Origin of the sequence: Brevibacillus formosus (assembly GCF_003013405.1) — a bacterium.
In the GTDB taxonomy this organism is placed as follows: Bacteria; Bacillota; Bacilli; order Brevibacillales; family Brevibacillaceae; genus Brevibacillus; species Brevibacillus formosus.
Map to the genome: position 1 here is coordinate 173,015 of NZ_PXZL01000003.1, position 57,671 is coordinate 230,685.

14 protein-coding genes and 2 pseudogenes (2 of these 16 running past the window's edge) are annotated in these 57,671 nt (G+C 47.3%); all 16 read left to right on the forward strand.

Features of this window, described 5'->3' with window-relative positions; all coding sequences use genetic code 11:
• On the forward strand, positions 1 to 4,099 hold the 3' portion of the coding sequence (locus tag C7R91_RS04400) for a type I polyketide synthase (protein ID WP_052773358.1). Its footprint begins 245 nt before the window's first position; the window shows 4,099 of its 4,344 coding nt (coding positions 246–4,344); the start codon falls outside the window, past its left edge; its stop codon occupies positions 4,097 to 4,099.
• A complete protein-coding gene (locus C7R91_RS04405; RefSeq protein WP_047067177.1) occupies positions 4,092 to 12,365 on the forward strand; it encodes a hybrid non-ribosomal peptide synthetase/type I polyketide synthase in 8,274 nt (2,757 codons plus the stop codon). The genes C7R91_RS04400 and C7R91_RS04405 overlap by 8 nt, the downstream gene beginning before the upstream one ends.
• A gap of 75 nt (positions 12,366 to 12,440) precedes the next feature.
• A complete protein-coding gene (gene fabD, locus C7R91_RS04410; RefSeq protein ID WP_047067178.1) occupies positions 12,441 to 13,718 on the forward strand; it encodes an ACP S-malonyltransferase in 1,278 nt (425 codons plus the stop codon).
• Positions 13,708 to 17,022 (forward strand): annotated as a pseudogene (locus tag C7R91_RS04415) (type I polyketide synthase); the annotation flags it as partial. The gene fabD and the pseudogene C7R91_RS04415, both read left to right, overlap by 11 nt.
• A gap of 141 nt (positions 17,023 to 17,163) precedes the next feature.
• Positions 17,164 to 17,685, forward strand: a pseudogene (locus C7R91_RS30015) (ketoreductase domain-containing protein); the annotation flags it as partial.
• Between the two features lie 66 nt (positions 17,686 to 17,751).
• Positions 17,752 to 18,393 carry an acyl carrier protein gene (locus C7R91_RS30020; protein WP_429793558.1) on the forward strand — a complete coding sequence of 214 codons (642 nt, stop codon included), beginning with the start codon at positions 17,752 to 17,754 and terminating at the stop codon, positions 18,391 to 18,393.
• Positions 18,390 to 23,192: an SDR family NAD(P)-dependent oxidoreductase gene (locus C7R91_RS04420; RefSeq protein WP_047067181.1), complete on the forward strand. Its 4,803-nt coding sequence runs from the start codon at positions 18,390 to 18,392 to the stop codon at positions 23,190 to 23,192. The genes C7R91_RS30020 and C7R91_RS04420 overlap by 4 nt, the downstream gene beginning before the upstream one ends.
• Positions 23,185 to 31,134: a non-ribosomal peptide synthetase gene (locus tag C7R91_RS04425; RefSeq protein ID WP_047067183.1), complete on the forward strand. Its 7,950-nt coding sequence runs from the start codon at positions 23,185 to 23,187 to the stop codon at positions 31,132 to 31,134. The genes C7R91_RS04420 and C7R91_RS04425 overlap by 8 nt, the downstream gene beginning before the upstream one ends.
• A gap of 4 nt (positions 31,135 to 31,138) precedes the next feature.
• Positions 31,139 to 35,818, forward strand: a complete 4,680-nt coding sequence (locus tag C7R91_RS04430) for a type I polyketide synthase (RefSeq protein WP_052773359.1) — start codon at positions 31,139 to 31,141, stop codon at positions 35,816 to 35,818.
• The gene (locus C7R91_RS04435) at positions 35,818 to 40,515 is read left to right on the forward strand and encodes a type I polyketide synthase (protein ID WP_047067184.1); all 4,698 of its coding nucleotides are present in this window, start codon (positions 35,818 to 35,820) and stop codon (positions 40,513 to 40,515) included. The genes C7R91_RS04430 and C7R91_RS04435 overlap by 1 nt, the downstream gene beginning before the upstream one ends.
• 23 nt (positions 40,516 to 40,538) lie before the next feature.
• Positions 40,539 to 41,621 (forward strand): hypothetical protein, encoded by a 1,083-nt coding sequence (locus C7R91_RS04440; RefSeq protein ID WP_047067185.1) that lies wholly within the window; start codon positions 40,539 to 40,541, stop codon positions 41,619 to 41,621.
• Between the two features lie 107 nt (positions 41,622 to 41,728).
• Complete coding sequence (locus C7R91_RS04445; RefSeq protein ID WP_047067186.1) at positions 41,729 to 42,832, forward strand: Gfo/Idh/MocA family protein; 1,104 nt, start codon at positions 41,729 to 41,731, stop codon at positions 42,830 to 42,832.
• On the forward strand, positions 42,829 to 43,770 hold the full coding sequence (locus tag C7R91_RS04450; RefSeq protein WP_047067190.1) for an ROK family protein: 942 nt from the start codon (positions 42,829 to 42,831) through the stop codon (positions 43,768 to 43,770). Before C7R91_RS04445 ends, C7R91_RS04450 begins: the two co-directional genes overlap by 4 nt.
• Positions 43,767 to 44,951, forward strand: coding sequence for a DegT/DnrJ/EryC1/StrS family aminotransferase (locus C7R91_RS04455; RefSeq protein WP_047067191.1), 1,185 nt, complete (start codon positions 43,767 to 43,769; stop codon positions 44,949 to 44,951). Before C7R91_RS04450 ends, C7R91_RS04455 begins: the two co-directional genes overlap by 4 nt.
• A 127-nt stretch (positions 44,952 to 45,078) precedes the next feature.
• Complete coding sequence (locus tag C7R91_RS04460) at positions 45,079 to 49,374, forward strand: non-ribosomal peptide synthetase (protein ID WP_047067192.1); 4,296 nt, start codon at positions 45,079 to 45,081, stop codon at positions 49,372 to 49,374.
• A gap of 52 nt (positions 49,375 to 49,426) precedes the next feature.
• Positions 49,427 to 57,671 carry the 5' portion of a non-ribosomal peptide synthetase gene (locus C7R91_RS04465; protein WP_181284540.1) on the forward strand. 1,922 nt of this gene lie beyond the right edge of the window, so 8,245 of the gene's 10,167 nt are visible here — the first part of the coding sequence; it begins with the start codon at positions 49,427 to 49,429; the stop codon falls past the right edge of the window.

Genomic DNA, 57,671 nt, shown 5'->3' on the forward strand with positions numbered 1-57,671 from the left:
TTCCGAAAAGGATGCAGAGATTACCGACCCGCAGCACCGTGTTTTTCTCGAATGTGCCTGGGAGGCGCTAGAAGATGCTAGCTGTGTGCAGGACATAGAGCAGCAAGTGGTAGGAGTTTACGCCAGCTCTTGCATCAGCAGCTATTTTTTGCGTCTTTATTCAGATCCGGAACTTGTGCAAAGACTGGGGCACGTGCAAATCGGCATTGGCAATGAAAAAGATTTTTTGGCATCCAAAGTTTCGTTTAAATTGGGTTTGCGTGGGCCTTCCGTCAACGTGCAAACGGCATGCTCCTCCTCCTTGGTCGCAGTCCATTTAGCTAGTCAAAGTCTATTGAATGGCGAGTGTGATATTGCCTTGGCAGGGGGCGTGACGATCCGAAGTGAGCAAACAGGAGGGTATGTCTTCCAAAAAGAAGGCATGGTCTCCCCAGATGGTCATTGTCGTGTCTTTGATACAGATTCCGCAGGCACTGTTTTTGGAAATGGGATCGGGATTGTTGTTTTGAAGCGCTTGGCGGATGCTATTCGTGATCGCGACAACATACAGGCTGTCATCTGCGGTACTGCCGTCAATAATGACGGAGATGAAAAGATCGGGTATACTGCGCCGAGTCCAATCGGACAAGCGCAAGCCATTCATGAGGCGCTGACGGTTGCCAACGTCTCTCCACGAGAAATCAGTTACATTGAAACGCATGGAACCGGGACTGAACTGGGTGACGCAGTTGAAATAAAGGCACTTAAAGAAGTATTTCAAGCAGAAGCAACCCAGCCCCAATTTTGCGCCATCGGGTCTGTCAAACCCAATATCGGCCACTTGGATACCGCAGCAGGCATCATTGGCTTGATCAAAACGACTCTTGCCTTGAAGCATCAAGTGATTCCGCCTTGCATTAACCATGAGCAGCCGAATCCCAAGCTGTCATTCGAGCAAAGTCCGTTTTATGTGAACACAAAGCCTCGTTTATGGAAAGAAGTGAGCCATTCCCCAAAGGGAGGCGTTAGTTCTTTTGGAATAGGTGGGACAAATGCCCACGTAATTTTGGAAGAGGCTCCTTCCTTTCCTTCAGATGCTTCTTTTAGACAGCAGCATCTCTTATTGTTTTCAGCTAAAACGGAGAAGGCACTAGAGAATACTTGCAAGAAAATGGCGCAATTTTTCCGTGAGCATCCCCGACTTCCCCTTGCGGATGTGTCCTATTCATTGCAAACGGGGCGTGTTCATTTTCCTTATCGAAAAATGGTGGTTTGCTCTTCAGTCGCAGAAGCTGTTCACTCGCTTGAAACAGGAAGGGGCGACGTATCCAAAAGTGACAAAGAAGAGCTGCGTACTGGGCTTCTGTTTTCGCCGCAAAGTCAAGCGATTCTCAAAATTGGGTACGAGCTGTACCGGACTGAAAAGGGCTTTGCCCGTATCATTGACGGCTATCTCCATGCCTGGACAACATCAGGAACAGTTGATGTACCCAGCATCGAGAGCATCTTGAAGGGTAGTGGGCTTGATCATCATGAGGACAAGCTGGACTCTATGTATGTGGAAATGAGTCAGTTCATTTACCAAAGTGCATTGGCTGACTTTATGGTTTCTCTTGGATTCAAACCCCATGTGGCGATTGCGGAGGGGTCAGGCATATTATCCGCTGTCTATCATGCGAAGTTATTATCCATGAATGATCTGGTTAGAATCATTGTTCTAAAACACAAGTGGCTTCATTCTGCAAAGGAACAACAAAGCCGGATGGAAGAAGAACTCGCTTTTGTATTACGGACGATGAGCGTAGGGAGGATTGATCTGGAGGTTATATCCAGCGGCTCTCCCATCACGAGCGAGCTGATTCGTGACACAGATCTTTGGTTGCACAACATGCAAAAACTCTCTGTTACATCCTCAACGGAGAACTACCTCATGGAGAGGGACATTCACCTTCTAATTGAGATGGGGATGAAACATCGGGATTGGTCTGAATGCGAACCTCCACCTGTCATCCAATTGTTGCGTTCGCAAGAAATGACGGAATCGACAGAATGGTATTTTTATAACAGTCTAGGGGAGATATGGAAGCGAGGGGGCTCATTTCATTGGAAAGAACTGTATTCTGGCGAGAACAGAAACCGCCTGTCCCTCCCCACCTATGCCTTTGACAGAGACAAGTATTGGTTTGAGAAGAAAGATCGAGCGAAACAACAACATGCCATTCGCAAAAATGAGCTGGAGAATTGGTTGTATCGTCCCGTATGGAAACAGCACAACGGATCGGGCCGTACACGTATGGACGAACAGTCTGATTCCTATTTAATCTTTACTGATACTAGCGGAATAGGAGAAGGAGTTAAGCAAGCCCTGTTAGCAAAAGGAAAACGGGTGTGCACCGTAAAGGCTGGCCGTACATTTTCCAAGCTGGCCCCACATGAGTACGAGATTCATCCGGAAGAGACCGAGCAGTATCTCACGTTGTTACGAGAAGTTTTTCAACCGGGACAGGTCTGGAAAATCGTTCACATGTGGAGTCTTTTAGATGAGCCCTCGTTCTTTGAAAAGGATGTCTCCCAGCATGTAAAGACGCCTACTTTTTACAGCTTATTGCATATGGGCAAATCTTTTGGGATGCTTGATCCCCAGCAGCCGATTCAGTTATTTGTTATCGCATCTGCGTCTCAGTCCATTATTGGGAACGAAGCTTTGTCGCCGTATTACGCTACTGCCTTCGGAGCTGTCCAGGTTATTCCACAAGAATTTGGAAATGTCCATTCCGCATATTTGGAAATTTCGGCGGAAGAGTTCCAGAAGCAGAAACAGATCGGCATGAAATTGCTCGTTGAGGAGCTGGTCAAACAAGACCCGGAAAAAATGATGGCCATCCGTTACCGTCACAAATGGGTACGAACGTACGAACCCATTCGCTTTGATCTGCCCGTTGCTTCCGATCGTACAGCTACAGGGGTTCATCTGGTTTTAGGAGGTTTGGGCGGGATTGGCTTGACAGCAGCAAGCGCGCTGGCTCATCAGGGTCCAGCTACAATCATTTTGACTGGACGCTCACAGTTCCCTCGGGAAGAACAATGGCAGGAGTATCTGGCCAACTCTCCTGACAGCGATCCTACCCATCAGAAAATTCGCGAAGTCATGCAGCTGAAAGCACTGGGCGCACAGGTTCATCTGTATCAGGTAGATGTAAGCGATGAAGCACAAATGAAGGCCCTATTGGAAGAGATCGACGAGAGGTTTGAACGGATTGACGGTGTTATCTTCTCAGCGGGCAGAGTCGTAAGCGATTTCTTCCAGCACTCGATTGCCCATATCAATCGGAACATGTGTGAAGCAGAGTTTTCTGTGAAAATAAGAGGTATCCTCATTCTTGAAAAGCTCATTAGAGATAGAGAGATTGCGTATTGCATGGTGAACTCTTCGCTCTCTTCGATTCTCGGTGGGATTGGACTGGTTGCCTATACGGCGGCCAACCAATTCATGGATAGTTTTGTCCAAAAGATGAATCAAGAGCAGAGTCAAACCAGATGGATGTCCGTCGGCTGGGATGCTTGGAACTTCTCGGTTTCTGATTCAGGCAATCGTACAGCTGCGAGTGAACGCATGGAACAACTGATCACTCCCGCAGAAGGTAGACAAATTTTTGCTTATTTGTTCTCTCTCATCCATCAAGAAGAGCATGTCATTGTTTCCACAACAGACCTGGAGCCAAGGCTCGCCCTCTGGGTCAACCGGCTCCGATACAAAGGGGAAGGGCTTAAGAATAAAGGGCGGAAAGAGTTGTCCATGGAGATGTTGCTGCAAGAAACGATTCAAGATTACATTGGGAATACGAAAATCGGCCTGGACGACAATTTCTTTGATGCAGGAATCACTTCGATGGATATTGTGGGGATCAATGATATCCTCCAGAAGAACATGGATAAGCCCGTTCTGATTTCTTCATGGTTTGAATATCCGACCATTCGCAAGCTGGCAGGATATTTGACAGGGCAAGACAAGGGAATGGAAGCAAATGATCACGGCTTTGATCGCTCTGAGATAGTCCATAAAGGGATTGATAAATTAAAAATGCTGCGAAAAAAGGGGAAGGAGGTTCGAAATGGCTGAGACTCGAAACTTCAACGGCTTGGAAATCGCCGTGATCGGCTTATCCTGCCGCTTTCCGGGAGCAAACAATCGCCAGCAATTCTGGAATAACATCAAGGATGGATTGGACTCTGTTACGTTTTTTACCGATGAGGAGCTCAAAGCAGAAGGAGTACCGCCTGAACTCATTCAGAACAAAAACTATGTAAAAGCCGGCGCGATCATCGATCAGTTTGAATATTTCGACGAGCGTTTTTTTGGATATAGCCCCAAAGATGCCCTGGTCATGGACCCGCAGGTTCGGCTGTTTCACGAGGTTGCCTGGGAAGCTATGGAAGACGCCGGTTATATTCCTGACAGTTATTCCGGATTAATCGGCGTTTTTGCAGGGGCATCGAGCAATTATAACTGGAATGCCAGAGTTTATTCCTATGAAGGAGAGCATCGCGATCTCTTCTCCGAAATCCAATTGAGCAACAAAGATTTTCTCGCCTCACGAATTTCCTACAAATTCAATTTAAAAGGACCCAGCTTGACACTAACGACCGCTTGCTCCACGTCGTTAACTGCCATTCATACTGCCTGCCGCAGTTTACTTAGTGGCGAATGTGACATGGCGCTCGCTGGGGGCATTTCCATTTTGATTCCGAATAAAAGCGGATATCTGTATGAAGAAGGGCTCTTTCTATCGAAAGACGGACGAATTCGTGCCTTTGACGAAAAGGCATCAGGCATCTTGTTTGGAAACGGGATCGGGGTGGTCGTGTTAAAGCCGCTAGAAAATGCACTGGCGGATAAAGACCATATTTGGGCCATTATCAAGGGAAGCGCCATCAACAACGATGGAAACCGTAAAGCGGGATATATGGCGCCAAGTGTTGAGGGACAGAGAGAAGTCATTCAAAGCGCATTGCAACTCTCCGATGTAGAGCCGGAGAGCATCTCGTACATTGAAACCCATGGGACCGGGACACAACTGGGTGATTCCATCGAGTTTACAGCGCTAAAACAAGTTTTTCCTGATCGGCAAACCAAATGTGTCTTGGGCTCGGTCAAAAACAATATTGGCCATCTGGATGCAGCATCGGGTGTGGCGGCCTTCATGAAGACCGTACTCGCTCTGAAACACCGCCAGATCCCTCCCATGATCCATTTTTCGAAGAGCAATCCGATTTTGGAAATGGAGAAAAGTCCGTTCACAATCAACACAAAGTTGAGTGAGTGGAGCGATGGGCCATTTCCGTTACGGGCAGGGATTAGCTCGTTTGGCGTTGGGGGGCAAAATGCGCATTTGGTTTTGGAGGAAGCCCCTGAGGCCGACGAGTCGGTGAAGGATGAGCAGCAGCCTCACCTTATTTTACTGTCCGCCCAAAACAGCGAATCGCTGGAAAAAATGGCCGAAAACCTGGTGAAGCATGTGGAGGAACATCCCCAGACCAGGTTGCGTGATATTGCCTATACATTGCAAATGGGACGAAAATCCTTTGAATATCGCAAGCCAATCGTTTGCCAAAGCAGCGCGGAGCTGATCCGTGCTTTGAAAGATAAAAATCCCCGTCAATCACAGACTTACCGGGCAGATGGACAGCCTGCACAAATCGTGTTTATGTTCTCCGGTCAAGGATCCCAATACGTCAGCATGGGACAAGAACTCTATGCAAAGGAGGAGATTTTCCGGAAGCACCTCGATCATTGTTTCGCTATCCTACAACGATACTCGGAGGTCGATTATCGATCCATTCTGTTTCCAAAAGATAATGATCGGGATCAAGCCAGGGAAGCGATAGCCAGTTTGGATCATGGACAAGTCATTCTGTTTGCTTTTGAATACGCATTAGCCCGGTTATTGATGGAATGGGGAATTCAACCAGATGTTGTGATCGGGTACAGTTTGGGCGAATATATCGCGGCGACGATTGCGGGGCTGTTTACCCTAGAACAGGCGATTCAACTGGTTGTCAAACGTGGGGAGTTATTTCAGCTACTGCCGGATGGATTGATGCTCAGTATTCCGCTTTCGGTAGAGGAAGTGACTCCTTTCTTGTCTGAATCGCTGGAAATTGCCATTGATAACCAAGTGTCTTGCGTAGTTGGCGGACCCAAACATTTGGTATTGGACCTAGAAGAGAAGCTGAAACAAAACAAATGGATCTGCACACCTCTTCCTTTTCCGAAAGTGATTCATACGTCACGGGTCGAATCGATATTGGATGATTACCAGGCGGCCTTTCAACCAGTTGCGTATCAGCAGATGCAGATTCCGTTTATCTCCAGTGTAACAGGAGACTGGGCAGGGCAAGAAGATCTGGGCACCAGCGAATATTGGATCAATCAGCTAAAAGATACGGTGCGGTTTACGAAGGCAATCCAGCTTCTAGCGGATCAACGCGCTATTTTTATCGAAATCGGGCCGGGGCATGATTTGAGTGCTTTGGCAAAACGAACATTGGGCTCAGATCCCGCTCCCAAAATACTGAACCTCATCCCGTTTGCAAACAGTAATGTCTCGGAGCACCACCATTTATACAAGCGGCTCGGCAAGCTGTGGCAATACGGGGTGACCATAGATTGGAAGCAATTGAATCCACAGGGAACACGAATCCCATTGCCTACTTATCCATTTATGCGAAAGAAATTCTGGTTGGAAGACACGGCACTTCAAGCCAATGCTACAAATCAATCGAAACAGTTGGTAAGGAAAAACATCGAGGATTGGTATTACGTTCCGTCATGGAAGCGGCACACACCTATCCCATCTTCCAAAAACAATGTTCACAAAGAAAAGCGGCGATTGATTTTTGCCGAACAGTCCCTGATCAGTGAGCTTCTGACGCAAAAAATAAAACAGTTGAGCGAACAATGTATCGTTGTTTATAAAAGCGAGCATCGACAGAAAATGAACGACAACGAATTTGCGATCAATCCGAGCAAAGACGAGGATTATGGCTGGCTCTTTCAAGAATTGAAAGCGAGTTCGTTCACGCCAGATGAGGCCATTCATATGTGGAGCTTGCTGATTGAACAGGAAGAGGGCTTCACGCTATCTGATTTGGATACGTCTCTCGATAACGGGTACTATAGTTTGCTTGCCATTGCCAAGGAATTCGGCGTGCATTTCTATGAGCAATCGATGGAGTTGAAAGTCATATCAAATGGGGTCTGTGAGGTTACTGGCTTTGACGGGAAAGAACCGCAAAAGTCTATCATACTGGGACCAATCAAAGTAATTCCGCTTGAATACCCGGCGATTCGATGCAGCTTCTTTGATATTGACATCACACCGAGGTCCATGGATATGGACAAAGCTCTCGATTCATTCCTCCTGCCATTTCTCTCGCAAGATTGGAGCGGTGTGGTTGCCTATCAAAACAAGTATTTTTGGCTGCCAGCATATGATGCCATCTCCACTCATGCCCAGGACGGCATAGAGCTGAAGCAAGGCGGCAAGTATTTAATAACAGGCGGTTTGGGCGGGATTGGCCTCGCCGTTGCCAAATTTTTGGCGCGAAAAGCGCAAGCGACCCTGATATTAGTGGGAAGGTCTGCATTTCCTCCGAAGGAAACATGGCAGGAGTGGCATTCGGAACACCAGCCCGATGATGGGGTGAGCCGAACAATCCGCCAGTTAATGGAGATCGAGCGAGTTGGTGGGAACATTCACATCATGAATGCTGATATCAGCGACAAGAGCCAAGTGCAAGAACTAATGAAAAAAGTTGACAGTCTACCTGGAGAACTGACAGGAGTGATCCATGCAGCAGGAGTGCCAGATGGGGAAATGATACAACGCTGCACACGAGAAAACGCTAAGAAGATGTTAGCAGCAAAGGTAGAAGGTACTTACTTTCTTTATGAGACTCTTCGCGAAAAGTCACTGGATTTTTTAATCCTGTTTTCATCACTGAGTGCATACATTCCCGCAATCGGGCAGGCGGGTTACTGCGCAGCAAACTCTTTCCTGGACTCATTTGCAATATATTGCCATGGAAATAAAAGTAACTTTCCTGTTCTGTCAATTAATTGGGAGAGATGGAGAGGGACAGGGATGGCCCGGCAAATTGAAGAGAAGCATAGGCAATTGACTGGTGAGGAGCTAGAGCATGCGATAACAGAAGAAGAAGGCCTGCACATCTTTTCCCGGATAGGCACGATTCGGCTTCCGCAGGTTATCATTTCTGCCTATGACTTGAATGAACTCACTACCCAGTACAATGATGCGAAAATTCACCTTATTTCAGAGGAAATCGCCTTTGATTACCCTCAGCCTTGTAACACGGAAACGTATGAACGGCCTGATTTGACAACTGAATATACCGCTCCGCAAAACGAGCGGGAACGAAAGATCACAGAGGTATGGGAAGCACAGTTTGGCGTGAGACCAATCGGGGTTCACGACAGTTTGTTTGAATTGGGTGGAGACTCTATTATGGCTCTCTCCATTCTGGGAAAAATCCAAAAGCTGTTCAACGAGCGCATTCCCATGGCGTATTTTCTTAACCATCCTACTGTTGGCGGCATTTCCGCCTATCTGCAACAAACCAATCCAAGTAGGGAGGGCGGGATACACTCTGTAGCGCGAAAGGACTACTATCCGCTGACATCGGTTCAAAAGCGAGTCTATTTCTTGCAAAAGATGCATCCTTTCACGACGGTATACAACAATCCCGGCGTGTATCAATTAGAGGGGGACATCGATCCGAACAGTATTGAGCAAATCTTTCAAAAGCTCATCGAACGTCATGAAATTTTCCGAACCTCCTTTGGCTTCGTAGGGCAAGAGGTAGTTCAGACTGTTCATGAAACCATTCCATTCACCATCGAGGAGCTGGTCCTGCCCGAGGAAGGAATGGATGTGGCAATCTCTGGGTTTATTCGGCCGTTTGAACCGGAAAAAGCACCCCTTATTCGGATTGGCTATGAGCGAAATCAAAACATGCTGCTCATAGATATGCATCATTTGATTTCAGACGAGATGTCCTATCAATTGTTGATCAGAGATTTCCTGTCTTTCTTTAAAGGTGAAGAATTGCCAGTTCTACCTGTACAGTACAAGGATTACGCTGAATGGCAATCTTCGATGAAAGTCAGCCCTGTATTCGACAAACAGAAACAGTATTGGCTGGATCAATTCGCGAATGGTGAGCATGAGAATAAGCTCCAGTTGCCGACGGATTTCAAGCCGCCTCTCATTCAAAGTTTTGACGGGGACTTCATTCAGTTTCACATCGATGAACACACGACAGAACGCTTCAAGCGTATGGTGAAAAAGGAAGCCGTTACAGTAAACATGGGTCTGCTGGCTCTTTATGCTGCTCTCCTATCCAAACTGTGCCAGCAAGAAACAGTAATCGTCGGAACACCTGTGTCTGGAAGGAAACAGACGGAGCTAGAGAACCTCATTGGACCCTTTGTTGATACGGTTGCCCTAAAACTATGCGTCGATGCAGCTACCTCCTTTTCAAAATTGCTGCAAGTCGTCAAGCAAACGATCTCTTCTGCATTGGATCATCAGGATTATCCATTTGAAGAGCTAATTAACAGCTTGGACATTCAGCGAGATTTGAGTAGGAACCCTTTATTTGAAACCATGTTCAGTTTTCGGGATGTCTACGACAAGACAGATCAGATCGGTGGAGTGAAGGAAATCACTTCGTTTTACAAGCATAAAACAGCCATGTTCAGCATTCGCTTTACCGCTTGGGAGGAAGGTTCACAAATAGGTTGTGAGATTGAATATTCCACGAACCTGTTTGCAAGAAAAACGATGGAGCGTATGGCTCGTTATTTTGAAGATTTGATGAAACATGTTATAGACGAGCCATCAATAGCTTTGTCAGAAGTACAGATGGTGCCCGAGAACGAAAAACAGCAAGTGCTCGTAGGTTTTAACCAAACTCGACGTCAAGTAGACCCTGGGCAAAACGTCGTGTCGTTGTTTGAGAGCCAAGTGGAAAAAAATCCAGAAAAAATAGCGATAACCATAGGTACATCATCTTTAAGTTACCGAGAATTGCAACATGCGGCAAACAGGTTGGCTCGTTATTTGCAAAAAAAGGGGGGAATGCGGGAAAAACCAGTGGGAATATACATCGAGCGCTCATTGGAGATGGCCATCGCTATGATGGCTGTGTTGAAAGCGGGAGGCTCGTATGTTCCGATCGATGCCAGCATTCCTCTTCAGCGTCTGCAACAGATCAAAGAAGAAGCAGGATTAGCCGTGATGATTTCCACCAGCGATTTGTTGGCAGACACCAAGCTCTATTTCCAAAGCACGGTGCTTCTGGATCAGGAGTGGGACGAAGTTTTGCAGGAGTCGTCTACTCCATTGAACATTACTGTCGAACCGTCACAGACGGCTTATATCATCTTTACATCCGGTTCCACAGGCAAGCCAAAAGGGGTTATGGTTCCGCATCGTGCATTGAGCAATTTTCTGCTATCCATGTCGAGAGAACCAGGCATGACAGCGGAGGATAAGCTTCTATCGGTAACAACCTTCTCCTTTGATATTTTTGGGCTGGAACTGTTCTTACCGCTCATTACCGGAGCGACGGTAATACTCGCAACCAAAACGGAAATGGGCGACGGCAACCAGTTAAGGTTATTACTCGAAACACACGGAATCACAGTAATGCAGGCGACACCAGCCACGTGGAAAATGATGATCATGTCGGGATGGTCAGGCAGTCCGCAAATGAAGGCTCTATGCGGCGGAGAAAGCCTGCCAACAGATTTGGCCCGGGAAATGCTCGAGAGGGCTGGATCTTTCTGGAATATGTATGGACCGACGGAAACCACAATATGGTCAACTGTTTCCGAGATTACAGATGCGGAACAGCAGACGATTGGCAAGCCCATTGACAATACGCAAATCTATATTTTAGACAGCTTCAATAAGCCCGTTCCATTGGGAGTATACGGGGAAATGTATATAGGCGGCATGGGTGTGGCCTCCGGGTATGTGAACAATCCGACGCTAACGGCTGAGAGGTTTGTAGCCAATCCATTCGATAGCGACCTGCACCCTAAGATGTACAGAACGGGAGACATCGCTCGGTTTTTGGCGGATGGCACTATTCAATGTGCGGGCAGGGTCGACGATCAGGTGAAGATCCGAGGTTTTCGCGTTGAGCTGTCCGAGATAAAAGCAATTATTTCCTCGTATCCAGGGATTCAGGACAATGTCGTGGTGCTAGATACGATAGTGGAAAGTGCCGGGAAATCCGGCGGGGTTGATGACAGGTGCTTAACAAGCTACCTGGTACTAGGGACAGATAAGGCTGTCAGTTTTGGTGAGCTGAAAGGGTTTTTGCTGGAGCGTTTGCCAGCTTATATGGTCCCGCAGCAATTTTTCGTCATTGAGAAAATCCCGTTGAACAGCAACCAAAAAATAGACAGGAAAAAGCTGAAATCCCTGCAACAAATCCAACTCGTCAGTTCCAATCCATTTAAACAGTCGACTACCGAAGTGGAAGAACAGCTTACTTCCATTTGGAAAGAGCTATTGCACTTGGAGAGAATCAGCACCGCAGATTCCTACTTCGATTTAGGTGGGACATCGCTTAGCGTTGTACTGATGCAGGAAAAAGTAAAAGAAGTTTTCGAGCTGCAAATCCATGTGGCGGATATTTTTACACATCCGACTATTGAAAAATTGGCTGCCTATATCGAGATGAGAATCTCAGCATCGCAAGGTGAGGAAATGCGTGGAGTGAAACTGCCCGTCAATTACTTCTTGTCAACAAATGATCGAGGTGAAAACCTTCCGTTGGCGTTGGAATTGGCCTCAACCACCGCACAGGGCTTATTCCAAATTTCCCGGTTCCATGAGATGCGGGTCGAGGAAGTCATGCTCTCTCTGCTTTTTTATTTGTTGAAACAAGTGTCAAATGAAGATTGCATTTCTATTCATCTGTTGAACAAGCATGAGCAGGTCCAGACAGTGACAATTGATTTTTCCAACATGACCGATTTTGACTCACTTTTCCTGACGGTCAAGGAAAGCATCAAAAACGATAATCGTCTGAATGTACTTGCAGATCCTTACCACATGGGACGGAAACAAGATAAAACCTTGTATTTCCTGTATCCGTTAACCCCTTCTGTTCCTAGCAGAGCTTTGTCTTCATTTAATGCGATATGGAGATGGGAAGTGAACAATCAGGAAAGAATCAAGGTTTATCTGGACTACGACAGCTTGCAATTTAAAGCCACAGAATTGAAAAAATTGGTGCAAGGCTTTGCCCATTTGGCGAAGCAATTGGTTTCAAATGTTGTTAATACGTAACAGTGTTAGCCAAGTTGGGCACGTTCTCTTAAAAGCGTGCCCAGTATAACGTAACCATAAAGGGAGGAAACAGTTATGATTAAGATCGCCTTATTATTTCCAGGTCAAGGAAGTCAGTACACTATGATGGGGAAAGCTCTTTATGAAAGCTCTCCCGAGGTTAGGGAAATTTTTCATCGAACTAACGAAATTCTCGGATACGATTTGTTAGGCATTATCAACGAGGGGAATTTGGAAAAATTAACGCGGACTGAATATGCGCAGCCTGCGATTTTTGCATACAGCTATGCCATTTTCCAATCCATTTGCAAAGAGAAACAGTTTTTCCCTTCTTTTATGGCTGGTCACAGTCTTGGGGAATTTACGGCTCTTACGTGCGCGGAAGTATTCCGCTATGAGGATGCATTGCGATTGGTCATGGAAAGAGCAACGATCATGCAGCAAGCTACATCGGACGGGTTTGGCGGCATGGCTGCCATTAATGGCTTGCACCCACTTCTAGTCGAAGAGGAATGTGATCGTGTATCGAACGGCGAGGATAAAATTGTTGTGGCCAATTACAATTCATCCAACCAGGTTGTGATTTCAGGCGCCAACTCTTTGGTGAAAGTCGCCACGGAAAATTTGGCAAAAATCGGTGCCATTACGATTCCTTTGAAGGTCTCTGCTCCTTTCCACACACCGTATCTGGAGCTCAGCAATCAAATGTTCCAGAGGGCTATCGCTCAAACGCAAATGGCTGGGTTAAAATGGCCAGTTATCTCTAATGTGGACGCAAAACCATACTACCATCCAGCAGAAATCCGGGATAGGCTGAATGTACAAATGACCAGTGCAGTCAGATGGAAAGAGACCATCGATTATATGCTTAGACAAGGAGTGAACACCTTTATTGAGCTGGGGCCAAAAACAGCCTTGACTAATTTGATCAAACGCGACTTCTCTCATGTGCGTGCTTATTCCTATGAAGATAACTATGAGCAAATTATGTCTATTATCGATGAACAGGTGGCAGAAAAACGTCCATCCGTGGTTTCCCGTTCTTTAGGGATCGCTGTGTGCATGAGAAACGAAAACTGGGACGACGCAGAGTATCAAAAAGGCGTAATCGAACCGTACAGAAAAATACAGGCTTTAGGCAACAAACTAGAGGAAGAAGGAAGAGAAGAGTCCTTTGAGGATATAAAGCAAGCGATCGAGATGCTTCGTTCTGTGTTTGTGACGAAAAAAGTGCCGCTGGAAGAGCAAAAAGAGCGTTTCACACAAATTTTTGACGAGACGAAGAAGAGACATCTGTTTGATGACTTTGCCCCTATCATGTTTGCCGAAAAGGAGGTTGTCAATGAAAAGTAAGCCTCTATTTGACGATATCCACCTCAACTTTGAAGAGGATATCGCAGGTACTTGGGGGGAATTGGGGAAGTCGGCAGATGCTCCGAAAAAAGACGTAGCGATCATTGGGATAGCGGGAAAGCTGGCTGATGCCCGCAATGTCAGGGAGTTCTGGAGTAATCTTGTGCTTGGCAAGGATTCTATCCAACGAATCCCTTTGTCGCGTAAACAGGACTATGAAGAACTTCTGTCTTATTTTTTGCAGAAAGATGTTCGGAAAGAACAAAGTGAATATGCGGAAAGCGGATATTTGGATCAAGTTGATCTGTTTGATTGTGAGTACTTTTCTATCTCGCGAAAAGAAGCCAAGCTGATGGACCCGAATCAGCGGCTTTTTTTGCAAAGCTGTGTGGAAGCGATGGAAGATGCAGGGTATGGAAAAGCTCGGTTGCGCGGAAGTCAGACGGGTGTTTTTTTAGGATACAGCAGTGATTTTGGGGGAGAATACAAGCATTTTCTTGCTGTAGACAACGCAGAAATAGCAGACTTGGCGATGACTGGGAATATCAAATCGATCATGGCTGCCAGATTGGCTTATTTGCTCGATCTGCATGGTCCCAGCATGCTGATCGATACCGCATGCTCCTCCTCACTGGTTGCCGTTCATCTTGCGTGCCAATCGATTCGCCGTGATGAGTGCGAGATGGCCTTTGCCGGAGGAGTAAAAATTCAGTTTCAACCCTTTGAAAAGGCCAATACGGGGATCGGCATCGTATCCCCAACCTTCAGAGCGCGTAGCTTTGATCGCGAGGCCGATGGTACCGGCTTGGGTGAAGGTGTGGGAGTTATCTTGCTGAAAGACGCGGAAAAGGCAATCCGAGATGGAGATCACATTTACGCCCTGATCAAGGGAAGTGCCATCAACCAGGATGGGCAATCCATTGGTATAACTGCGCCCAACTCCAAGGCCCAGGAAGACTTGATTATAAGGGCGTGGCAGGATGCAGGCATTCATCCAGAGACTATCTCACTGATCGAGGCTCACGGCACGGCAACCCGTTTGGGGGATCCGGTAGAGATAGAGGGCATCAAAAGAGCTTTTGACAGGTACACCACGAAAAAACAGTTTTGTGCGATTGGGTCGGTCAAAACCAACATCGGCCATTTGGATCATGCAGCCGGAATATCTGGCCTGCTGAAATGTATCCTCGCGTTGCAGCACGAGATTGTGCCGCCAACGTTGCACTTTCAATGCCCAAACCACGAAATCGATTTTGTGAATTCGCCTGTTTATGTGAACGACGAAGCCCGGCTGTGGAAAAAGGGGGAGCACCCCCGGAGATGCGGGATCAATTCTTTCGGGTTGAGCGGAACCAACTGCCATCTCATTCTGGAACAATATCACCAGGCCGAAGAAGTGTCCTCACCAAAAAACAAAGAAGAACAATGGTACATGCTCGGGTTATCAGCGAAAAACCCCACTGTACTAGATAAGCTGGTCAGCGATTATGATCAGTGGGTCAAGCAGGCAGGAGTCATCAATCTGGAGAGTTTATGCTACACAGCGAATGTTGGTCGGGATCACTTTGCCCATAAACTGGCGATCGTGTTTCAAGATCAAACCGATTTACTGGAAAAGTTGCATGCTGTTCGCAAATCCGGCGTCGAAAAGATTGTCAATGAGCATGTGTTTTATCGGGGGCTTTCGAGCCAGGAAGTAAGAGATGTCGACCTGGGTGGTAAAGAGAATCCCATTTTCGGCGAGATGATCCATTGGGCATTGAAGTACATCGAAGACGAACCAATTCCTTGGAACGACTTTTACACTGGTCAACGGCATCCATTGATCAGCTTGCCTACGTATCCGTTTCAGGATATTCGCTGCTGGATCGAGCCGAAAGATTTGGAGAAAAAACTCGCTTCTCTTGTCGACCAGTGCCTTGTAAGCAGTAATGGCGTTGATATTTATGAAACGAAGTTTTCAGTCGACACGCATTGGGTACTGGCGGAACATAAAATTGCTGAGCATTACGTTTTGCCTGGAACCGCTTATCTGGAAATGATGAGCCAGATTGTTCGAAAAACGATACCTCACCAGGACGTGTTGGCACTAGAAAACGTCATGTTTTTACAGCCGCTTCAAGTTAAAGAAGAGGAAAAAAAGAGCGTCCACATTGTCCTGCAAAAACAAAAGTCATCGTATGACGTCATGGTCACTTCGATGTTGGAACATTCGGACGAGTGGGTCGTTCACTGCCGAGCAAAAGTGCTTATACTGTCTGAACAGCAGCATCAGCAAAAGCAACTGGCTCTTCCCGAATTGCTGAGGGGAGCAAACAAGCAGTCGGTATCCGGGTATAAACCAGAGGCTGATGCCCCTGTTCAAACAGGCCCGCATTGGGAGTGCATGAAAGAGATTTATATGAAAGAGGACAGAATTGTCGCCTTCTTTGAACTGCCTGTTCAATTTGCGCCTGAGATACACACTTTTGTTCTCCATCCTTCTTTGTTGGATTGCGCGGTTAATATTCCGATCAGTCAAATTCGCGATGGATTGTTTTTGCCTTTTCGGTATAAAAAACTCATTTTTTCTGGGGCCATGCCGAGCAGATTTTACAGTTTGCTGCAAATGAAAGAGAAAGATGCGGCGACCATGCAGGAAGCAATCTCCTTTGATATCATGCTCCTCAACGAAAAAGGAGAGGTATTCGCTGAAATACAAGAATACACCTTGAAAAGAGTGAATATGGCAGAAGCATCTTCCGCCGCGCTCTCTTCCAAAGGGCTGTTTCATCAAATTGTTTGGGAAGCCAGGCCATTGCGTGAAGAAAATAAAAATCACGACACAACGCCACACACGCTTGTTTTTAGTGGTCATGACCCTTTCTCTCAACAACTGATGGAGGAACTCAAAAGGAACGGAACCCCTACTATTCTCGTTACGGTTGGTGATCATTTTGCCAAGCTCGATGACTTCCATTATGAGGTTACTGTCAATCAACAAGATTTCGATGCGCTATGGAAGGAAATCGGGAACAAGGCTGTGCAGCGCATCATCCACTGCTTTTCTCTGTCAAAGATCAACGGTGACCCGATTGGAGACGAAGGTTTGTTCAGTCTCTTCTATCTGACGAAGAGTTTGATTGCCTTAAACGTACGACACAAAATTGATCTGGTCCTGATTGGCGATCAGGCGTTTCCTGTTACAGATACGGAGCCTGCGCTAAATCCGATTCACAATGCTTTCTATCATCTCGGAAAAGTAGTCAGCAGTGAATGGTCTCACTTGCGCTGCCGTTCTATCGATCTGGATACAGATACAGATATCTCTGCGATTATTGCCGAACTGGAGCATCAGCCAGACAGTTACATTGCAGCGTACAGGAGCGGTCAGCGCTTCGTTCAAATAATGAAGGAGCTGGATCACCAGTCATCTCTACCACAAGAGCTCAGCCTGACTCAATCGGGCTGTTATTTGATCACAGGTGGAACGGGGGGATTAGGCTTGACCATTGCCTTGCACCTAGCAGGGAAGAAGCCGATCCATTTAGTCTTGATAAGCAGATCAGGCTTTCCGGCAGAAGGCGATTGGGAAGAGATTGTACAAAAAGGAGAGCAACAAGAAGTAATTCGAAGGATCAAGATGCTGCAAAAAATTACAGAGTTAGGCAGTACATATACGATCTACAGAGCGGATGTTGCGTGCAAAGAACAGCTAGCGGCCTTGCTCGAAGAAGTCAGAGAAACATTCGGCAGCATCAACGGAGTGATTCATGCAGCTGGAGTAGCCGGGGATCAATTTTTATTCAATAGGGAAGAGGATCGTTTTCGTGAGGTGATTCAAGCCAAAATAGCGGGGAGTTTGAATTTGGCCCAATTAATCACCGAGCCGCTGAAATTTTTCGTCTGCTTTTCATCTGTCTCTACGCTGGAAGGTACGCCAGGACAAGGTGATTATGTGGCGGCAAACGGCTTTTTGGACAGCTTCGTCCACAGCCTACCTGTTTATCAAAACGGAATTACGCTAAATTGGGCGCCGTGGGAAGAGATCGGTATGGCCTATGATTATGGAACCTTCCAAAAAGAGCTGATCTTCCACCTGCTGTCATCGAAAACTGCTGTTACTGCATTTGATGATGCACTTGCCCTTGGCGAGAAACAAATAGTGATAGGTAGAATCAATAAAGAGGTGGCTATAAAGAATTTCCAAAGCAACTTCTTTTACGAGGGAAACAGACTGTTGATCGATTATGTGGAAAAGTCGAAGGGGCCTCGAGAAAACCATATTGCGCAGACGTCCCCAAGCGTGTTTCATGGGAATCCAAGGCACGCTTCCCTGCACGAAATCAAAGAGTTGATTCGCCAGTTATGGATCACACTGTTGGAATCTGATTCCATTCAAATGGATGATAATTTTACGTCCCTTGGAGGGAATTCCATTTTTGCTGTATATCTGCTCCAGGAATTGGAAAAATTCTTTCCAGATCAGCTGGGCATCTCGGATATTTTTACTTATCCCACGATTAATAAGATGGCCGAATATCTGTATTCCACAATGGGAAGTGAGCAACCACTAACATCCGGCAGTATGGATCAGGAGGATGAAGATCAAAATCTCGATCAAATCTTGCATCGCTTAGCCAACGGTGAGCTCGATGTGGAAGAGATCGATCGATTGCTGGGAGAAGAGGAATGAAAGAAACGAGAAAATACATTTATCAGCAGATAAAGGATCAGCAATTAAGCGTCGAGAAGTCCAAGGTCATTCTGAAAGAGATCAAAAATGCAGGCTTGAAAAAAAACAAGGATATCGCGATTATCGGGATGGCTGGCCGCTTCCCGGGAGCTAGCAATCTAGATGAATACTGGCACAATTTGATCGCAGAGGTCGACTGCATCACGGATTTTCCGAAGAGCAGGCAAACGGGTGTCGAAGGATTTATCAGCAAGATGTATCAGGGAACTTTAGCAGATGTTGTCTATGAAAAGGGCGGATATTTGGACCATATTGATCATTTTGACGCGGAATATTTCAAGATTTCCAATAAGGAATCCGTCATGATGGACCCCATGCAACGCCTTCTCTTGACTACCGTTATGGAAACCGTGGAGGATGCTGGGTACGGAGGAAATCGAATCGTTTCATCCAAAACCGGCGTTTTTATTGGAAGAGACCACACTGTAGGGAACATGTACACGCATTTGTTGGACCAAACGGACGAGCTAGCGCTAACTGGTTCCTATACCGGCATTTTGGCCAGCCGGATTTCCTATTTTCTCGATTTAAAGGGACCTAGCGTGGTCGTGGATTCCGCTTGTTCATCAGGATTGTTAGCCATTCACAATGCGTGTCAAGCAATCAGGAACAACGAATGCGATATGGCGATTGCAGGCGGAGTTTCCCTGATTTTCTTCCCGGTTAAAAACCCTGCGTTTGGCTTGGTGGAATCCAAACTACATCTAGTTAAGCCTTTTGACAAAAATGCAGATGGAACGCTATGGGGAGAAGGGTTTGGGGCATTATTACTGAAGCCACTGGATAAAGCCATCCAGGATCGGGATCATATTCATGCCGTGATCAAAGGAAGTGCGGCTAATAACGACGGGAAATCGAATGGAATCACAGCACCCAATGCGATCGCTCAAGAAGAAGTGTTCACAAAAGCCTGGATGAATGCCGAGATTCCACCCGAGACGATCCGATTTATTGAAGCACATGGTACAGGCACAGTTCTTGGCGATCCAATCGAAGTTCAAGCACTAAGCAATGCTTTTAAAAAATATACGTCGAAGAAACAATTTTGCGGAATCGGTTCGGTGAAGTCAAATATCGGTCATCTTGCGGCCGCTTCAGGGATCGCTTCTGTCTTTAAAGTAATTATGTCCCTCAAACATAAGAAGATGGTTAGCACCCTTCATTTTGACGATCCGAATCCTTTCATCGACTTTATGGGCTCTCCGCTCTATATGGTGGACAAGCTCCAGGATTGGCAGCGGGAACAACCGGATATTCCACTCCGTGCAGGTGTGAGTTCATTTGGTTTTAGCGGCACGAATTGCCACCTCGTACTGGAGGAAGCGCCGGTTGAAAAAGCAGATGCCCCGCCAGTCCGTCCTTTTCAGATTTTTACCGCTTCGGCTAAAGATAAAGAGACCTTGTTGGAACTGATATCTCGCTATCGCCATTTTGTCAATCATCAGGAGAACTTGTCTTTGGAGGAGCTTTGTTTTACTTCGGTAATGGGAAGAGGACATTATACATGCCGTCTTGCCCTAATCGTTCGCAGTTTGCAAGAACTAAAAGAGAAGCTGAATCAGGTCTTTTTGGAGCGTTTTCCCTACAGACGAGAGGTCGAAGGAACCTATTACAACGAGTTCAAGGTCGTTCCGGAAAGCAAATTGGATAAAGCAAATGGTGAGATTACCGAATCGGGCTTGCATCAGTTGCTGGATAAAGCTCGGCAACTGATTACCAGCGTTTCCCCTGATGATTTTCAGGGGATGTCTGACCTCTGCCAGCTCTATGTTCAGGGAGCGGAAATAGATTGGCGATATTTCTATCAGACCGGGGAATACCATCGATTGTCGTTGCCTCTTTATCCTTTTAAAAAGACCGTTTTTTGGCCGGAGGTGGATCTGGGTCAGGGAGGAGCGGCTCGAACGCTGATCCCGCAAAATAAGGAAGTCATTCCTGGCCCGAAAGTTTTTGAATCCTATCGGCAGAGCATCTATGAAATGCCCTTACGGATGGAAAATCAGTGGATTTTGCAAGAGCATCTCATGATAGGGTACCATATCGTGCCTGCAACCGCTTTCATGGAATGGGCGAGAAAAGCTGGATACAGTCATTATGGAAACGATGCTTTTGAGTTGCGGGATTTTCGGTTTATCAGTCCGTTGGCAATCCCGGAGAAACAAGCGCATTTGGTCCATACAATTTTGGAAAGTCAAGATGATCAGCTTCACTTGCGTATAGCGAACCGTAATTCTCCACATCACGCGGGAGTCAATCACGAGTGGCAACTGAATGTGGAAGGAAAAATCATTCCTGTCGAAGCTGCAAAGGCCCCTTGGATGGATCTTCAGCGGATCGGGGAAGAAGGCGCTTGGGAGCAGGTAGAAGCGAATATTGAAACCATACGTGGGCGTACCAAATTTGGTCCGCGATGGAACAATATTCATTCACTGGCGAAATGCGAAGATCGTGTGCTGGTTCAGGTAAAATTGCCAGAAGCTTACCTAGATGATTTTTCGGTGTACGGCTTTCATCCAGCTTTACTAGATACCGGGCTAAATGCTGTAACCATGTTTATCTTGGAAAATCTCTACCTACCCTTTTCCTTTAAGCGCATGAGCATCTACGGAAAAATGCCTTCGTCGTTTTACAGCTACCTGCAAAAGAGGGAAGCTCGGGGGGACAACCGGGAGACGGTTTCGTACGATATCAGCCTGATCGACGAGCAAGGCAACGTTTTTGCGGAAGTGGAGAACTATACGTTGAAACGTGTCTCTTCTGCCATAGTCGCTCAAGATTTGTTCTATCAGATTCGTTGGGTGCAATCTCCGCTAGAAGAAAGAAGGAATATCACAACGGATGGCAGCGTACTGTTGTTCGGTAACGAAAACAGGACAACTCGAGAGTTGATCCAGCGTTGGGAAGCGAGTGGAGTAGACCTGATTCAGGTCGCTCAGGGTGATGGCTATCGAAAAGAACAGGAAACGAAGTATGTGGTAGGCCACGAGGAAAAAGATTATCATCAACTCTTTTCCGATTTGAAAGAGCGGAAGATAAGCCGGATTGTTCATGCCTATGCCCTCGACGAAAACAGTGCAGCCCCCAGCCTTTCTAGACTGAAAACGATTCAGGCGCACAGTATTCAAAGCTTGTTTTATTTGGTGAAATCACTCGTTCAGGCAAAATACAAGCAAGAGCTGGAACTCGTCGTGCTGGGTCGGAACGGCTGGGGAGTGACAGGCAGTGAAGAAGAGATCGAGCCATGCCATACGGCACTGTTCCAATTAGGAAAAGTAGTGAATGCCGAATATCCTCAAGTGAAGTGCCGCAGTATCGATCTCGACACGGGCACCGAGTGCGAAAATATTTTGGCAGAAATATACACGGAAACAGACGCTTACCAGGTTGCCTATCGTGGAAATGAACGGTATGTGGAGGAATTCGGCCGTAGTGCAGTTGAGAAGCCTGTGCAGCCACTAGAGCTGCAAGAAGACGGGTTGTATCTCATTACTGGCGGAACTGGCGGGATTGGACTGGAGATTGCCAAACATCTGGCATCCCGAAGCAAAATCCGCCTGGGCTTAATCAGTAGAAGCGGACTCCCCCCTCGTGAAGTCTGGGAGCAACTCAAGCAAAGCGACATGGATGCCAAGACGCGGCGAATCATTGAGAGTGTAGAAGAAATTGAGCAATCAGGCAGCAAAATCATGGTCTGCCCGTGCGATATAGCCGACGAGCAGCAGGTAGCAGCTACTTTGAAACAGCTACGGGAGGCATTCGGCGAGGTCAAAGGAATCATTCATGCGGCAGGAGTAGCAGGCAGCGGTTTCCTGTTTACGAAAACATGGTCCGACTTTACGAAGGTGACCAAGCCGAAAATCGAGGGCAGCTATTTGCTGTACAACTTGCTGGAAGAGCGCCCTGACTTCTTCGTTCTGTTTTCTTCCGTGGCGACCGTGGAGGGCAGCCCGGGACAGAGCGATTACATTGCCGCAAATGGGTATTTGGACGGCTTCGCCTCTTACTTGCGCAAGCGCGGCATTCGTGCCACGACGATCAATTGGACCGCGTGGGAAGAAACAGGCATGGCGGCTGACTACGGCGTGGCAAATAGCAATGGTTTGTTCAAGCCGTTGAAAACAAATGAAGCCACTGCCGCTTTTGAACAGGTACTGGCGATGAATCTTAGTCAGGTGGTAATCGCATCGGTCAACAGAGAATGGTTACGGGATAGACATGAAGGTCTATTTTTGAAACTAGAGGCTGGGCTGATAGAGAAGGTTGTTGGCTCCGGAGCTGCTTCTACTTCGCCTAGTGTGAAACGTACCTTTACGATCATTGGCCGAAAAGAGGAGACGTATGACGAAATCGAACAAAAGGTCTCCGGAATCTGGGCTGAGACCATGCACTTATCAACTGTCAACATCTATGACAGTTTTCTGGATGTGGGCGGGGATTCACTCATAGCAACCCAGTTGCTGAAAAAACTGGATAACGAGTTTCCGGGTGTTCTCGATTTGCCCGATTTGTTTACCTATTCTTCGGTAGCGGTACTAGCTGATTATATCAAGCAAGAGCAAGGCAGGCAGCAACGGAAGAAAGCCGAGGTGACAGAAAAAGTGGAAGAACGAAACGCAACCTCCATCGAATCGTTTGACCAACAGCTAGAATCCATCTTGGACAGCCTTTCATCCGGTGATCAATCTGTAGAAGATATGGTGGATCTTTTGTCGCAGCGGAGGAATCGGATAGATGAATAACATTGATCAAATCAATACACTTATCCTGGAAAGCGTAAAATCCAATCGCCTAGACAAAGAGCTTGCACGTAAGTTGCTACATCAATTGAATACAGGTCAGACTGAGGCCGATAAAAATACCAGTGCGGATATCGCCATCATTGGCATTTCTTGCCGGTTTCCTTTTGCAGACAATCTAGAGCAGTATTGGGCCAATCTGCTAAACGGGATGAATTGTATAACTGATTTTCCACTCAAGCGACGCAGAGATACAGACCCCATGCTACAGAACCGATGGGGAGAGCCTGAATATGCGAAAGGCAGCTATCTAGAAGACATAGATCGATTTGACGCAGACTATTTTCGTGTCTCTCCGAAGGAAGCCGAGTTCATGGACCCGCATCAGCGCTTGATGCTGGAAGTCACAGCGGAAGCAATTGAAGATGCGGGATATATGGGTGAAAAAATATACGGTTCCCATACGGGAGTATTTATCGGAAGAGATCACCATTCTTCCGGTCTTTATCAACAATTCATCGATTCTTCCAACGAATTGGCCATGACCGGCAATCTGCCCAGTTTTCTCTCTGGCAGGATTGCCTTTTTCTTTAATCTTACCGGACCGAATCAAGTCATTGATACCGCTTGCTCATCTGGTTTAGTGGCGGTCCATCATGCCTGCGAATCCTTGATTAAAAAAGAATGTCAATTGGCCATCGCCGGAGGCATCAGTTTGAATTTGGTGCCAATTGCCAACTCCTCTTTTAAAATCGTGGAAAACAATGACGGCATCGTAAGGCCATTTGATAGCCAAGCCAAAGGAACCACATGGGGGGAAGGACTGTCGGCCATCCTTTTGAAGCCTTTGCGGGATGCCTTGAAAGATGGGGACCGGATTTACTCAGTGATCAAAGCCAGTGGAGTGAACAGCGACGGGGCTTCCAATTACATCACCGCTCCCAACCCGCAGGCACAGGAGCAGCTCCTGATTGATGTGTGGAACAAAGCAGGGATTCATCCCGAAACCATTACCTACATCGAAACACACGGTACCGGTACCGTTATTGGCGATCCGATCGAAATAAAGGCGATGAGGCACGCTTTTCATCAATATACGAGCAAAAAACAGTTTTGTGGAATTGGTTCCGTAAAATCTAACATCGGTCATCTGGTAGGTGCTTCGGGGATGGCTTCGCTGCTTAAAGTAGTTTTGTCGTTGAAGCATAAACAACTCGTTCCCACGATAAATTTTGAGGAGCCAAATCCTTATATCCCTTTCTCCGAATCTCCATTTTATATGGTCGATCAACCTATTGCCTGGAAAACCGGCGATATGCCGCGTCGAGCTGGTATTAGCTCGTTTGGCTTCAGTGGCATGAATTGCCACGTGTTATTGGAGGAATGGAAACAAAATGATACGCAGAAGGACGAGCATGAGACACCCCACATTTTTACCGTGTCTGCCAAAAACCGTACAAATTTATTGGATTTATTGAAACGATACTGCCAATATTTGCAATCGAACCAGCAGGAAAATTTCCGCAATCTCGTCTATACGGCACAGGTTGGACGGGAGCATTTTTCTCATCGCTTAGCGATTATTGCACAGAGCACAAGCGAACTGTTGAACAAAATCGCTTCGGTCCTCTCGCTGGACTTGGACAATTTGCCTGAAGTGCTCGGATATTATGGACATTCTCCTATCGCACAGAAAGCAAAAAATCATATGATTCAACCAGACGCATGGGAGAAAGAAAAACAACCAATCCATGAAAAAGCTAGCCAAATGATTCATAACTGGGCAGAAATCGGGGCAATGGCTAATGCCGACTCTCTCCATGAATTGGCGAAATTGTATGTACAAGGCGCCCGTGTTCACTGGAAGAAGCTATACGGAGGTCAAACACTCAAAACAGTCGAACTGCCTTTCTACCCATTCAGCAGGGTGAGGCATTGGCCGACCGATAAGAAGACAGAGACAGCTACTGAAAAAGGACAGTCATTAATGGGAGAGTGCGTTATCTCTACCGTCGGTTTGCGCGTTTACGCAGCGAAGGCATCGATGCGAGAGCTTTGGATGTTGCAGGAGCATCGCATTTTCGATAACGGAGTATTGCCAGGAGTGGCCTATCTGGAGATGGCAAAGTCCGCAAGCGAGTACTTTTTCCCGAAAACAACCGTGGCGATTAAGAATGTTACTTTGCAAAGTATGCTGACATGCTCTTTGGATGAAACAAGGATTGTCCATACAATCATCCGTGAAGAGCATGATCACATCACCTTTACGATCGCCAGTATGAAAGAAAATGATCCTACGGAGAGTTGGATCACACATGCACAAGGGGAAGTTCACCGGCAGGAAGATCGTAAAAATCAGACTCACTCAATTGAGCAGATCATCCGCAAGATGGATGAACAGGACGTAGAAAAATTCACCCCTCTCTATTCGGGATTCATTCAATACGGTTCACATTGGAAATGTATCGATCAATTTTATGAAAACGCAGGATCTGCACTGCTTCATGTCCGATTGGCGGATGAGCGAGAGCGTGGCCAGTATTCGCTTCATCCGGCAATGCTGGATACGGCACTGAGCTTCTGGCATCTGTTGAAACAGTCGGAAGAAACCCACGTGTCTTATTACTTCCCGTTTTATTACCAAGCGTTCCATCTCTACCGGGACATGCCCACTTCTTTTTACAGTTATATACGAAAGAGGGAAGCTCGGGGGGATAATCGGGAGACTGTTTCCTACGATATCAGCCTGATCGACGAGCAAGGAAATGTATTTGCGGAAGTAGAGAACTATACGTTGAAACGTGTCTCTTCTGCCATGGTCGCCCAAGATTTGTTTTATCAGATTCGCTGGGTGCAATCACCGCTTAAAGGAAGCGGGAATATCACAACGGATGGCAGGGTGCTGTTGTTCGGCAACGAAAACAGGACAACTCGAGAGTTGATCCAACGTTGGGAAGCGAGTGGAGTAGACCTGATTCAGGTCGTTCATGGCGATGGCTATCGAAAAGAGCGTGAAACGAAGTATGTGGTAGGCGACGAGGAAACCGATTATGAGCAACTCTTTTCGGATTTGAAAGACCGGAAGATAAGCCGGATTGTTCATGCCTATGCTCTCGACGAAAACAGTCCAGCCCCCAGCCTTTCCAGACTGAAAACGATTCAGGCACACAGTATCCAAAGCTTGTTTTATTTGGTGAAATCACTCGTCCAGGCAAAATACAAGCAAGAGATGGAGCTTGTCGTGCTGGGCCGCAACGGCTGGGAAGTGACGGGAAGCGAAGAAGAGATTGAGCCGTGTCATACGGCACTGTTCCAACTGGGAAAAGTAGTGAATACGGAGTACCCTAATGTGAAGTGTCGCAGTATCGATCTCGACGTGGATACAGATTGTGGAAGTCTTTTGGCAGAAATATACAGGGAAACAGCCACTTACCAAGTTGCCTATCGTGGAAATAAACGGTATGTGGAGGAATTCGGCCGTTGCGCAGTTGAGGAGCTTGTTCAGCCACTGGAGCTGCAAGAAGACGGGTTGTATCTCATTACTGGCGGAACTGGCGGGATTGGACTGGAGATTGCCAAGCATCTGGCATCCCGAAGCAAAATCTCTCTGGGCTTGATCAGTCGAAGTGGACTTCCGACTCGTGAAGTCTGGGAGGAGCTCAAGCAAAGCGGCACGGATAAGAAAACACGGAGAATCATTGAGAGTGTAGAAGAAATTGAGCGATCAGGCAGCAAAATCATGGTCTGCTCGTGCGATATAGCCGACGAGCAGCAGGTAGCAGCTACTTTGAAACAGCTACGGGAGGCATTCGGCGAGGTCAAAGGAATCATTCATGCGGCAGGAGTAGCAGGCAGCGGTTTTCTGTTTACGAAAACATGGTCCGACTTTACGAAGGTGACCAAGCCGAAAATCGAGGGCAGCTATTTGCTGTACAACTTGCTGGAAGAGCGCCCTGACTTCTTCGTTCTGTTTTCCTCCGTGGCGACCGTGGAGGGCAGCCCGGGACAGAGCGATTACATTGCCGCGAATGGGTATCTGGACGGCTTCACCTCTTACCTGCGCAAGCGAGGCATTCGTGCCACGACGATCAATTGGACCGCGTGGGAAGAAACAGGCATGGCGGCGGACTATGGCGTGACAGACGGCAACGGACTGTTCAAGCCGCTGAAAACGGCTCAGGCCATTCATGCATTTACCAATCTACCCGAGCATCCACGGGTAATCATCGCGGATATACGTTTAGAGCAGATAGATGAATCACTAGCCAAACGTTTCCCGTTGCAGCTGGCACCTGGCATGGTCCGGAAAGTTACTAATCGAGCAGCATCGTCTACCGCTGGGGACGCTCTTTCTATCGACATTTCCATTGTCGGAAAAAATCAAGATGAACTCACAGACACCGAGAAAAAATTGGCACACGTCTGGGCTAACACATTTGGGTTATCAGAGATTGATCTGCAGAAAAGCTTCTACGAAGTCGGCGGAGACTCTATTATCGCTACGCAAATGGCGAATCTCTTAAATACGCATCTGAATAAGCCTATCTCTATCGCTGAAATTTTTGAATTTCCAACGATCCCTGAGCTTTCGGCTTATTTGGACCAATCTTTGCTACCATCGCAAGCGACACCTGTGAAGCCATCCGCAACAACTGAGCAAAGCAATGGGCATGATCTCTCCAAAGCACAGTATCGGATTTGGTTTTTGCAAAACTATGATCGACAAACGACCGCCTATCATTTACCAGTCATCAAACACGTGAAGATGGCGGTTGACCTGGATGTACTGCAGCAAGCCCTAGACATCTTGACGAAGCGCCACGCCTCGTTGCGTACCGTCTTCAAAAATGTCGATGGTATTCCGAAACAATTCGTTTTACCTGATTGGAAAAATGTCATTCATTACAGAGATTATCAACAGGAACCTCTTCGAGAAGAGCTGTCAGCCAAACGACTGGATGAGCAGAATGCTACTCCGTTTGATTTTGAGCAACCATTGTTCAGGATGGAATTGCATCGTTTGTCTGCTGTTGAACATCGTATTTGTGTAAATATGCATCACATCATTTCGGATGGCTGGAGTGTCGGTTTATTTTTCCAGGAATTGATGGAGCTGTATGAGCAAATTCGCTCGAAGCGTGCAATCCAGTTACCAGACGTTCCTTTACAGTATGCAAACTGGGTGGAGCAGGAGAGAAGATGGCTCGATTCCGAGGAATTCCAGCACATGGAGAACTATTGGATGAACGAGCTCGCTAAGCCGCTTCCGGTACTCAACTTACCAACCGATTACGAACGCCCTCATTCTCTCGTCTACGACGGCAGTTACATCAAATTCATGGTATCGAAAGAGAAAACCGAGCAATTACGTTTGCTTGCGAAAAATCGATCCACCACTTTGTATATGACAGTCTTGGCTGTCTATTTTCTTTTCCTGCACAAAATTAGCCAAGAAGACGATATCATTGTCGGGTTCCCAGTTTCCGGCAGGGAAAAACAGGAGTGGGAGAACGTCATCGGTTTATTTATGAACATGGTTTGCATTCGGGTCGATTTTGGTGGACTTTCCCGTTTTGATGAGGTTCTAGAGGCCATCAAACACAAATGTGTCCGAGCTTATGCTAATGGCCGATATCCGTTTAATACCCTCGTCGAGAAGCTGAACCCGGATAGAGATCAGAGCAGAACGCCTGTTTTCTCCACGATTTTCCAGCTATACGATAACGTCCCGCAAGATAATGATCGCATCAGCCTCTATGATCTGAGCTGCATTTGCAAAATGGAACAGGAGCAAATGGAAGTAAGGATGGAATACAAGACGACGCTGTTTGCAGAGGGTACTATCAAAAAATATGTTGACTATTTTTCATTTTTAATTGATCAGGTCATTGATAATCCGGAAGCCTTGCTTAGCCGCTATGAGTTATTGGATGCCGAGCACAAGGCAAACATTTTTGGAATGTTCAACCCGTCCGCTGTCGTCATGGATGCCCCGAACCAGGTACATAGGTTAATTGAGGCGCAAGTGAAGAAAAATCCCGATCAGATCGCAGTGGTTTTTGAGGGAAGGAGTCTTACCTACAAACAAATAAATGAGCAATCCAACCAATTGGCCGCATTCCTTACGCATATCATCGGGCAGGAGCCGCGGGAACCAATCGGCGTCTATTTGCCAAGAGGCATCGAGATGGTCATCGCGCTTTTGGGGATACTTAAGTCCGGTCGACCGTATATACCGTTGGATGTTGATTTTCCGAACGAACGCATTGCTTATATGATCCGTCATAGCCAACTGAAAACGGTTTTGTCAGAAAAGGGCTTCATTCCAACACTTGAGGAAATCGCAGGGACTCATCTGGAGACGATTGTGGATGTATCGGGGGATGTCTTATTAGCAGAAACGACTGGTCATCTTCGGTACTATGGCAATTTACATATCCGCAAGCAATCGACGGATACTGTTGATGGACCGGAATCTGAGTTAATGTACGTTATTTATACCTCAGGCTCGACTGGAACGCCGAAAGGGGTCATGGTTACCCAGCAAAATGTCATCAATTATCTCTTATGGAGTCAGCAGCAATTCCGTCTGGGATCTTCGCACAATATGATGCTGGTGACTTCTATCAGTTTTGATATTTCAGTTTTTGAAATGTTTGGCTGTTTGGCGAGTGGAGCAACCTTGCATATTGTGTCACCAGAGCGCTTAAGGGACCCCGCTTTGTTATTTTCCTATCTAGCGGAAAATCGGATTAATGTCTGGCATTCTGTGCCTACTTTGATCAGTCAATTCATGCTTGGTCTTGCTCAACAGGATGGGCAACAATTGGCTTGCTTGCAACAGTTTGAAACTGTTCTGATCGGCGGAGAAGCCTGGAGTCCCATGCTAGCCAAAGAAATTCGAAGCTATTTCCCCAACGCCAAACTGTACAACATGTATGGACCGACGGAAGCAACCATTTGGGCTACGTGTTACGAAGTGGAAAATGATTTGAAGGGAAAATCACTTGTCCCGCTTGGTCAGCCAATTCTGAACAACCAAATTTATATTTTGGACAAAGATGGAAATTTATGCGGAACTGGCATACCGGGTGAGATTTGCATCAGTGGTGCTGGTGTTACCCCAGGGTATTTCCATGACAGGGAGAAGACCGCACAAGCATTTCGCTCCCATCCCTTTACGGATCAGATCGTCTATCATACCGGAGATCTGGGCAAATATGGGATGGATGGACAGATTGAATATATTTCACGCAACGATGGAATGGTCAAAGTAAGAGGGTACCGGATTGAAACGGGGGAAATCGAACATAAAATCGAAGCAATGCCAGGGATCAAGTCCGTTGTCGTCGTAGCTGTCAAAGAAAGCGAATCCAATAAATTGATTTGCTATTATACATCGACCCGAGACATTGGGGTTCAGGAATTTCAAGAATCTTTGCGTCAAACGCTTCCTTCTTATATGATCCCGGCGAGATTTGTACGCCTGGAGGCGATGCCCGTCACCTCCAATCAAAAAATCGATCGAAAAACGTTGCAGGTTATGTCTCTTCCACATGATTCCGTGGAGCAAGGTGAGCTGCATGTGCCTGGAAATGAAGTGGAAAGCTTTTTGCTCCAGATATGGCGAGAATTGCTGGGAATCGAACAGATCGGGACAAAGCAGAACTTTTTTGATCTCGGAGGAAATTCGCATCTGATCGTTCAATTGCAAGCCAAAATTGAAGAGAAGTATCCGCAGCGAATCAAGGTCATCGATTTGTTCGAGTGCAAAACGATTAGTGCCATGGCGCAGCACATCCAAAAAGTCCAGTCAGATCAAGGACAGCCAAGAGTGAAGAGGGAAGGGCAATCAGAAGAAATCGGCGATATTTTACAGCTATTGGATGAATTTAGTGAAGGGGAAGCATCGGTAGAAGATATCCTGAAAAAATTAGGAGAGTAAGCTTATGGCAAAAAAAGAAGAGATGTACTCCTATATCCTGAAGCATGTCGGCTCTGGCCAATTAGATAAAAACATTGCCGCCCACCTCATTCATTATTTGCGACAGGATCAGCAAAAGGAAGTAGAAAAAGATATTGCCATTGTGGGAATCGCTTCTCGGTTAGGTCATGCTGACACTGTTTCCGGGATGGAAAAGCTTCTCCACTTGGGTATAGACTCCATCCAGGATATTCCGGCAAACCGGAGAGAAAATGCCGCCCTTTTCCTCCCGATGCTTCAGGTTGAAAAAGAAAAAGCCCGTTTTGACCGCGTGGGATATTTATCAGAGATTGATCAATTTGATCCCGGTTTTTTCCAGATATCCCCACGAGAAGCCAGCTTAATGGACCCGAATCAACGCTTGTTTTTGCAATTGGCTTGGGAAGCAATCGAAGAAGCTGGCTACGGAGGCTTGAAGTTAGCAGGAAGCAAGACAGGTGTATTTATTGGCTATAGCACGGATTTTGGCGAAGTGTATAAGACGGGGATTCAGCTCCTAGCACCGGAAGCTATGGGCATCGCAATTCCTGGCAATATCCAATCAATTATCGCCAGCCGGATTTCTTACCTGTTGGATTTGAAGGGGCCAGCCATCGCCATCGACACGGCGTGCTCTTCCTCTCTCGTCGCGATTCATTTTGCTTGCCGCCAACTCATCGAAGGGTCTTGTGACTTGGCATTGGCAGGGGGGATCAAGCTGAATTTGTTCCCGCTGAAAAGCCACGAGCATGTAAAAATCGGAATTGAATCATCTGATGAAAGAACCAAAACATTCGATGAGAGCTCCAATGGAACCGGAAAAGGCGAGGGAATGGGTGTCGTTCTACTAAAACCGCTGAAAAAAGCTTTAGAGGACCGGGACCATATACATGCCATCATCAAAGGCAGCGCAATCAACCAGGACGGCAATTCGATCGGCATCACCGCCCCCAATTCCCAAGCGCAGGAGGAAGTCATCTGCCAGGCATGGGAAGATGCTGGAATCGACCCTGAGACCATCACCTATATCGAAGCACATGGAACGGGAACGAGGCTAGGCGATCCGATTGAAATAGAGGGAATTACACGTGCTTTTTCCCGCTATACAAAGAAAAAACAGTTTTGCGCCATCGGTTCCATTAAGACCAATATTGGTCATCTCGATCATGCGGCCGGGATTGCCGGTTTAGTAAAAGTCATCTATTCCATGAAAAGCCAAAAGCTGTTCCCTTCTCTCCATTTTAACAAGCCAAATAAAAATATAGATTTTAGCTCGTCGGCTGTCTATGTGAACGACCAGCTACGAGAGTGGACGCCTTCTGGAGGACCCCGAACGGCTGGCATCAGTTCATTCGGATTAAGCGGGACCAATTGCCACATGGTATTGCAAGAGGCCCCGCCCGCACCTTTTAAGCAAAAAAACGGAGCGTCACTCTATTTGTTACCGTTATCTGCCAAGGAAGAACAGGTGCTAACAAGGCTAGTTGCGGAATATACCGCTTATTTATACCAAAACCACCAAGTTGATCTAGAGGACCTTTGCTACACGGCGAGCACGGGACGAGGTCATTACAGCCATCGATTGGCGATCATTTTTACAGACCACGACGATCTGATACGTAAGCTGGAGCATCTGAAAAGACACGGCCTTGCATCGGGGGAGCAGGTGTTGTACCAGGTTCATGAAGGGGAGAGTGGCAACGTTACAGCAGCGGTTCACGACGCTTCAGATAAAGATTTGTCTTCCTATCTGTCCTTGGGTGAGCTATACGTAGCGGGGGCCGCAATCCAATGGGATCGTTTATTTGACGGGACCTCGTGCAACCGATTAAGTTTGCCGGTCTATCCGTTTCAGAAAATTCGTTGCTGGATTAATCAGGAGGATTATGCGGATAACAAGCTACTAAGCTCACCGAAGTCCCAGCATCCATTGCTCACAAGTTTGGGTGAAAATACTTCTGATCAAGTTACTTATGTAGTCGGATTGTCAGTCAAAGATGACTGGGTCCTGAACGAGCACATGGTCGGAAACGAATATGTATTGCCTGGCACGGCGTACATCGAGATGCTGCTAGAGGTAGGAAGACAGCAAGGCGAGTTCACTGTCATCAAGGACCTTGCTTTTTTGCAGCCTTTTTCACTTCAGCAATCTGAGAGTCATGAACTGCAAATCACGATGAAAAAAGAAGGCGACGAAAATCACTTCTCTATCGCTAGCAAGGATCAGACAGATGGCTCCTGGCGCCAGCATGCGGAAGGAAAACTGTGCCGCTCGACGCGTGAGCAAAAGCGCTTAGACCTGTCTGCTCTGCAAAGGACGTTCCATGCGGCTCCCAGCACAACCGATGTGGAATCGAGCGGGGGCTATATTACTACAGGAGCACGCTGGAACAATATGAAGGAGCTGCAAATGGGCGAGACGGAATGTCTAGTTTCCATTCAACTCGCAGATTCCTATCGCGAAGAAACGGCTTATTTCCACTATCATCCGGCCATGCTGGACAATGCCGCCAATATCGCGATACGGAGCATCAATGCTCATTTGTATCTGCCTTTTTACTATCAGGAGATTCGGGTCTATGCCCCTATACCACCTGAAATTTACAGCTATGTGAAAAGGCGACCACAAGGGGAAGGAAACCAAACGGCAACATTTGACATCGACATATTGAATCCCGATGGCGAGGTGCTCGTTGAAATTGAAGGGTATACCATTAAGCAGGTAGATGCCCAGATGACTACAGCGAGCTATTACGAAAAGGAGTGGATTTGCAAGGAAGCTCCAACCGCATCCGATGAAAAGCAGCAAGCCGCTTCTGGCGAGACAGTGGCAGTGTTCAGAGGAAAAGGAGAGCTTGCCGAGCGGCTTCGGAAGTGTCTGAACAATGTCTATGAAGAAATCGTTGAAGTCGCCTACGGGGATGCAATTGGCCAAGTCAAGGATCGTGAGGATTATCACCGCTTGTGGTCGCAATGGCAGGCAAAAAAAATTAAAAAAGTCATCCATTTCATGAGCATGACGGAAACGGGGATTCAGAATGTAGGGGGACTCAACGAAGCGGAAGAAAGAGGCTTTTACAGTCTGTATTACTTGCTTGACAGTCTCTTTGTTCATTCTTCTGGTGAAGAGCTGGAAATCATCCTCGTGTGCGATCATGGCAATCGTGTTACGGGGGACGAAACGACCCTCCGTCCCGAACATGGGTGTTTGCTGGGCCTTGGTAAAGTAGGGCGGGAAGAATTCCCTCATGTCCGTATCCGTTTTATCGATATCGATGCATATACCGATCCAAATTTGATCGTCGAAGAGTTTGCTGTAGCAGATGCTCCGTATCAAGTAGCCTACCGCAACAACAAGCGATATGTGGAACGATTAAAGGAAACGACGCTGGAAGTAACAAGCGAAGAACCCGTTATTAAATCTGGCGGTGTGTATATGATTACTGGCGGGACCGGGGGATTAGGCCTGGAAATCGGCAAGCAGCTCAGCCGTCTAAATCAGGTAAACATCCACCTGATCAGCAGACAAGGATTGCCAGTCCGAGAGATGTGGGAGGACATCGTAACCAACGGAGGAGAGCTAAGACAAATTGAGCAGATCGCTGCCATCCGCGAAATGGAGAGTAACGGCGCGAGTGTTCAGATTCATGCAGCAGATATCAGTCAAGAGAGCCAGATGCGCCAAGTGATCGGAAAAATCCGCTCTGATTCTGGAGCTATCCACGGAGTGATCCATTGTGCGGGAGTGGCGGGAGAAGGACTGCTCGTTCGCAAGCCAGAAAGCCGCATCCGGGAAGTCATGGCGGCCAAAGTGAGCGGCACCTGGATATTGGATCAGCTCACAAAAGATGACGACCTTGATTTCTTTGTGATGTTTTCCAGCATGAACACGGTGACAGGCGGCGCTGGACAGAGCGATTATGTGGCGGCAAACAGTTACTTGGACATGTATGCAGCCTCCATGCGGCAAAGAGGCAGAAAGTCTCTTACCATCAACTGGCCACTGTGGCGAGACGTTGGAATGGGGAAAGCGTACGAGGTGGACAATCGACATAGCCCGTTCGTGAGCCTTGCGCCAAGACAGGGAGCAACGATTTTCACAGAGCTATTGCATACAGACCAAAATCAGGTTATTGTCGGTCAACTGAAACGCCGACTCACCAAGGAAGCCATTGGACACAGCTTGGGGCATGATTATGTGTTAAGCGACCAGTTGGCGAGCTTTTTACGAACGCAGTTGGAATCTCCGCGAGAGGAAAAAGCGGATCGCCCTGCTCAGAAAGAACATCTACACATCTTGGATAAAGATGAATCTGCCTTGTCCGCTACAGAAAGAGAAGTCGCCATGATTTGGGCACAAGTTCTCGGTGTCAAAGAAATTCGCCTTTCTGCCAAATTTAACAGTCTGGGAGGCAATTCTATCCTGGCTGTCTATCTATTCAGGCTCTTGGAAGAAAAATACGGACCGATCTTGAATATCTCAGATGTGTTCACTTATTCGACGATCTCGGAAATGGCGGATTACATAGAGAAAAAGCACCAGCAACTCAATGACGGCACTGTCAGTGCAGCAACGACACTAGATTTGTTGCAGCGATTAGCCAGTCAAGAAATATCCGTACACGAAGCACTTGATGCCTACAAAAATAAGGGAGGAGGTGTGTAATGACGGCAGTAGAAAAACTTATTTTTGAACTAGTCGCTACCAAAAAAATGAATCCGACAGATGCAGCAGCGCTATTGGAGCAGTGTCAGAAGCTTACAGAGCCGATGATCGACAAAGAAATTGCCATTGTCGGCATGGCAGGAAAATTTCCGAAAGGCGAGGACCTGGCTCACTTTTGGGAGCAACTGAAGCATCAGCAAAATTGCATCGATGAGTTTCCCGATTCACGCGTTCGGGATTGTATCGATGAACGTCTATTGGGGCAAGTGGAAAAAAATCAATGGTTCTTTAAGGGCGGGTATCTGGATCAGATTGATCAGTTTGACCCTACTTTTTTCCAAATCTCTCCTGTGGAAGCAAAATTCATGGACCCGATGCAAAGATTGATGTTGGAAACTTCCTATCAAGCCCTGGAAGACGCCGGATACTATTACAAAGACATCAGCGGGACGAATACAGGTGTATATATCGGTACGGATCATACCTGGGGACAATGGTATCGAGACAATGCGGCGGAAAAAGATCCTTTGTTGCTATCCGGCACATGGTCAGCCATTCTGTCTAGTCGAATTTCCTATTGGTTTAATTTAAAGGGTCCCAGCCTTGTCATCGATACTTCATGCTCGTCTGGACTGGTTGCCGTCCATGAAGCGTGCCGAGCCATTCTATCTGGCGTTTGCGACATGGCGATCGCAGGTGGGATTCACATCAATTACAGCCCAATCAAAAATCCGATGCTTGGTCTAGTCGAGTCGGAAGATTATCTGATCCGCACATTTGACAAACAGGCGAATGGAACAGTTTGGGGAGAAGGGGTGGGTGCCGTCATCCTCAAGCCTCTTCAGCATGCAATTCGGGATCGAGACCATATCTACGGCGTGATTAAGGGAAGCGCAGTAAACAACGATGGAACATCAGACGGGATCACGGCACCTAATGCTCGTGCGCAGGAAGAAGTCATTTGTCGAGCATGGCAGGAGGCGGGCATCGATGGCGAAGCGATTTCCTACATCGAAGCGCATGGAACTGGAACCCAATTGGGAGATTCGATCGAGATTGATGGTCTTGTCAAAGCTTTTTCCCGCTATACAAAGAAAAAGCAGTTTTGTGCCATTGGAACGGTTAAGACGAACATCGGACATACGGTCGGAGCATCAGGGCTAGCATCCTTGCTAAAAGTGTTGCTGGCTATGCGCCACCGCAAAATTCCGGCGAGCATCAACTTTCTGGAGGCGAATCCTTTTATTGATTTCTTTGCTTCGCCCGTCTATGTGAATGATCGTCTCCGGGATTGGACAACTTCGGGAGGACAGCGAATCGCGGGTATCAGTTCATTTGGCTTTAGCGGAACCAATTGCCATATGGTAGTGGGAGAGGCTCCAGAAGTTCAGCTGTACACGAAAAAGGCCGAGCCCTCTCTCTATTTTCTTCCGCTATCTGGAAAAGATGAGCAGGTACTATCCAAGCTGGTGGCAGACTATGTCGCTTATTTATACAAGAACAAGCAAATTGATTTGCAGGACCTGTGCTACACAGCGAGCACGGGACGCGGCCATTACAACCATCGATTGATGATCATCTTCACAGGTTACGACGATCTGCTGAGCAAGCTGGAATATCTGAAGAGACATGGTCTTGCCTCTGGTGAGCAGGTATTGTACCAGATTCACGAAGTGGTTGTCAGCAGAGGATCATCAGCCGATCAACCACACGACCTGAAGAAGAAATGGACAGAACGAGAAAAGCAGGAGTTGTCCTTGCAAGCTAGAGAATTGCTCACTTCTAAGGCTACTCGAGGAAAAGAAATGTCCTTCTATCTCTCTTTGGGCGAGCTATATGTTTTGGGAGCAGCTATTGAATGGAAGCAATTATACGACCCGTCCATGTGCAATCGCCTAAGTCTCCCCGTCTATCCGTTTCATAAAACTCGTTGCTGGGTAGAAAGCAGCAATCAAGGATATCGGCAGACCGTTCAACAAGCATTAGGACACCCACTGTTTCGCGGATATACTTGCGACACTATCGAGCAGACGGTGTATACGACAGCGTTTTCCGTTACAACAGACTGGGTCTTCCACGAGCACATGGTGGGTAGTGAGTATGTCCTGCCCGGCACAGCGTATATTGAGATGCTGCTCGAAGTTGGCAGACAACAAGGCGGTCTCACTGTCATCAAGGATCTCGCCTTTTTGCAGCCCTTTTCGCTTCAGGAAGAGGAGAGCCATGAACTGCAAATCACGGTAAAAAAAGAGGGCGACGAAAATCACTTCTATATCGCCAGTAAGGATCAGGCAGATGGCTCCTGGCGCAAGCATGCGGAGGGTAAACTGTGCCGTTCCACGCAGGAGCAAAAACGCGTAGACCTGCTGGCATTGCAAAGTACGTTTGCTTCCAACACAACTGACCTGCAGCCGAGCGGTGGCTTTATTACGACAGGACCACACTGGAACAATATCAAAGGGCTTCGAATAGGAGCCACGGAATGTTTGGTTGCGATCCAACTCGCTGATTCCTATCGTGAAGAAACGGTTCACTACCACTATCATCCAGCTATGATGGACAATGCAGTCAATATCGCGATACGCAGCATGGATGACCTTCTGTATCTGCCTTTTTACTATCAGGAGATTCGGGTTCACGCCCCTATTCCTCCTGCTATTTACAGTTATGTAAAAAGGCGCTCGCAGGGAGAAGGAAACCAAACAGCAACTTTTGACATCGATATTTTGAATGCCGATGGAGAGGTACTCGCTGAAATTGTTGGATATACCATCAAGCAGGTGAATGGCCAGATAACCAGGGCGAGCTATTACGAAAAGGATTGGATTCTCCAGGAGGCACCATCTTCATCACGTGAAAAGCAGCAGACTGTGTTTGACGAGGCCGTGGCAGTGTTCAAAGGGGAGGGAGAGATTGCCGAGCGACTTCAGGAGCATCTACGCGACATTTATGGAGAACTGAGCGAGATCGCTTACACCCAAGCCAAGGATCGTGAAGACTATCATTGCTTGTGGCCGCAATGGCAGGCGAAAAAGATTAAGAAAATTATCCATTTGATGAGCATGACGGAAACGGAGATTCAGGATGTTGACGGACTCAGCAAGGCGGAGGAAAGAGGCTATTCCAGTCTGTATTACTTGCTTGACAGTCTCTTTGCTCATTCTGCTAGTGAAGAGTTAGAAATCATCCTCGTGTGCGATCAGGGCAACCGAGTAACGGGAGACGAGATGCCCCTTCACCCAGAGCATGGATGCTTGCTGGGCCTTGGCAAAGTAGCACGAGAAGAATTCCCTCATGTACGTATCCGGTTCATTGATATCGATGCTTATACCGATCCGAAATTGATCATCGAAGAGTTTGCGGTCACAGATGCCCCGTACCAAGTTGCCTATCGCAACAACAAACGGTATGTGGAGCGATTGAAAGAAACGACGTTGGCAGCCACAGGCGAGAAGCCAGTGGTCAAAGCAGGCGGCGTATATGTGATTACGGGTGGGACCGGAGGATTGGGTTTGGAAATCGGCAAACAGATTAGCCGTTTGAGTCCTGCGAAAATCCACCTGATCAGTCGGCAAGGATTGCCTGTGCGAGACATGTGGGCAGACATCGTATCTAAGGGGGAAGATCAGAGAAGGATCCAACAGATCGCCTCTATCCACGAGATGGAGAAAAACGGCGCGATCGTGCAGATTCATTCAGCAGATATTAGCGAAGAGGGCCAGATGCGTCAACTGATTGAGAAAATCCGCAAAGAGTCCGGAGCCATCCATGGCGTGATCCATTGTGCTGGGGTAGCAGGGGAAGGATTGCTCGTGCGCAAACCAGAGAGCCGCATCCGGGAAGTTATGGCAGCGAAGGTGAGGGGCACCTGGATATTGGAGCGAATCACACGGGAAGACAATCTCGATTTCTTTGTGATGTTTTCCAGCATGCATACGTTGACAGGCGGCATCGGTCAAAGTGATTACGTGGCGGCAAACACTTACATGGATCTGTATGCGGCCTATATGCGTCAAACAGGGAGAAAAGCGCTTACCATCAATTGGCCTCTGTGGCGAGATGTTGGGATGGGTCAAGCGTACGATACAGACAATCAGTACAACCTTTTCGAGAGCATCTCGCCAAGTCAGGGAGCGGCGATCTTCACAGAGCTTTTGGAAGCAGACCTTTGCCAGGTCATCGTCGGTCAACTGAAGCCAAAACTCACAAAGGAAACGATTGGACACAGCTTGGCAAAAGATTATGTGCTAGCGGAGAGTATCGAGAAAGCAATCAATCGCGCACTTGGCAGTAGCAGCACACTTGAACACTCGTCTATCCGAGAAACGGCGATCATAAAAGAAGCTGATCATCAGGAGATAACGAAGTGGGATCAGGAAATCGGGCTCATCTTGGCAAAAGTACTCGGTCTTGAGGAGATCAGCATCTTTGCCAACTTCGAAGATTTGGGCGGAAATTCACTGCTTGCGGTCAGGCTCCAAAAGGAATTGGATGCAGCCTATCCTGGTGTGTTTATGATCTCCGATATTTTCTCCTATCCGACCGTACATGATATGGCTGCCTATCTTGAGAGAAAAAGAGCTACTCCGGTAAAACGGAACATGACGATTGAACAAATCATGAATGATTTGGAGCAAGGAAAAATAACAGCGGACGAAGCGGACCAGTTCATCAGAGAGATGAGTGAGCCGTTCTAGGATGAGCGTGGAGGTGTAGATTCTTGGAAGCGTTTTCACTCCCGGTAGAGCCCTTTAATGGAACATGGATAAATTGCGTCAATAACAATTTGATCTCGATCCTGATGAACCACGATAAAAATTTCGAGTATACCCCATGCTTAGCAGAAACAAAGTATCAGTTACATTCGCTGGAAGAAGACGATAGGGATGAAGCGACGGAAAACAAAAGTCAAGCACAAGAAGAAGGAATGCTGCTGCTAGATGTTGTTCGCGTGTTAGATCTTTCTTCCGTTTTGGATTTCCAAACCTATTCCTTTGCAAAAGAAGAAAGTGGTCATCCCGCCATCAAGGAATTTTTACGAAACGGCTATTATGTATTTGTGGATTTGGACCGCTTTTATTATCCCTCCGGTGTAGACTCGGAAAAACAGCATATCGTTCACCCTGCTTTTGTTTATGGTTACAACGAAGAGACGAAATCATATCTATTGATCGAGGATTGCATGCAGCCAAGTAAAATGGAGAAATACATGCTTCCCTACGATAGTTTTGATCGGGCCTTTGCATCTGCGCAGGCCCCGTCTCTCTTAGTGACGCGAATCAAAGAGCAAGAAGAGCAACAATTTTTTTCCAGATGTACAAAAGAGCTGATAAAAGGGAATCTCCATTCTCTCCTTCTGGAAGAGCGCACCCAAATCAAGGGAATACATTCAGAAAATTCACCAATTTATACAGGGTATGGGCTGTCAGCCATCAAGCGATTTGCAGATAGCATCGAGCAAAGATTGCTAGGGATATCCCTTCCGAATTTTCAGCGTAAGGCCGTGGCGATCAAAAATCCGTATTTCTTTCGCAAGTCTACCATTCATTTGCCTCTGATTCTGTATAAAAATAACTGGGTGAATGAGACTGCATTCGACCGGTTGACCAGCGAATATAAAAAACTGTGTCATGATTGGGAGCTATATGGAAACACGCTTATTAAACTATATTACAAGTCCTATTACAGCAGGGGCGCCAACCAATCGCACCAGAGCGAAATGGAGTCGTTACGAGAACTACTTATGGGCATGTGCGAAAAAGAAAAAAGGGTGACTTCATTCACGCTTGAACTGTTGACATAATCCGTAGTACCAAGTAGTGATGTGGTAAATTTTGATAAAAATGAAAAAAACGTGAAGGGTAATTGTTTCTTAGAACCGAATGAGTCAAGAGCAGGAACATACGACAAATGAAAAGGATGAATGCTTTGGCCCAAAAGAGTCAGATTTCCATAGGGATTATTGGAGCGGGTTGGATCGCAGAATACGCACATCTCCCCAGCTTTATGTCGATGGATAACGTGTCAGTTCAAGCGATTTACGATACAGATGCAACTCGCGCTGGCCGTTTGGCGAAACAAACAGGCGCAATGGCGTGTTCCAGTCTTAGTGAGATCGGACAAGTTCCTTTGGATGCGGTGATTTTATGTACCCCCAATCATACTCATTTCGAATTGACGAAATTCTTCTTGGAAAGAGGAATCCATGTCTTATGTGAAAAGCCGATGACGACGACAGCAGAAGACGCTGTAGCTCTGCGCCACATTGCGCAGGGAACCGGAACTGTTTTGTTGATGGGGTTCGTGAATCGTTACCGTGACGATATTCAGGAGTTGCGGTCAAGAATTCGGTCTGGACAGATCGGCAAGATTCAAATCTGTGAAGTCAGTTGGCGTCGAAAGAAAGGAATACCCCGTCCGGGTAGCTGGTTTACCCAAAAACAACTTTCCGGAGGCGGAGTCCTCATTGATCTGGGCAGCCATATGATTGACCAGTTGCTTTATTTGACAGAAGCCGATGAGCCAGTTGCTTGCTTGGCGAGTATTTATTCTCGCCCTGTTTCCACTCAGGAGGGGTATAGCAATTGGCTGGGCAGTTTTGAATCAGAAAAGGTTGAGGTGGAAGATACTGCAGTAGGCATGATTCAGTTTGCCAACGGCGTGCTCGGCAAGCTTCATGTAAGTTGGCAAGATGATATGGACGGGGATTTTGTGGAGATTCATCTGAAAGGCGAGCGGGGAAGCCTGACTTTACGTACCCTGTTCGGCTTTAGCGATCAGGGATTGTACAAGCAGCCACATCTGCTGTTCACTCAAGCTGGTCAAGAAGCGCAGTATATACCTTTCCCTACGAAACCAGATCCGCTCCTCGCTTTTAAGCGCCAGGCTGATCATCTTGTGGCGTGTATCAGAGAAAAAAGTCAACCAGGCATCTCGGTAAGGGACGGGGAAAAAGTCGTTCAGCTGATCCAGCTTCTCTATCAATCTGCTCGTAAAGGACTTGTTGTCACATGAGAGAATGCCTCGTTACGATTGATCTTGGAGGCTCCACAGTAAGAATGGCTCTCGTTGATCTCGAGAGTGCAACGATGATGGAATCCATGAGGATCGATTTGGATAAGGACACGGGTCCGCTTCAAGCGATTTCGCAAATGGCTGGTGTAATCAGCAATTGGGAACAGCTGGCGCAAAGAGAAATCCGCGGCATTGTAGCTGGACTCGCTGCGTTGCATGATGCCTCAGGAACGATTGTCACCTGGCCGAATCGTCCCGAATGGAATGGCTTTGCTTTTCGTGATACGTTCGCAGCCTTGGTGGGCAAGCCTATCGTGCTGTTTGATGATGCCAATCTTGGAGCCTTGGGAGAATACGCATTTGGACTCGATCACTCGGTTCAACAACTTCTGTATGTAGTAGTTGGGACAGGGATCGGCAGCTCGCTGGTCTTACAGGGAAATTTGTATACGGGGGCAAGAGGAGCAAGCGGCGAGTTGGGCCATATAACGGTTGATCCTTGGGGAGAGCGCTGTCCTTGCGGAGGTATCGGCTGCTTGCAAATGTACGCATCTGGCAGGGCGATGGAACGAATAGCTCAATCCAAAGGACTGTCTATTACGAGAGCGAGCGAAGTGTTTCATTTAGCCTCTCAAGGAAATGAAACTGCCCAGTGGATTGTAACCGATTCCCTTCGAATGTTGGCTATTGGTATTTCAAACGCTATACGTCTCTTTGACCCCGAAGTGGTGGTCATGGGAGGCGGCATGGCGAGCAGATTCCCTGACCATTATCGATCCCTTGAGAAACACATTCAAGATTTCCTGGGGACCCTGCCGCAACGGAATGTCAGCGTAAAACTTTCCGCCCTGGGAGAGGATGCGGCGCTTTGGGGCGGTATTGCTTACGGTTTACGAATGTTTGGAAAAATCGAAGAATTGGAAGGTGTTCGCAAATGAGTAACCTGACAGAAAGATTCCCAAGCTGGCCGATGGCGAATGAAAGCGAAGAAAAAGAATTGTTGGAAGCCTTACGCAGTCATCAGTGGTGGCGCATGTCTGGCACTAAAGTAAAAGAATTTGAACGAGTGTTCGCCGAGATGCATCAAACGAAGCATGCTTTGGCCGTTACAAACGGTACACACGCGATCCAGCTGCTTATGTCGAGCTTGGGAGTAAAACCGGGGGATGAAGTGATTGTTCCCGCCTTTACCTTTATCTCGACCGCATTGCCTGTGATAAGCCTTGGGGCGATTCCTGTCCCTGTGGACGTCGATCCCGGTACTTTCTGCCTCGATCCAGAAAAAGTTCGGGAAGCTGTGACTAGTCGTACAGTAGGGATGATTCCGGTGCATATGGCAGGACATATGTGCGATATGGACCAACTCCAGCAGATTGCTGATGAGTTTCACCTGTTTATTATCGAAGACGCTTGCCATGCACACGGTGGAGAATGGAAGGGAAAACGAGCAGGTAGCATAGGAGATGCTGGGGTTTTCAGTTTCCAGCAGTTTAAATTGATGACGGCAGGGGAAGGCGGCGCGCTGACCACCAAATCACAGGATCTGTATGAACAGGCTTTTCTGTATCACAATGTCGGCCGACCTTTTGGAGATAAGAAATATCAGCACCTTGTCGAAGGCTCCAATTATCGGCTTTCAGAGTTCCAAGCAGCTGTCTTGTTGCCGCAAACCTCCCGTCTCACTGAACAAAACGAGCTTCGCGAGCGCAATGCTCTCATTCTTGATGAGGAAATGAAAAAGATCGAAGGAATCATTCCACAAAGCCGTCAAGAAGAGTGCACGATCCATACGCACTACATGTACATGTTCTACTACAATCCTCTAAAATTCGGCGGGATCCAAAGAGAGCGGTTTGTTGAAATGCTGAACGAGCAAGGCATTCCAGCCTTTATTGCATATACGCAGATTCACGATACGCCAATCTTCAAAGAATTCGTCGCCAGTCTGGGGGATACCTATACTTTCCCTAATCAGTTGAACTGCCCTGTTTCTAAAAAAGTAGCGGAAGAAGTGATCTGGATTCATCATCGCGCACTGTTGGGTGATGCAGAATCAGTAAAGGGTATCGCCCAAACTGTTAAGGAACTGCAAGCCGGTGCAGAAGCAAAGATATCATAGCAGTTGCATTTGCATGCTGTGCCTGATGGTTTGACGATAGCTGATGTGTTGGGAGAACGGGTACTGGAGCTATTGACTCTGGACCCGTTCCTTCTTTATCCAGCTCCAAAAGGAGGAAATGCGGACGATGAACGGAACCACCCAGACAAAGCTTGACGATGTTGAAGAAAAACTAAAAGCGATTTGGATAGATGTTCTCCAACTAAATGATGTAGGCATTCAGGACAATTTTTTTGAAGTGGGTGGCCACTCACTAAAAGCGTTGGAGCTTGAGGTCCGAATTGGTGTCGAATTTGATATCGAAATCTCTTTGGAAAATATCTTTAGCTACCTTACGATCAAGGAGCTGGCTGAATATATCCGCAATTCACAGGAAAACAAGTTTTCATTAATAAAACCTGTCCCAGACAGACCTTATTACCCTGTTTCCTGGATACAAAAAAAGATGTACTTGGCTTACTTCGACGGACTTGAGAATGCCGTTCTCGATTTTCGAAGACTATCGTATGAAATTGATCCTTATGTACTTGAGAGGGCTTTTCAATACATAATCAAACGGCATAAATTGCTGCGTACCACGGTTGGGATCAAGGATGATGCCATCGTTCAGTTTGTTCACGATGAATCAGAATCGGATAAATTTCGCCTTTTCTACTGGGAAGCTCCTGGGGAAAAAGAGTTGCAGGAGGAGTTTATTCAAAAGTGCGTGGCAGAAATCAATCAGCCTTACACACTTGACCAGCTTCCACTCTTTCGTGTTGGTCTTATTCGTCTGCCGGGAGAAGGAAGTTTATTGATTCTTCATTTTCATCATATTATTTTTGATGCGTTTTCCCTGAAACTGGTGTATCACGAGTTGGATTGCATCAGCCAAGGAAGGTTGTTGCCTCAGCTCCATCTGCAATATGCCGATTACTGCGTATGGCAAACCGAACTCGAGCACACGGAAGCCTACGAAGAAAAGAAAGCTTTCTGGCTGGATATGTTTGCCGACGATCTGCCAGTTTTGAACCTCCCGCTAGACCGTCCCCGTAGCAATGGTCTGATAGCTACCTATGGAAACAAAAACTTCTTCCTAGATGAATCGACTGCAAAGGCTATTCAGAACGTCGCCAAACAGTATCAAGTCACGCCAAGTATTTTGTTGACAGCAATCTATGGGCTCCTTCTTTCCAAATACACCGCTCAAAGTGACATCACCATGGGCATTCTATCGTCGCGCAGATACAGCGGACTCGAGAACAGTATCGGTGTGTTTATTCGAACTGTTCCGATTCGCTTCCAAATTACGTCGGAACAAACATTGCCTGAATATTTACAGCAGGTGAAGAAAATCTGGATCAGCGCCCTTGAACATCAGGAATGCGACATCGATGAAATGGAAGAAATCATTTGCCGACAGCATCTTCTCTCCAAGACGGATCATCCCTTGTACCGTGTCTCGATGAACATCCATACCGAAATGGACTCGGTCACGGAATCCATCATTGGAGGGGAGGGAGATACGTTGCTTAGTGGAAACAGGCAAGATATTGCCTGCGGAGTCTACTTTCTCGATTCCGGAAGAATCTGCTTAAACATGGAATACAACATGGAATTGTTTGATCCAAGCACAATGCAGCGAATGGGCGAACACTTCATCGGTCTGCTTCAAGCAATCCTGTCGGAACCTGAACGCAGAATAGGGGAGTTTAGCCTGTTGACAGAGGACGAGAAAGACAAAATTTTGCATCACTTCAACAGGAAGATTTCCGATTTTTCCACCGAACAAACACTGCAAGCGATCTTCGAACATAAGGTCCAAACATACGCAGACAATATTGCGGTTGTTTGTGCCGATCAATCGCTTACGTATCGGGAACTGAACAGGAAAACCAACCAACTAGCGAGAGTGCTTGTGGAAAGGGGCGTTGGCCCCGGTGTAACGGTAGGCGTAATGCTGGAGAGGTCTATTGACATGATGGTAGCCCTTCTGGCGATTTTGAAAGCAGGTGGTGCGTACCTGCCGATTAGCCCGGACTATCCGCAAGATCGCGTGCACTTTATGCTAGAGGACAGCCAGGCCAAGGTCGTGCTTGTCAATCAAGACACTTTGGAAGGCAGCCACCCAAAAGAGAAGATGTACCTAAATGTTCAGAACCCTGCACTGTATTTAGGTGATGATTCCAATCTTATACCGAGAAGCAGTCCAACTGATCTAGCTTATATTATGTATACTTCTGGTTCCACCGGCACTCCAAAAGGAGTCATGATTGAGCACCGCTCAGTAATTAACAGACTAGACTGGATGCATAAGCAGTTTCTCATTACAGAAGATGACTGCTTTTTGCAGAAGACACCTTTTACCTTCGATGTTTCCTTATGGGAACTCTTTGGATGGTATTTTCAAGGGGCGAGAGTTTGCTTTCTGGAGCCGGGCAAGGAGAAATATCCCGAAGCCATTCTCGCAACGATTGCTCGTGAGCGAATCACGCTGTTGCACTTTGTTCCGTCCATGTTGAGCAGCTTTCTTTCCTACGTAGAGCCTCGCATGGAGCGGGAGTCAGAGCGACTGTCCAGTCTTCGCTTCATGTTTGCGAGCGGAGAAGCCCTGCTCCCAAGTGCAGTCAACACATTCAATCGAATCATTCATGAGCGGAGCGGAACAAGGCTCATCAATCTATACGGTCCGACAGAAACCACCGTTGAAGTCTCTTGGTTTGATTGTTCCGAAGGCTATGGGACACAACCACCGCGAACGATCATTCCGATCGGAAAACCCATTGACAATATCCGTCTGTACATTGTGGACAAGGAAGACACCCTCCAGCCGATGGGCATTCCAGGTGAGCTGATGATTTCAGGGGTTGGAGTGGGAAGAGGTTATTTGAATCAACCTGAGATCACTGCGCAAAAATTTATCAACGATCCGTGGAATCCAGGTAACAGAATGTATCGAAGCGGAGATTTGGTTCGCTGGATGCCGGATGGAGCTATCGAGTATTTGGGCCGAAAGGATGAGCAGGTCAAAATCAGAGGCGTGCGCATTGAATTGGGCGAAATTGAAAATGTGTTACTCGAATTGCCAGAGATTGAGGCAGCCGTTGCATCCATAATGATAAGCCAAGCAGAAGAGAAGCTGCTGTGCCTTTATTATGTGTCTTCTAACATGTTGGACTCCGATGTGCTGAAGAGCTATCTAACCAGTAGACTGCCACGCTTCATGGTACCGGATGCGATTATGGCGATAGAGGAGATTCCCTTAAACTCCAGTGGAAAAGTAAACAGAAAACGGTTGCCTGCCCCCGTTGTTGAAGTGGATCAAGCAACAGATGGGCTGCCTACTAGCGACATAGAAATAAAGCTGACAAACATATGTCAAAAGATATTGCGTATCGATCAGCTTGGCATTCGAACTAATCTGTTCTCAGTTGGGGCTAACTCGCTGAAAATCATCTTGATTGCAAGCCAAATTCGCCAAGAGATGAACGTGGACATTCCTGTTAGTCATGTTTACACCCATCCAACAATCGCAGAAATCGCTTCTTACATTCAATTGGAATCTTTGCCTGTCTCGGCTAATGGCGATCATGGCCTCGTTTTAATCAACAAACGATCGACGGAGGCTCCCAATCTCTTTTTCATTCACGACATTAGCGGTAGTATCGACGCTTATTTTGACCTTGTAAACCACCTTGGTGACAGATTCACCTGCTATGGCATTCCAGCAGAAATGGGCAATGGCGAAAGTAGCCAAGATGTCACCATCGAGGGGCTAGCAAAGAAATACCTGGAAAAAATGAAAAAAATCCAAAACGACGGCCCTTACTTTTTAGCTGGTTGGAGTCTAGGTGGCCTATTGGCATTTGAAATCACGAAGCAGCTAGAAGCTACAGGAGATGAGGTGGAGATGCTTGTTCTCATCGATTCTTCCTCACCGCTGCTGCACCAGCATCTCCAAATTCCAGATGCATCGGTTGTAGACTCATTCAGACAGCAGATTACACAAGTATTGTCTGCTCCTGAACTGATTTTTCAGATGGAGAATGAATCGACGCTATATGGTTTGTATAAAAAGACTGCTCAGTACATGGAAGCTCACAGCCTTACGTATGAAGCATTGGAAATCCTGATGCCCAAAGAGATTCTGCAAGCAATTCCAGCATATGCACAGAGTAGTCAAGTAGACTTTTACCGCTATTTAAATTTGTTCATCGACTTCCAGAACGCCTATGTCCACTATCATCCGCAGCGAAAAGTTTTTGCACAGGCTCATTTGATCAAAGCGAAAGAATCTTCGATAGAAGAGAAGCAATGGAACGCATTTTTTTATAGTCCAGTCATTCTACATGAAATGGAGGGGGATCACTTTTCCATTTTCAGAGATCCTGGCGTTAAAGAGATGGCTTCATTCTTTGAAGCGCTTGCCCCCAAAAACGGGTGATACGAAGGAAAAAGATGATCCTCTAATCCTGATGTCAAAGGAGAGCAACTCAATGATTCAGAAGCTTGCTGGAACTGCCAATAGGAACGGCCAACTACCTGGAGACGTCGAACAGAGGCTGTGTGATTGGCAAGTGGATGATTATTGGAGACACATTTTGGCAAACCGTGAACAAACATTAAACATGCCATTAGATTGTGTTCGCCCAGCCGTTAAAAGCATGGAGAAAGGTTATGTCGCACGAAAGACAAGCCTCGAGTTAAAGAGAAAGCTGGAGCTTATTGAAGAGAAAGAAGCCGTATCCATGGAAATCATGCTTTTGGCTGCTTTCATACTACTGCTCTCCAAATATTCTGGCCAAGACCAAATCTTCGTAGGGTGGACGTCTGATTCGTTTCAACAATCTGGTGGAAGCCAAGCATCTTGCACTTCTGTAATCGCTGGCCACGTGGATCAGGATATCACTTGGCGCGAGTATGTAGCCATCATCGAGCAAAAGTGCCTGCAGGCTCTTGCTCCGAAACGCTTCTCATACGAAGAACTGGTGAAAGCACTCGATTTGGACCAAGATCCGAGCAGAAATCCGCTCTTTGATGTTCTCTTCAAAAAGAAAAATGAAGAGATTGAATGGAAGAAGTATGACTTTTCGTTAGAAATCGATACTGAAAAAGAGGGCATATTTGTCAAGGTTCAATACGATACAAACCTCTTTTTCAAAAGCACAATGAAAAAATTGCTTTGCCATTATGTCAATCTGCTGGAGCAACTGGTCCGTGATGCCGACCAATGTATCGCAGATATGGATATGCTCTCAGCAGATGAACGAGAGCACCTGGTCTATGGCTTGAATCAGACCAGCACTGAATATCCATTTGATCACAGCATCTCGTACATGCTGGAGAAACAAGTTGAACAGCGTCCCGAGGAGATCGCTGTCGTGTTCGGTGCACAACGCCTCACTTACCGTCAACTGCATGCGTCTTCCAACCGTATCGCTCATGCCCTGCATCACAGGGGAATCGGAGAAGGAGACGTTGTTGTCGTTATGGCTGAGCGTTCGCTGGAACTCATTACAGGCCTACTTGGAGTCCTAAAAGCCGGAGCTGCCTATACCCCGGTTGACCCCGGCTATCCAGCGGAGCGTCTTCGTTACTTGCTACGCAATTCGAGTGCGAAGTTGCTACTCGTCCAGCGTACGTTTCAAGACCGTATTGCCGACACGGATGCAGATATTGTTGCGGTGGAAGACTTGCTAGCGGCTGAGTTGCCTAGCGAAAACCTGCCACTTCCCTATCATCCTGAACAATTGATGTACGTGCTTTATACCTCTGGATCAACAGGAAATCCGAAGGGAGCCATGATCCGATCGCATGCCTTTGTTAATTTGCTCCATTGGTATACCCAAGAGTTTACGTTTACCGAAAACGATCGGGTTCTGCTTATTGCTTCAGCCAGCTTTGATCTAGCGCAAAAAAATCTATACGCGCCGTTGGTTACTGGCGGACGCTTAATCCTTTTTGAACCGGGTTTGTATGATTACGAGCAGATGTCGGCGACCATTGAGCGCGAGGACATTACCGTGATCAACTGCACACCTAGCGCGTTTTACCCGTTGCTCGAGGAGAATGCAGACGACGACTACAAAAAACTGAAAAGCTTGCGGTGGATATTTTTGGGCGGAGAACCGATCCACATGACCAAGCTGGGTCCATGGCTGCGAAGCGAGAACTGCCAGGCAGAGATCGTCAATACCTACGGCCCGACTGAATGTACTGATATTGCCTCCTATTACCGTATGCGCAGCGAAGACTGGCAGGGCGAAACCGAACTGCCGATCGGCAAGCCAATTGACAATGTCCGGCTGTATGTAGTGGACAAAGAGATGAAGATTGTCCCGGAAGGTATGGAAGGTGAGTTGTGCATCGGAGGCGTCGGAGTCGGCATTGGCTATTACAATGCTCCCGAGTTGACCCAAGAACGATTTGTACAGAGCGAAGAGTTGCCCGAGAAAGTCGTGTACAAGACAGGGGACGTAGTCAAGCGGTTACCAGATGGCAACGTTGCGTTCATTGGAAGGGTGGACCACCAAGTCAAAATCCGTGGATTCCGTATAGAAATTGAAGAGATTGAGAAAAAGCTCCTCGACCATCCACATGTGAAGGAAGCAATAATCACTGCTGTACAAGATGCAGATGGAGACACATCACTCCGGGCATATGTAGTGCCGGGCGTTAGCTTGACCATCGACCAAATCCGCGATTACCTGCAGATGGAACTGCCAGCGTATATGGTCCCACAGTTTTTCATATTCCTAGAGTCATTACCGCTGACTCCGAACGGAAAAATCGACCGCAAAGCGCTGCCCTTGCCACCCGAGAAAATGAGGCCAACAGAGGAACCTGATCTCAACGATGAGATAGAGCAACGATTGGTCGCCCTATGGCAGGAAGTGCTTGGGATCCGCAAGATAGGCATCCAAGACAGCTTCTTTCGTTTGGGAGGGCACTCGTTAAAAGCGATTGCTCTCCTCTCTCGAATCAAAAAGACATTTGGTGTGTCCATCCCGATTCAAACTTTATTTCGATCGCCGACTGTTCAGCAGCTTGCCGAGGTCATCCGGCGATCTCCTAAGACTAACGTCGTATCGATTCCTACTGCTGAGAGCCAAGAATATCATCGGCTTTCCTCGGAGCAAGAGAGGCTCTATGTTTTGGAACAGTTCGAAGACGTGGGCACTGCCTACAACGTGCCATGGGCGGCTCATGTATATGGCCCATTGGACGTTGACCGCTGTCACAAAGCATTTACCTCGTTAAGCCGTCGCCATGAATCGCTTCGCACATGCTTTGAGATGATTGGCGATACGGTTTTTCAAAAAGTGCTGAAAGAAGTGAAAGGCTTCTTCACCTATGAAGAAGTGATCGGTGGGGTGCCTGACCAACTAATCAGGCAGTTCCTGCGTCCATTCGATCTGAGTATAGGTCCGTTGTTCCGAGTAAAACTCATCCGGCTCGGCACAAACGAACATCTGTTTCTACTGGACATGCATCACATTATTGCAGACGGTATTTCTATTCAGATTTTATTGAAAGAATTTTCCGCCCTTTATGAAGGAGAAGTACTGGAATCATTGCCGATGCAGTACAAGGATTATGCGAGTTGGCAAAACAAAAGGCGGGAGACCTTGCAAGAACAGGAGCAGTATTGGCTCGATTTGCTACAAGGGGAGCTACCCGTACTGAATCTCCCCCTAGATCACCCACGGCCACCGTTACAAAGCTTCGAGGGCGACAAAGTGAGCGCCCGCCTGGACGCTCCACTTGTGAAAAAGCTAAGACAGGTAGCGGAGGAAACGGGAACCACCCTGTATATGGTTTTGCTCGCGTCGTATCAAGTGTTGTTACACAAGTATACGGGACAAACCGATATCATCGTAGGCTCACCAATCGGAGGAAGGCAACAGGCTGTATTTGAAAATATAGTGGGAATGTTCGTCAACACACTGGCTCTGCGGAACTTCCCGCACCCAGCCAAGTCATTCCGTGCCTTTCTTACAGAAGTACGAGAGTGTTGTCTGAAAGCCTATGAACATCAGGAATGGCCGTTTGAGAAGCTGGTGGAGAAATTACAGTTCTCTCGAGATTTAAGCCGCAATCCGTTGTTTGATACCATGTTCGTGCTGCAAAACATGGAGAGCTACCTTCCGAGTATGGAAGGGGTAAAGATGGTAACTCATCCGATCAACGTTCATGTCTCTCAGTTTGACCTCATGCTGGAGGCAATCGAAAGAGGAAATGACACCATTCATTTGAATCTGGAGTTCTGCGTCAAGCTGTTTGCCAAAAATACGATGGAGAGGTTGCTGCGCCATTACCTCAATCTGTTGGAGCAACTAGTCCATAATGTCGACCAACGTCTGGAAGATATGGACATGCTGTCAGCAGATGAACGAGAGCGCCTTGTCTATGGCTTGAATCAGACCACCACCGAATTTCCTTCTGAGTTAAGCATTACACACATGCTGGAGAAACAGGCCGAGCAACGCCCCGAGGAGATCGCTGTCGTGTTAGGTGAACAACGCCTCACATACCGTCAACTGAATGCAGCCTCCAACCGTATCGCTCATGCCCTTCATCACAGGGGAATCGGAGAGGGAGACGTTGTTGTTGTTATGGCCGAGCGTTCCCTGGAACTGATTACAAGTTTGCTCGGGGTGCTGAAAGCCGGGGCTGCCTATACCCCAGTTGACCCTGGCTATCCAACGGAGCGTCTTCGTTACTTGCTACGCAATTCGAGCGCAAAGCTTATGCTCGTCCAGCGTGCGTTTCAAGACCGTATTACCGACACAGATGCAGATATTGTTGCGGTGGAAGACATGCTAGCGGCTGAGTTTCCAAGCGAAAACCTGCTTCTTCCCTATAATCCTGAGCGAATGATGTACGTACTTTATACCTCTGGATCAACAGGAAATCCGAAGGGAGCCATGATCCGTTCGCATGCATTTGTCAATTTGCTTCACTGGTACACCCAAGAATTTACATTTACCGAAAACGAACGGGTTCTGCTCATTGCGTCAGCCAGCTTTGATCTGGCGCAAAAAAATTTATACGCGCCGTTGATCACAGGAGGACGCCTGATTCTTTTTGAACCGGGTCTGTATGATTACGAACGAATGTCCAGCACTATTGAACGTGAGGGCATTACCGTGATCAACTGCACGCCTAGCGCGTTTTATCCATTGCTCGAGGAGAATGTTGACGACGACTACCAAAAGCTAAAAAGCCTCCGCTGGGTATTTTTGGGCGGCGAGCCGATCCATATGTCCCATCTGGGTCCATGGCTGCGCAGCCCGCACTGCCAGGCGGAAATCGTCAATACCTACGGCCCGACCGAATGTACCGACATCGCTTCGTATTACCGCATGCGCAACGAAAACTGGCAGGGTCAAGTCGAGCTGCCAATCGGCAAGCCAATTAACAACGCCCGGTTGTATGTGGTGGATAAAGAGATGAAAATCGTGCCAGAAGGTATGGAAGGTGAGTTGTGCATCGGAGGTATGGGGGTCGGCCTTGGCTACTACAATGCTCCCGAGTTGACGGAGGAACGATTTGTACAGAGCAACGAGTTGCCCGAGAGAGTCGTGTACAAAACGGGGGACATAGTCAAGCGATTACCAGATGGCAACATAGTGTTCATAGGAAGGGTAGACCACCAAGTCAAAATACGTGGATACCGCATTGAGATTGAAGAAATCGAAAAGAAACTCCTGGATCACCACCATGTGAAAGAGGCAGTGGTTACGGCTGTACAAGATGCAAGCGGAGACACGACGCTCTGTGCATATGTAGTGCCGATCACTAACCTGACCACCGACCAAATCTGCAATTACCTCCAGATGGAACTACCAGCATATATGGTCCCGCAGCTGGTAATGATCCTCGAGGCATTGCCACTGACTCCGAACGGCAAAATCGACCGCAAAGCGCTGCCCTTGCCTGCTCAGCAAATCGAGCGAACGGAGGAAAACGATCCCAGCGGTGAGACAGAGCAACGATTGGCGACACTGTGGGAGGATGTTCTTGGCATTAGCAAGGTTAGCCTCCAAGACAGTTTCTTTCGTTTGGGAGGACACTCCTTAAAAGCCATTGCTCTCCTCTCTCGAATCAAAAAGACATTTGGTGTGTCCATCCCGATTCAAACTTTATTTCGATCGCCGACTGTTCAGCAGCTTGCCGAGGTCATTCGACAAACACCCAAGACAAGCATCGTATCCATTCCTACAGCAGGAGGGCAAGAATATCATCGGCTTTCCTCAGAGCAAGAAAGGCTCTATGTTTTGGAACAGTTCGAAGACGTGGGCACTGCCTACAACGTGCCATGGGCGGCTCACGTATATGGCCCATTGGACGCTGACCGCTGTCACGAAGCATTTACCTCGTTAAGCCGTCGGCATGAATCGCTTCGCACATGCTTTGAGATGATTGGCGATACGGTTTTTCAAAAAGTGCTAAAAGAAGTGAAAGGCTTCTTCACCTATGAGGAAGTGATCGGTGGGGTGCCTGACCAACTAATCAGGCAGTTCGTGCGTCCATTCGATCTGAGTGTAGGTCCGTTGTTCCGAGTGAAAGTCATCCGGCTCGGCACAAACGAACATCTGTTTTTACTGGACATGCACCACATTATTGCAGACGGTATTTCTATTCAGATTTTATTGAAAGAATTTTCCGCCCTTTATGAAGGAGAAGTACTGGAATCATTGCCGATGCAGTACAAGGATTATGCGAGTTGGCAAAACAAAAGGCGGGAGACCTTGCAAGAACAGGAGCAGTATTGGCTAGACTTGTTGCAAGGGGAGCTACCGGTATTGAATCTGCCGTTGGATTACCCGCGGCCACCGTTACAAAACTTCGAGGGCGACAAGGTAAGCATCCACGTGGACGCCTCACTGGCCAAAAAGCTGGGACAGGTAGCCGAAGAAACAGGATCCACCCTGTATATGGTTTTGCTTGCTGCGTATCAAGTGTTGTTGCACAAGTATACAGGACAAACCGATATCATTGTCGGATCACCAATCGGGGGAAGGCAACAGGATGAATTTGAAAATACCGTGGGAATGTTCGTCAACACACTGGCCCTGCGAAGCTTCCCGCACCCAGACAAGTCACTCCGTGCCTTTCTTACAGAAGTACGAGAGTGTTGTCTGAAAGCCTATGAACATCAGGAATGGCCGTTTGAGAAGCTGGTCGAGAAACTAGAGTTCTCCCGGGATTTAAGCCGCAATCCGTTGTTTGATACCATGTTCGTCCTACAAAACATGGAGAGTTACCTTCCGTGCATGGAAGGGGTAAGGATGGTAACTCATCCGATCAACGCCCATGTATCTCAGTTTGACCTCATGCTGGAAGCGATCGAGAGAGAAGACGAAGGCATCCAGTTGAATCTGGAATATTGCGTCAAGCTGTTTGCCAAAAACACGATGGAGAGGTTGCTGCACCATTACCTCAATCTGCTAGAACAACTGGTCCGTAATGTCGACCAGCGTGTGGAAGAAATGGACATGCTGTCAGCAGATGAACGAGAGCGCCTTGTCTATGGCTTGAATCAGACCACCACCGAATTTCCTTCTGAGCTAAGCATTGCACACATGCTGGAGAAACAGGTTGAACAACGCCCCGAGGAGATCGCTGTCGTGTTCGGTGAACAGCTCCTCACTTACCATCAATTGCATGCGGCCTCCAACCGTATCGCTCATGCCCTGCATCACAGGGGAATCGGAGAAGGAGACGTTGTTGTCGTTATGGCCGAGCGTTCGCTGGCACTCATTACAGGCCTACTTGGAGTGCTAAAAGCCGGAGCTGCCTATACCCCAGTTGACCCCGGCTATCCAGCGGGGCGTCTTCGTTACTTGCTACGCAATTCGAGTGCGAAGTTGTTGCTCGTCCAGCGTGCATTTCAAGACCGTATTGCCGACACGGATGCAGATGTTGTTGCGGTGGAAGACCTTCTAGTGGCTGAGTTTCCAAGTGAAAACCTGCTTCTTCCCTATAATCCTGAGCGATTGATGTACGTACTTTATACCTCTGGTTCAACAGGAAATCCCAAAGGTGCTATGATCCGGTCTCATGCCTTTGTCAATTTACTTCACTGGTACACAAGGGAGTTTAGGTTTACCGAGAACGAACGGGTCCTGCTCATTGCTTCAGCCAGCTTTGATTTGGCGCAAAAAAATCTATATGCGCCGTTGATTACTGGTGGACGCTTAATCCTTTTCGAACCGGGTTTGTATGACTACGAACAGATGTCGGCTACCATTGAACGTGAAGGCATTACCGTAATCAACTGCACACCTAGCGCGTTTTACCCGTTGCTCGAGGAGAATGCAGACGACGGCTACCAAAAGCTGAAAAGCCTTCGATGGGTATTTTTGGGCGGCGAGCCGATCCACATGACCAAGCTGGGTCCATGGGTGCGCAGCGAGAACTGCCAGGCGGAGATCGTCAATACCTACGGCCCGACTGAATGTACTGACATCGCTTCCTATTACCGCATGCGCAGCGAAGACTGGCAAGGCGAAGTCGAGCTGCCGATCGGCAAGCCAATTGATAACGTCCGATTGTATGTGGTGGACAAAGCGATGAAGATTGTCCCGGAAGGTATGGAAGGTGAGTTGTGTATCGGGGGCGTGGGGGTCGGCCTTGGCTATTACAATGCTCCCAAGTTAACGGAAGAACGCTTTGTACAGAGCAACGAGTTGCCAGAGAGAGTTGTGTACAAGACAGGAGACATAGTCAAGCGGA

Bases quoted from the DNA above. Each gene is read 5' to 3' on its own strand.
- C7R91_RS04405 (WP_047067177.1), top strand. From the start codon at position 4,092: ATGGCTGAGACTCGAAACTTCAACGGCTTGGAAATCGCCGTGATCGGC.
- fabD (WP_047067178.1), top strand. From the start codon at position 12,441: ATGATTAAGATCGCCTTATTATTTCCAGGTCAAGGAAGTCAGTACACT.
- C7R91_RS30020 (WP_429793558.1), top strand. From the start codon at position 17,752: ATGGCCTATGATTATGGAACCTTCCAAAAAGAGCTGATCTTCCACCTG.
- C7R91_RS04420 (WP_047067181.1), top strand. From the start codon at position 18,390: ATGAAAGAAACGAGAAAATACATTTATCAGCAGATAAAGGATCAGCAA.
- C7R91_RS04425 (WP_047067183.1), top strand. From the start codon at position 23,185: ATGAATAACATTGATCAAATCAATACACTTATCCTGGAAAGCGTAAAA.
- C7R91_RS04430 (WP_052773359.1), top strand. From the start codon at position 31,139: ATGGCAAAAAAAGAAGAGATGTACTCCTATATCCTGAAGCATGTCGGC.
- C7R91_RS04435 (WP_047067184.1), top strand. From the start codon at position 35,818: ATGACGGCAGTAGAAAAACTTATTTTTGAACTAGTCGCTACCAAAAAA.
- C7R91_RS04445 (WP_047067186.1), top strand. From the start codon at position 41,729: ATGAAAAGGATGAATGCTTTGGCCCAAAAGAGTCAGATTTCCATAGGG.
- C7R91_RS04450 (WP_047067190.1), top strand. From the start codon at position 42,829: ATGAGAGAATGCCTCGTTACGATTGATCTTGGAGGCTCCACAGTAAGA.
- C7R91_RS04455 (WP_047067191.1), top strand. From the start codon at position 43,767: ATGAGTAACCTGACAGAAAGATTCCCAAGCTGGCCGATGGCGAATGAA.
- C7R91_RS04460 (WP_047067192.1), top strand. From the start codon at position 45,079: ATGAACGGAACCACCCAGACAAAGCTTGACGATGTTGAAGAAAAACTA.